This window comes from Legionella pelazae (genome assembly GCF_052527395.1).
Genome location: NZ_JBNVZS010000010.1, coordinates 57,672 through 115,342 on the forward strand (window position 1 = coordinate 57,672; position 57,671 = coordinate 115,342).

Below are 57,671 nucleotides of genomic sequence, written 5' to 3' on the forward strand. Positions count from 1 at the left end.
TAAAAGCACGTCCTGGTATAACCAGTGTGCTGCTATTCTCACCCACCACATACACCATCGATGCAAGTAACTGATGATGCGCCGGGAGAAACCCCATCTTTGATCATCCATTTAACTTGCTCGCGCGCTTTGCGCAATGTTCTTGCATGAGGAACAATGTGTGTTTGCAAAAGAGGCTGCTTTTCGGGTTGCCAAATTGTCTCTACCCCCCCCAGTTTAGATTGATTTTGCTCAACTTGCTCCGTGTTAGAAACATTTACAACAGCCCGTGTCATTGTGGTGTTATCCAAAGGTTGCGTCTTTGGATATTGGATGCCTAAAAAATGGAAGCCCTTATCAATTGGCCCAATACGCGTTTTTTTACCGGACAAGCGCAGGCGCCTTTCTTGTAATACCTCCATTAGATGCTGCTTACAGCGATTGAGACTGCGCTTAGTTTGGCACAGGATAAGAATGTCATCCTGATATCTAAAGTAAGCCACATCCATTTCATTGAATGCATCATCGAGTGGTTTTAAATAAAGGCCACTAAAAAATTGGGATAAAGGTCCGCGTAACGCAATGCCTGTATCTGGATTCTTATAACCTCTTGGTGTTTCAATTGGATTGACTATAATGCGTTCCAACATCAAATTCAGTTTAGGATCATCGTAATGCGCCTGAATATCCTTGACTAATTGATGATGTGATATGGATTTGTAATATGATTTAATATCCGCGCGAATAAGGTACTTTGGCCTCTTCTCTTCCAGAACTTTTTTCACTTGCTCCGTTGCATACTTTACCCCGCTTGGACCATCAAGGTGATAACAATTAGGGTTCATGACAAAAGGAAATGTGGGTTTTAATTGGTGGAGCAAACATGTTGTAGAATACGGTCGGAAAGATGGAGTTGGTCAATCATTTCGTCTGGAAAATAACAACGCTTAAGAAATCGTGGTGTATAACTACCATCGATAAGGGCATGAACTCCTTCAACTAATCAATCATCCAATTCTCGTGCTAAAAAATGAATGTCATGGTTATGGTGGGCGTGATGTTTTTGTTTATGGATCTTGGCAAACAGTTTCCGGCCTATATCTAGCATTGAAGTCAGATCCCAGCGCTTCATACTTTCTATCCTTGCTTAATCCAAGAATCCATTTATCTGTTTTTATTACATGGAACGCCCAATAACGAGCACTCTAACTTGACTGCCAAACTAGGTGTTATATCATCGCCATTTTAAAACGGATTTGTAGTAATTGATATGGCTGAAGTGATTGCTGTAAATGGTGATGAATTAGTGTTGCAAGTACGGGTTAAACTTGATGGTTCCATGCTGAATATGGAGGAGGCCATTCAATCCGCAATCAATGAAGTGGGTAGTCTTGCAACAGCAGAGGCATTAAAGCGGTTTGATACAACTGGGGCACCTATTCAAATAGGTAATGTTCGGATAACGAGCAAGGGGAAAGTCCGAAAATGTTATGAGACACCTTATGGTGCTGTTCATTTGGAGCGTTACGTTTATCAAACCTCATCTGGAGGAAAAACCTACTGTCCTTTAGATGAACGAGCACGAACTATCATTAGTTCAACGCCACGCTTTGCCAAACAAGTTTCTTGTAAATATTCACAACTCAGTGCACAAGAGGTCATGGATGATTTTAAAACAAATCATGGCCGTCCAGTAGCCCGTTCTTTTCTACAAAATATTGTGGATGTGGTGGGCTCAATTGCTCAAGTTATAGAAGCGGACTGGATGTATGAAACGCCTAAAATTGATGACGTCGTTAGCACGGTATCTGTGAGTCTTGATGGTACTTGTGTGCTCATAGTCAATGAAGGTTGGCGAGAAGCCATGACAGGAACAATTACCTTGTATAATAAGATTGGAGAACGATTGCATACTATTTATTTAGGGGCAGCGCCAGAATATGGCAAGGCGAACTTTTTGGAGCGTCTTGAGCGAGAGGTGTACCGCATTAAATTGCAATACCCTAACGCAACTTATGTGGGTATTGCTGATGGTGCACGAGTCAATTGGGATTTTTTAGAACGCCACACCCAATATCAAGTGCTTGATTTTTTTCATGCAACTGAATATCTTGCAGAAGCTTCTCATGCCATGCATCCAATCGATACATCAGCACGGAAACTTTGGCTTGACTTAGCATGTCACCGATTGAAGCATGAACCTCAAGCAGCCTCCCAATTGCTTGATGAAATGAACAACATGCTACCCAATAGACAAAAACAGGGGCTTGTTGACAAACTAAAAAGTGCCATTACCTATTTTAAAAATCAAAGGCAACGCATGGATTATAACTTTTATCAAATGAACAATTTGCCCATTGGTTCGGGGGTTACCGAAGCGGCTTGCAAGACTCTCATTAAACAACGCCTCTGCCAATCAGGAATGAAGTGGAAAAATCAGGGTATTTCAATGGTTCTGCATTTAAGAGCGTTAATATCAACCAAAGGTCGGTGGGAACAATTTTGGGAGTGTATTAATCAAGCAGGTTTAATCGGTCTGGCAGAAATTTGCTAGTTATTTATAAGAAACAAAACAGTACATTAATTCGAGGTCATACCCAAACATCATGTATAAATCAGATATAGGTTTGGATCAAATATGGAGAAATGAAAAAGAAATTCTGTTGGTTTTTTAGATAAAAATAAAGACATAATAATCCTCGCTTTAGCATATTTATGACGCCTGCAAGCTGAGCTCAAATGGCGCAATGTTTGTATTTTATAACATAAGATTTGTTTCATGTAAATAACTCATTAATTTAATCATAATAATGAAATTTATTTTATGAATATTAAAGTCAATTACCAGGAAAAAATATATTATTTCGAGATAAAAAATTTTTTATCAACGACTTATCTCAATAGTCGCGCCGATCTGTAAAGACTTCCTAAAAATTGAAAACCTTAATGCCAATTTAAGCCAAGTGATTTACTATAAAAAATCTTAAAAATTATAGGTTAATTTATTGGCCAAATTTAAACGGTCAATGTACAAATTAGTTCCATATAACTTAATAAAATCTGATTTCAATCTATTCTAGTTGAGCGGTAAAGAGTAATAAAGCTAACTATATTTAATAGCTAACTTAATGAATACAATAGTTTATTTAACCAATACTTTTAACTGAAATGCACTAAATAATATTTTTTTGTACTTATTAATACTTACTTAATATAAAAATATTAAAATGGCGCCTTTTTTAAATAATACGAGGCTTTAAATGATAAAGATTATATTTTTTTCTGATTTTGATGGTACTTTAACTAAAAGAGCAGGTAAGCGCACGGTATAGTCAGATTTTTATAAATCCTTACTTATCAAACCAGGTGATTATAAAAATACCCCATGAAAGAAAGTGAGCAGGTACAAAATTTATTTAAAGAAAAATTTGGCTCTACAGCTTATAGTAAAATGGATAAGGATATTGATATTTTACTAGACCCGAATGCAGTGACATTTTTACATAAAATTTTAAAATATAATGTTGTTAGCTTCATTATTATCACTAGAAACCGGGCAGATTACATTCAAGAATTATTAAAATACCAAGGTTTCACGGAAGATGAAATCAAAAAGATAATAATATCAGACGATCGCTTTAAATTTGATGTAGTTACAGATACGCTAAAGCAGTTGCCAGAGAAAGCCACTCAACTATATATTTTAGATGATGATGAGGGTGACTTCGAGGATATGGTTTTAGGCGCTATTAGAAGTGGCTATAGTGATAGTAATATTAAACCTTATAAGGAGTCACCTGGCCAATTTGACTGGCTGCAATATCTTAATGATGTTGAAAAGTCTCTCTTACCCGCTTCTCCAAAATCAGTAGGTTTTTTTGCATCCAAAGAATCTAGTAAAGAAGAGATAGTAGATACGAAAAAAGGCCTATCTATATAAAAGTAAATAGTCATTTAAATAGGAACTCTAACTGCAGGGTCCTTCTTTCTTATAAAGACAGTAATCTTTTGATATTAAAGAATTATTAGACTTAAAAGAAAGAGTATCAGATGAGATTCGTCAAGCTTTTATTGTACTATTGTTCAATATTTGAGCTATTATTATACAATTGAAGCTATTAAATTTATAGTAAATAACGCCATGCTTAAAAAGTTTTTTTTTCCATCCTGTTTCTTCACCTTATTCTTATTTTTAAATGCCAGCATTGCGGCACCTTTAGAGTTTAATATAGCTCCTTGGCAATTAAATCCTGATGGAAAATGGGAATCCATTATTTACGTTACTAATTCAAATTCAACAGAAGTTAAGTTTAATACTTCTGCAGGAACTGTCATAAATCTACCTCCGTGGGTATTTAACGCCAGTGCAATAAGAGTTATTTTAGATAAACCTCAATCTATTGTGGTAACGGCAAAAAGAACCGCCCCCCCTTTTTCTATGGGCGTTAGTACGATCTTATCCCCCGCTGAGACCCATTCTGAGTTAAATTTATCTGGAAAAGCTATAGGACCTTATTTAATTAATTTGGGATTTTCTTGGACTGGAAAAGAAACTTTACAATCACTCAGCATACAACGAAAAACAATAGCAGATTATTCGTATCAAACTTTGGCCAGATTAGAACCTACATCAATTACTTTTCATGACAACGAAGTAAAACCAAATCAAACTTATCAATATAAACTAGTGGGCATCACCTCTGATGGTCAACAATATGTTGCTGAGCAATCTATCACTACGCCTCCCCCCATGAAAAACTTTCCAGTTTCCACTTTTTCAGGAAAAGGAATAATCATGCTGTTTGATATGGATGTTAGTTCTGAAGTTTATTATAAAAAGATAAAGATCAGAGAGCTGATTGCAGATGCTGTAAAGCTTGGTCTTCGTTATATTCAGATCCGGTCAGTTTATGGCTCCTTTTCTCATTTTGATAATCCAGACTTAGTGCAATGGTTAGACAATCTGTTAGATGAAGCCAGTGATAATAACATTGCTGTAATATCTTGGAGTATACCCCGAATTGAAACATCTAGGGCAATTGCAAGTGATATAGCGGTAGCAAGTCATACCACGGCAAAAGGTAATACCTTTGCAGGTATTTCCATCGATTTAGAAATTGGGAACGATTATATTTTTCAAAAGAAAACAGCAAAAGAACAAATGATAAAATATATGAGGTTAATGAATATGGCTTTAGGCAAGGATTATTTACTCAGTGCCATTGTTTATACGCCTTATAAGAGTAGTTATGACAATACTAATTACCCCTACGCTGAAATAGCAAAATACGTTGATATTATGCAACCCATGGTATTCTACCACCACTATAATATCTCATCTAATCATGTCTACACCCAAACAGAGGTAATGGATGCAATTGGCCAATCAATCCTATTAACCAAAAAATTGTCTAATATAGATATTCCGGTAAATGTCATTGCCCAAATTACTGATTTAGGTAAGACTGGAATACCTTCTCCTAATGAAGTTTTATGGGCAATCCAGGCTGCAAAGAATAACAATGCTTTAGGTATCTCATTTTATGATTGGAGTGATAGACTTATCCTCAATGATGATTCAGTTAGCCAACAAGCTGAAACAATTAAAAACTTTTCATGGTAAGTCATAATGACTGTTAACCAGCTAGTTGTGATGAATCTAAATCCAGCTACATCAAATTTAATCTATCTAGTAAAGACATGTCTTTAGGAATAATTTGATAGAGTAGACCGCATTCTTCTAAAAAATTTGCACAAGAAGGATATTTGCCATATTGATCTTAAAGCCAAAAACATTCTATTTGATCCTCAAGATAAAAACATGCACATAATAGACTTTGGTTGTGCGGAAGATATTAAGCAAAGATATTACTAATATCAAAATATTGATAATGCTATTTCTACAAATGCTTTATTTGCATTTGAGATACCTCCTGAATATCTTAATGGCACAGATGCTAGTACAGCTTTAGATGTTTATTCTATTACATCTTTGATTGCAGAAATTCTAGGAATAAATAAGAAGGAGCTAGTAGCCGTGCGGCTTGACAAAGCTTTAGTAAATATCAAAGATAAATCACTAAGCTATGAAATAAGAAAGGCTTTTGAGGCTAGTGATACACTTGAGGATGCTTTATTTTCACCTACTTTAAAAGAACTTCGGCGTCATCAAGAATTTGAGACATTTGTACGAAATTATACAGAAAGTCAATATGATTTTTTACCCTTTAAAAGTCAGTTAGGGGAAAGGAATTTTGTTTTATTAAATCGAATGCAATCTAGAGATCCAGCTGAGAGGTCTGATATCGAGGAATGTTTTAGCTTATTGGAGGAAAATAGGAGTGCTCCTGAATTAAGTCGTTTAGATAACGTTTATCTAAATTAATTGAAATTACCCAAGCGGAATTCGCACTTGAAAACTGAATGTGCCACCCATGTCTTCGAAATAGACCCCTTGAGCTAATGGCGTCCCGGAGAGGATTCGAACCTCCGACCTGCCCCTTAGGAGGGGGCTGCGCTATCCAGCTGTGCCACCGGGACTTAAGTTCAATATTGTGCAGTAAAATAATTCTACTATCCAGAATTATTTTTTTATTATAGAAGAAATAGTGTTAATTATTAGTTTAAAAAAGGATAATCCTCGCCATTCCAATTTATAAAATTAGTCATGTCCTTATAAATGCATAGGCTGGGAGGATTTAAAGTAAATATCCTTCCATAAAGTTTATATAATTTATTTAATTTTTCACTCATTTCCTGCTGTAAGTTATTTTTAAGCTCTAAGGTGATATTGTTATATAAATAACCGAAGGTAATATGAAAAGGCTTCTGTATGTTGCGAGACAAATCAAATTGCCGAGCCATCTTTAGAATAAGATTATCTTGATTAGCAGGTATACTAACTTGCAAATGTAAAGTATCAGAAATATTTATTTCCTCCAAAGTAATCTGGGGACAGAATTGATTTTCTTGCAAATAATTAAATAGCTTCTTAAAGAAAGATTTATAGCTCATTAAGAATTCTTGCCAATTAGCGTTCTCTTGTTCAGCTTGGTTAAATAGCCTTATGGTAGTCATATGGTAACTTTTATAGGGAAGAGGTGTGTAATATTGTTCTGCCAACTTTGATTGAGAAACAATTTGATATACCTTCTGCCAAAAGGTGTTGTCTCTTTTATTTATTTTGGCAATGATAGTAATACCTGGATAATTACAATAATGTCCTTGTGCATTGATTTTTTTTAAATTCATTTTATTCCAATATAAATTATTAATTTAGCACTATAAGCTATAGAGTTAATCGACCTAATAATTCTAGCAAATAGATATTCTTAATCTTAAAAATTTACTGATAAATTCGATTTTTTTTAATGTATTGCTTGACTGCTGTGGGTAAATTAGCGTTTAGGAGGTTACCTTGTCTAATTTGTGCACGAATCACTGTTGAAGATAAATTGTATGCTCCAGCATTAAATTGATAAATTAAGCCATTTGCTACAGTTTGAATAAGGGCGGCTTCTTGTGTTTCTTTCTCATTTAATAATTCACGCATTAGTTGCGATTTCAATTGATAGCCTGGCCTTGCCATAATTAGTATGTTAGCTAGCTGCAAGAGTCGCTCCCACTGATGCCATCGCGGTAATGTTACAAAAGTATCTATTCCCATAAGCAATGAAATAGCTATAGTGTTACCTAATTCATGACGATAGTCTTCTAAGGTAGTTACCATATATGAAGGCGTTTTTCGATTTATTTCTCTGGTATCAATTTCAAAATGCAACGCTGAGTTATTATATTCCCTTAGTGCCAGCGTAAGCATTTCTAACCGTTGTGTCGGGCTAGCTTGTGCATTGTCTTTTAAAAGGGGAACCTTACAAGGTAAAAAAATAAACCGTTCAAAATGAAAGTATTGTTGTATATTAATAGCAGTATTTATGTGTCCGTTATGAATAGGATCAAATGTTCCACCAAAAATAATTAAATTTGACAAAGCAAACCCACCTTTTTAGCTGTACATAACGATAAAGTAATGACTTCCAAAAGTTGCCAAACCTGTTTGCTTTGTGTTGTTTTTATCTGCATATCAATATGTTTACAATGTTTTAGAAGGCTACTTAAGAAACTAAAATCATAACGTTTTAAGGCTGCTTGATAAAGATTAATTTTAGTTGACCATACTTTCAATTGGTTTGCTGCAATTTGAAAAGATTCACCAGTCTGAGTTAAATGATAAAGTTTCATCAGCAGGCGAATTTCTTGGGTTAGTAACCATAAAATTAAGGTTGGTTCTGTTTTATTATTATAGGTCTGCTTTAAGATTTGTATCGCTTTTATTGGGTCACCAGCAAGGCAAGCCTCAGCAAGTTCAAAGAGAGAATAATTGCATTGATTATGTAAGTGATCTTTTATTTCATCTAGAGTTAAAGATTGATTAGGCTCGTGTATTAATTCTAACTTTTCTAAAAACTGTGCACAGGCAAATAAATTGCCTTCATTAAATTGATAAATTAAGGTTGCGATATGAGGATCGAATAGGCCAAATTTTTGTAGGCGTTCATGCAGCCATTTCTTGATAAGAGCAGTGTTTGGTGTTGCCACTTGAATAATAGAAACCAATTCATGATTTAGAATAGATTGTAGTTGCTTAGGAGGTAGGTTTGGCGCTTTAAATAATAATAAGCAGTTTGGATTAGGATTGTCTAAATAACTATGAAGGAAGCTCTTCCCAGGATTCTCTAATAATTTTTTATCATAACGAACATCGATTAAATTGGCGCTTGTAAATAAAGCATAACTGTTAGCCTTGTGTTCTAGGGTTGCCCAATCAGTAGCACTTTCAATAAAGTGAGTGATGCTTTCAGTTTCATTGTCATGCTGCTTACGCCAAGCTTGCTTAATTGCTTGTGTAAGCTGATTAATTTGAAATAGTTCCTGGCCAAGAAGGAAAAAGATTGCGGGTAATTTTTTTGGTAATTGTACCGTTAGACTATTGTATTTACTAAACATGTTTTTCTCATTACTAGATGAACGTTATCCTGTAAAATGCGCAGCATTGGTACGGCATCCAAAGCAAAAAACAAGCAGCTAAACAACTTAGCCTTGTTTAGAGGTCTTTCTAAAGTTTATCAATATTTCAGTGACACACCTTAAATTCTGTAGAAAGTGTATCACTTGAAAGAAGAATCAAATGTATAATATTTATTCTTCTTTGTCTCGCTAATGTGTATCTTCATTAACATTCTGTTAAGAACATTATTAATGATTAAATTTTTAGCTGACTTAATTGGTAAATAATTTGCCTTACCGCATCTTGGCGCATTTCATGATAAAGCATGACTTCCTCTGAATCAGAGCCTAATATACGATTATTATTAACAGTCAGCTGACGGCTTGAAGTTACAGTACGTGATGTAATAACTTTTTCTCCCCCAGATTTAAGCAAGGAATACTGGGCTGTATAAATTAATAAATACTGCCTTGGATTAGTGCTTGCACTAACACTGGTAATTTGCTGTTGTATTGCATCTCTTTCTAAAATTAATAGGTAACTGGCTTGGCTTACGTTATCTGTGACATGGATCTTGTAAGCTTGTAAGCTATCTTTAAGCATTGGCCCTAAATCTTGATGAGTGCCACGAATAAGAATAGCAACATTGTTAAGTGTGGTTGGCATTTCAACATAACCACGTAGTTTAAAGCCACAGCCGGTTAGAAAAATTATAAACAAGAATAACACTAAGCGCTTAATCATTATTTAACAACCAAATTGATGAGTTGGCGATGCATGACAACAATAGCTTTCACAATAGCTTTTCCTGCTATAAAGCTTTGTGCTTGCTCTTTTGCAATGTCAATTAATTGGCTTTCAGCTGTCTCAGTTGCTACTGTAAATTGAGCTCTTAATTTTCCATTTACTTGAACGACGAAGGTGGTCTCATCACTCTTTAAAGCATTTTTATCTACTTTAGGCCAAGGTGCATCAATAATAATTTTCTCATAGCCTAATTTAATCCAAAGATAATGACATAGGTGCGGCGTAATGGGTGCTAGAAGACGCAAGAGTACACTCATGGCCTTATTTAAGAAAAATCGATCTTCTTCCTTTTCAATAGCGTAATTGGATAATTCATTAAATAATTTCATGCAGCCTGAAACAACTGTATTAAACTGCTGCCGCTCATAGTCATGACTAGCTTGCGCTAGAATTTGATTGACATAACGATAAGATTTTTTTAATCGTGCTTGGGCTTGATCCCAATCAATATGACCATTACCGCCATAAATAGCGTCATTTGTTTCAATAAATAATTGTCGATGCTGATATGCAAAAGACCATATGCGTTTTAAAAAGCGATGTGCGCCTTCAACAGCCGTGTCAGACCATTCCAAAGATTGTTCAGGAGGTGCTGCAAACATAACAAATAACCTTGCGGTATCAGCGCCATAAGTATCAATTAGATGATTTGGATCAACGACATTGCCCAATGACTTAGACATTTTATGTCCATCTTTTAATACCATTCCCTGGGTTAAAAGACGTTTAAAAGGTTCATCAGAATTTACCAAGCCTTCATCACGCATGAGTTTATGAAAAAAACGAGCATAGAGTAAATGCATTACTGCGTGTTCAATACCACCGATATATTGATCAACAGGAGTCCAATATTTAACGCGATCATCAAGCATTGCATTGTCCTGTCCTTTACAAGCAAAGCGTGCATAATACCAAGAGGACTCAATAAAAGTATCAAATGTGTCAGTCTCTCTCGTTGCATCTTGACCACATCTGGGGCAGCGAACTTGAGTAAACGCAATAGAGTTTGCTAAAGGAGACCCACTTCCTGTTAATTCAATATCATCTGGGAGCGTTACTGGTAAATCTTCCTCTGGAACAGGTACAATTCCGCAATCTTCGCAATGAATCATAGGAATAGGTGTTCCCCAATAGCGTTGACGCGAAATACCCCAGTCTCTCAGGCGATAATTAACAGTTAATCGACCTAAGTCATGCTCTTCTAAGTAATTTGCAATGGCCTGTATTGCGTCACCTGACATTAATTCATTAAATTGGCCTGAATTAATAAGTTTACCTTGAGCGGTAAAAGCCGATTTAGAAAAATCATGTTTTTCATTATTTAAAGGCTTAATCACTTGCTTAAGAGGTAAATTATATTTAGCAGCAAATTCAAAATCACGTTGATCATGAGCAGGAACGGCCATAACAGCACCAGAGCCATATTGCATTAAAACAAAATTAGCTATCCAGATTGGTAATTCTTCATTGGTAATTGGATGAATTGCGGTAAAGTTTGTATTGATACCACGCTTTTCCATAGTAGCAAGATCGGCTTCTGCAACGCGTCCGCATTGGCAACTTTCAAGAAAAGATTGAATTTCTGGCGACTGTCGACCTGCTTCTTTAGCGAGTGGATGATCAGGTGCTATCGCTAAATACGTCGCGCCCAAAAGTGTATCCGGCCGTGTTGTATAAATCTTTAAACGTTTAGCGTAATTGTTAACATGAAAATGAATTTCGCAACCTTCAGAACGACCAATCCAGTTCCGTTGCATGAGTTTTACTTGGGCTGGCCACTCAGTTAATGTGTCTAAATCTCGCAATAATTCATCAGCATAAGCAGTAATTTTGATAAACCATTGAGGAATTTCTCGGCGTTCAACTAAAGCACCTGAGCGCCAACCACGACCGTCAACTACTTGTTCATTAGCAAGGACCGTTTGATCAACAGGATCCCAGTTAACTACAGCATTCTTTTTATAAACTAAACCTTTTTCATATAATTTTATGAAAAACCACTGTTCCCACCGATAGTAATCAGGATCACAAGTTGCTAGCTCTCGCTTCCAATCGTAAGCATTACCTAATTTTAAAAACTGTTCCTTCATGGAGGAAATATTTTTCTTTGTCCACTCAGCTGGATGAATACCGTGTTTAATAGCTGCATTCTCAGCGGGGAGGCCAAAAGCGTCCCAGCCAATCGGTTGTAGGACATTTTTCCCTAAAGCACGTTGATACCGTGCAATAACGTCTCCTAAAGTATAGTTACGAACATGACCCATATGCAGTGTGCCACTCGGATAGGGAAACATGGATAAGCAATAGAATTTTTCCTTATTTAAGTCTTCAGTAACACTAAAACTTTGTTTTTTATGCCAATATTGCTGAGCCTGTTCTTCAATTTCTTGCGGTTTATAGCTGGTATCCATAGTTTATACGTTATATTCAACTGGGCTGGTAAGGATAGCGCCTCTTGTGCTTTGCAGCAATAGTTTGATTAGAGAGTTTAACAAACAATAGTTGATAAGTAATAAAGAAAAGAAAAATTAACAGGCTAAAAACAAGAACCGGCGCGTCACCTAAAATTACCCATGGCGTTTTTCCACTCGCCGGGAAAACAGTTGCCTTTAATACGCCTTCACTAAAGGCTGGTAGAAAATTTTCAATTTTTCCTTGCGAATTAATAACAGCTGATAAACCATCATTATTGGCTGATATTTGATAGCGAGCTGTCTGAAGTGATCGAACTTGTGCCATTTGTAACTGTTGATAAAGTGCAAGTGAATGGCCAAACCAGCCATCATCACTAATAGAGACTATCCATTTGGCAGCAGGTAATTGTTCACGCAGCAAGTTGCCATAAGCAATCTCATAACAAATTAAGGTAGCAATAGGGTGGTTTTGCACCTGTATTAAGGATTGATTAGAAAATCCTGGTTTCATATTTGGATCTTCAATACCTAACCAAGTACTAATAAGCTGAAATACACTTGGAATATACTCGCCAAACGGAACTAAATGCTGCTTAAGATAAGTGCCTTTAGCCGTTCCTAGGCTAATTAATGTATTAAAAAATGCATGTTCATCGATGCTAGTTGGCTGGGGTATGCCTAATAAAATAGCGCTTCCTTTTTCTTTGGCTTTTTCATCTAAGTCTTCTAAAAAATCACTAACATAGTTTGCTGGTATTGGAATGGCTGACTCTGGCATAACAATAATGTCAGTTCCTAACAACGATTGGGCAGCTTGCTGATAACGATCTAAAAGCTGCCAAAACAATCCTTCATCCCATTTATCACGCATAGATAAATTAGCCTGAATAACGCCGATTGAGATAGGTTGTTTATCATCGATAGTCGCCCAGCTAATATTTTTTAATAAAACTGAGGAACTTAATAAAGCAATAAATATAATCAGATAATTATAACGGTGAAGGCTACCCTTTTTATGCATTGCATTACTAAGTAAGGTTGCGGCAAAACAAGATAAAAAACTTATACCAAAAACACCTATAATAGGTAAGAAGAACCGAGTAGGGGCATCAATTTGACCAAAACCTATAAGTAACCATGGAAAACCACCTAGAAAAGTAGAACGTAAATACTCACCCGCTAACCATAGTGCGCTGAAGAGTAAACTGGCACCTATTGTATAATAGGTAATCACTAGACGAGAAAAAATCACAGAGACAATGGCAGGAAAGCAAGAAAGATAAAGTAAAAATAAAAACGTAATTAAGCTAGAGGTAATACTATTTAGATGGCCATAGTCATGAATACTAATATAAATCCAGGAGGTTCCGAATCCAAAGAAGCCTAATCCAAAAAATAAGCCACTAAAAAAAGGTGAGTCATCTCTTTTATTGTTTAACTGATGGTAGAAAAGTGCTAGACCTAAAATCGCTAATCCAGGCAGATGAAAGGGTGCAAATCCGAAAGGCAACAATAAGCCAAATAAGAAATATCGCAAATAAGGAAAACGCGCTAAGGTACGCGCTGAAAAAAGCTCAAATTTATTTACCAACGCACTTATCATAGGGGTAAGTAAACTATTATGAAAAAAGGAACGATATGATACTAACCTTTAAAGGTCAAGATTTTTACAAATTAGACCGAGGCTAAAAGTCTAGCCGCCTATTTATTCAATTCAGGTTATTGTTATGGCATTGTTGTAAAATCTGTCAGAATTTATCTCCGCTAACCCTTGGATGTGTGTGCTTCATTAAATCTGCAAAGTTGATAACTTTTCTCAAAAAATATTTTTAGCTATAGCAATTCTAACAGGTTAATATTTACTAATTTGAATTAAGGATAATTATGCCATCCAATAATAAAACAGAAAGTCAAAATATCTATTATCAAGACATTATTTCAGCTTTATTTACAGCAGCCAGTAATAGGGATAATAAGATGATTGAGACTCTATTAAAAATTAAGGACGTCAGTTTAAATATTGTCAATGAAACTGGTAAAAGTTTAATTGCCACTTGGTGTGAGTGTAATAGAGAGCATTCTTCCGATCTTAAAAAAATGGAAGAGTGGATTGACTCTGGTCAAGTTGATCTTACTTTTGAATTTCAGAGTATAGATATTATAAAATGGTGTCTAAAAAAAGCCATTTCGAATAAAGATATAGATAGCCTTCAAAAGCCATATTTAACTCTAGTTCAAAAGATTATTCAGTTTTTACCTCTTGATAAAGAATTATTAGAAAGATATAGCACTTTATTGCCAGATACAGTACAAAATACGTGTACTTTGAGTATCACAAAAACCTTAGTATCTCTTTCTGGTATAAATATGCAAGCGAAAGGTTCTAACAGTAAAGATGTATTTCAAACTGCTCTAGAAAATAGAAATATTGAGGCAATTAATCTTTTAATTGAAGTATTGGAGCTCTCCAAGCATAAGTCATCCCATATTACTTCGAAACCCTCTCTTAATCATTCTACCTTAGAAAAATTAAAGATAACAATTTCAAAGTGTTTTAATCTTTTGTTTAACAGTGAAGATACTGAATTAGAAGAATTACTAGTGCAAGTAGGTATCCAAACTCTGCATTTATGTGAAGAATCAGGAAGGTATCCAAATAATTTTGCCGATCTCTTGTTTGAATTATCAAATAAGTTATCTAGTATGAATGAAGGTCAAGCTGAAGATGCTGCTTATAGTCTAAGAAAGTTTGCTGCAGATTTAGGACATACCAGAGCGCAGGAGATAATTAAAAATTTTTCTAATAGGGCAAAATCGACAGAAAATTTAATTATACAATCTGAGCCTCCCAAAGAAGTAGAAATTGTAAGTTCTGCCCCTTTATTTCAAGAAAAGTCATCTCATAAGTTTTTTCAACGCTTTAAACTTAAGCTAAAAGAAAAGCATTTAGATAATAGTAAAGCGCCAAATATAAGCCAAACCTAATGGAATTCTATGATCCAGTAATATTTTGCGCTAAATAATAATATTAAAAATTGTCGAACACACTAAAGAGGTTTTAAATTCAAAAGAACTCTTTAGTGCTTTGGTGAACCGTACTCTAAGATTGAAATAGCTAATATCTCTAGCTAGAAAGGAAAAGTACCAGCCGTAAATAATGTCTATAATTAAATAAATAAAGGCATTGGTTGTGAGCTATTTATGCATAAGTTAAGACAAAGTAGTAATAGAAAGAATGTATTAAAAGTTTATAATACTCCAGCACGTGATTTGACAGTGATAAAAGGAGTATCCGGCGTAGTTTACCCATTTTATAAATCATCAGGCGTAAATAGTAAAAGTGATGGAACTTGGTTCCCTTGGATGGGATATTTTGAGCCAGATCCTAGAGGTGGAGCAGATCCAGTTTATGCTAATACAATAAATATGGCCAAGCCAAACACGGTCAGTATATCAGGAAAGCTGCAGGATATTATAAAAGAATATCTAAAAGAAAAAGCACCGCTATTCATTAAACGTATGGGAAATGATGAAGCTTTAGCTTTGTCTTGTTGCTTAGGAGGAGGAGTATGGGATACCTATCCTAAATTACGTGTAGAAATTAGTTGGGAAATATCTACAGGGCGTTATATTAAAGAATTAAGGATTGGTCCTCAATTTGACGAAAAACCTCAACCTCTAAGTAAAAAAGATGGCGAAAAGTTAGTTGATTTTAAAGGAATAAAGTATAGCGGTAAAGTTTTACGATCTCAGGCGGAAATGGCTCATCTCATGGAGGAAATCACTGCTAACGAGATAAGTGAATTAATTTATACCTATTCTATTCAACAAGAAGGTTATTTTCCGCTTACAAGTATGCTGCCAGAAATTTCTAGTCAAGGCTCGAAGCTCAAAACAACTGAAGATCTAACTACATATGGTATGTTTAAAGGTGATCCTCCACCTATGCCCAGAGGAAAAGAAGAAGAAGGTGATCCTCCATCTATGTCTAGAGGAAAAGAAGAAGAAGGTGACGAAGACATAGGGGATAAAGAAGAAACAGATGAAAGAAGAGAGTTTTCAAAAAAGTAAAGGCGATAAGCTCTTTAAATTGCTTACCAAAAAGTTTTTATTAATGGCGACCTTCTGCTCTTCACTTGCAATTTTCATTATTTTCAGTGGCGAAATGTATAAAGCCTACCTTTATAATCCTTAACAATGGTTCAAGAAAGTAATTTTTTAGTGTAGGATGACTCGTCGTTTTACCATGGAGAAGGAAAGTATGTATAACGTTATGATTACAGGAGCAGGCAAGATTGGAAGTTTAATCGCGTGTTTGCTAGCCGGTAGTGGTGATTATGAGGTGCATTTAGCTGATTTGGAGTTTTCAGGAACCGATGTTAGTCGATTGCTTCAAGCCTTACCTAATATCAAAACTGTTGCTCTTGATGTCACTAATGAAGGCTCAATTAAATCTTATTTACAAAAAAATAATATTATTGCTGTTATTTCAAGCCTTCCTTACTTTCTTAATACTTATGTAGCTGAGGCAGCAAAATCATCTAGAGCTCACTATTTTGATTTAACAGAAGATACGGCCGTAACTGAGGCTGTAAAAAAGATAGCAGAGGGAGCAGCTACGGCTTTAGTACCTCAATGTGGTTTAGCACCCGGATTTATTAGTATTGCTGCTAATAGCTTAATGCAAGAATTTGAACAATGTTTTCACGCCAAACTTCGGGTAGGTGCATTACCTCAGCGCGCTAATAATGCGCTTCACTATTCTTTAACTTGGTCAACTGATGGCGTTATTAATGAATATGGTAATCCTTGTTACGGTATTGAGCAAAGCCAATCTATTGTGATGAAGCCTCTAGAAGGCTTAGAGTCTATTCAAATTGATGGTTGTGAGTATGAAGCTTTTAATACCTCCGGGGGACTAGGTAGCTTGGCTGAATTATATAAGGGGAAGGTCAAAACGTTAAATTACAAAACCATGCGCTACCCAGGGCATTGTGAAAAAATGCGTCTTTTGATGAATGATCTAAAATTAAATGAAGACCGTGAAACACTCAAACGTATCCTTGAGCGAGCTATTCCAAAAACCTACCAAGATATTGTCATTGTTTACGTCACAGTTGAAGGTATCAAACAAGGTGAGCTTACTGAAAAGAGTTATGTTAAGAAAATTTACCCTGAAGTAATTCATGGTCTTGAGTGGTCTGCTATTCAAGTAAGTACTGCATCGGGGGTATGTGCAGTTGTTGACTTGGTTTTAGGGCAGGCAAACGAATATCATGGTTTAGTATTGCAGGAAAAATTCCGTTTAGCTGATGTTTTAGCAAACCGTTTCGGTCAATATTACGCCTAGGAGTGAAGTATGGATTTTCTTAAGCATTTAAAAATTGAAGATTTAAACCCTGGTGCTTTTAGTGGTTTAGGCTGGCAAAGTGAGATTAACTCAAATAAGTTCGACTCAATAAATCCCGCTACAGAAGAAAAATTAGGGGAAGTAGCAGGTTGTTCAGAAGAAGACTATAACATCTTAATGGATAGAGCAGCGAAAGCAGCGCTCGAGTGGCAGCGCTATCCTGCACCTAAGCGGGGTGAAATTATCCGTCAAGTTGGTCAAGCTTTACGTGAACATAAAGATTGGCTTGGTAGTCTTGTTTCTTTAGAAATGGGGAAATCCAAGCAAGAAGGTGATGGTGAAGTACAAGAAATGATTGATATCGCTGACTTTGCCGTTGGCCAATCAAGAATGCTTTATGGAAACACTATGCATTCCGAAAGACCTAATCATCGTATGTATGAACAATGGCATCCTTATGGCATTATTGGTGTGATTTCAGCATTTAATTTTCCAGTTGCCGTATGGTCTTGGAATGCCTTTCTTGCTGCTATTTGCGGTAATGTCACCATTTGGAAACCCTCCGCGAAAACACCGCTTTGTGCAATTGCAGCGCATAAAATTTGTAGTGAAGTATTAAAAAGAAATAATTGTCCTGAAATTTTTGGTCTATTGATTCCACACTCGCATGATGTGGTAGAAACAATGGTTGATGATGCTCGTATGCCATTAATTTCTTTTACCGGTTCTACAGCTGTAGGCAGGCAAGTTGCAACTAAAGTAGCAAGCCGTTTAGGAAAAACTATTCTAGAGCTCGGCGGCAATAATGCTATCATTTTAGATGAATCAGCTGATCTTAAGTTAGCCATACCAGCAATTGTTTTCGGCGCTGTTGGTACGGCGGGACAACGTTGTACTTCAACAAGACGTTTATTTGTTCATCAATCTATGTATAGTGATGTAGTAAAACAATTGCAGCATGCTTATGAGCAAGTGACTATTGGCGATCCTCTTGACGGTAAAAACTTAATGGGCCCTCTTATTGATAAACAAGCTGTCGAGCAATTTACCCAAGCTATTGAGCGTATTAAAACTGCTGGCGGAAAAATAGCCTTTGGTGGTGAACCTTTGGCTAACAAAGGTTATTTCGTTCAACCAACCTTGGTAACGGATGTTGAAAACCATTGGGATATTGTGCAGCAAGAAACGTTTGCGCCAATTTTGTATGTAATGCCCTATAATAATATAGAAGAAGCAATTACTCTCCAAAATGGTGTTCCTCAAGGTTTATCATCTGCGCTATTTACCCAGAATCTTAAAAATGCGGAACGTTTTCTAAGTGCCTTTGGCAGTGATTGTGGAATAGCTAATATCAATATTGGTACTTCAGGCGCTGAAATAGGTGGCGCATTTGGTGGCGAGAAGGAAACAGGTGGCGGCCGTGAATCAGGTTCCGATTCCTGGAAGGCCTATATGCGCAGACAAACGAATACAATTAATTGGGGAGACGATTTGCCATTAGCTCAAGGTATTCGCTTTAATTTAGGTTAATTGTTTATTTAACATAAGAGAGGCAATATCGTTGCTTTATGTTTAGCCGTTTTATTTTTGGTTTGCATTAACCTCGATTATTTTGTCATCTCGTATAGCATTGTTGCATAAATAAGAAAAAGGAATTACAGATAGTAGTAGCCTGGGTGAAACGAAGTGGAACCCGGGTTTCGGTCTTATAGGCTTGTACCCAGACTACCTTTGCTGTCATCCCCGCGTAGGCGGGGATCCATTTTCAGTTTAGTACCATATTAGTTTGAACGATAGGTTCCCGCCTGCGCGGGAATGACAAAAATAAAATGTGTGAATGACAAAAGTAAAAACGCAAAGGTAATGAAAGTAAAATGCAAGGATGACAAACTGACAATGAGGGAATAATGAAATCAAAAATGACTAACTCAATTTTTATGTCATGCAGTAAATAGTATTTCTATAACCTCTAACGTTATAGAAAGAGAGCAATGAAATATAAAAATTTGATAAAAATAATCTTTATCAAATTTACTTTAACTAAGGATGAATCATGCAGGAGCCTTTTTTAATTAAAAAAGTTGCGGTTCTTGGAGCAGGTGTGATGGGCTCTCAGATTGCTGCCCATTGTATCAATGCAGGTATTGAAACATTATTATTCGATTTAGCTAGTAAAGAAGGTAATAGTAATGCTCTGGTTGAAAAAGCAATTGCAAATTTAAATAAATTAAAACCAACCCCCGTTGCTACACCAGCTACCGCCTCTTTAATCCAGCCGAAAAATTATACAGAAAACTTAAGCGAGCTTACAGCTTGTGATTTGATCATTGAAGCAATTGCTGAGCGTATGGATTGGAAAGAAGATCTTTATAAGCGTATTGCTCCATTTATTAATGACCATGCTATTTTAGTAAGTAATACCTCGGGTTTAAGTATCAATAAACTTTGTAGCGTATTACCTGAGTCATTACATAATCGATTTTGTGGGGTCCATTTCTTTAATCCGCCACGTTATATGCATCTTGCAGAACTTATTCCAGCAAAAAATACTTCAACTAAACTACTAGAAAATCTAGAGTCTTGGTTAACGAGTCATCTTGGTAAAGGTGTTGTTATTGCTAAAGATACGCCTAATTTTATTGCCAATAGAATTGGCGTATTTTCCTTGTTAGCAACTTTGGAACATGCTCAAATCATGCAACTTGGTCTAGATGAAGTAGATGCTTTAACTGGCACTTTAATTGGTCGCCCTAAATCAGCTACATTTAGAACCATGGACGTTGTTGGATTAGATACCATGCAGCATGTTGTTCATACAATGTATGAACATTTAACAGATGATCCTTGGCATGATTTATTTAAATTACCTGACTGGTTAAATAAGTTAATTGAACAAGGCCATTTAGGACAAAAGACAGGACAAGGAATTTATCGCAAAACGGGCAAAACTATTGAAGTTTATGACTATTTAAGTGATTCTTACCGAGTAGCCAGTGGCCAAGTTAGTTCAGAAATAAAATCAATTATGGCTATTAACGAGCCTAACAAACGCATGGACGCTTTACTTGCTTCAGATGATAAACAAGCAAAATTCCTTGCTGCTTGTTATCGGGATCTTTTTCATTATTGTGCGTTTCATTTAGAACATATAGCAAACAGTGTCCGAGATGTGGATCTAGCCATGCGCTGGGGCTTTGGGTGGCGTAATGGTCCTTTTGAAACTTGGCAGTCTGTGGGTATTGAGCGTATGCAACAATTAATAGAAGTTGATAGAGCTCATAACCAAACATTAAGCCATGCTAACTTACCCGAATGGCTAGAAGAGCGTCCTTATTTTTATACAGAAGAAGGAGCTTTTTCTCCCAAAGAGAATCATTTTATCCCTAGAAGTTCATTGCCTGTTTACAAAAAACAATATTTTTCTAATCAACTCATTAGTGGAAAAAATGTTAAGTTAGATAGCTTGTTTGAAAATGATGGCGTTAAACTATTTCACTTTAAAGACGATGTCGGCTTACTTTCTTTTAAGAGTAAAGCAAATACTATTGGTCAAGCGGTGCTTGACGGTTTACATCAAGCTATCGATATTGCTGAGCGTCAATGTCAGGGCTTAATTATTTATCAAGACAGCCCAGAAAATTTTAGTTCAGGGGCTGATTTACGTGGTGTTGCGTCGTTAGTACAAGCTGGAAAAATAGCTGCTGTAGAGGAGATGATAAAACATTTCCAATTGGCTGTTATGCGCTTAAAATATTGCTCAGTGCCAACCATAGCTGCATTACGTGGTCGTGCTTTAGGCGGCGGTTGTGAGCTTATGATGCATTGCCATAGAATTATTGCAGCGTTTGAGTCTTATCCTGGACTTGTAGAAGTTGGTGTTGGACTTATTCCTGCCGGTGGTGGCTGTAAGGAAATGGCACTTCGTGCGGCTTTGGCTGCAGGTAAAGCCGATTTAATGACCTTTATTCAATCCTTCTTTGAGCAAACAGCAACAGCAACGGTTGCAAGCAGTGCACCTGATGCCTTGCAGCGGGGCTTTTTACGGCCAGAGGATGCTTGGGTTATGCACAGTGAAGAAGTCCTTTATGCAGCCTTAGCGGAGATAAAAGCACTTACAGCAAGAAATTATCAAGCGCCGCTTAAAAAGCAATTTAAAGTAGCAGGCCGTGAAGGGCATGCTAAATTACAAGCAGGCTTAGTAAATTGGTTAGAAGGAGGTTTTATTTCTCGACATGATTATTATCTAGCTAATTTACTTGCAAAGGTAATGTGTGGTGGTGATGTTTATCAAGGAGAATTAGTGGATGAGCAATGGTTACTTAATTTAGAAAGAAGCGCTTTTATAGAGCTTCTAGAAACACCATTGACTCAGGCGCGTATTGCTCATCTGCTTGAAACTGGCAAATCACTACGTAATTAATCAAGGAGCAATCAATGACCAATATTTATATAGTTGATGTATTACGTACTCCTGTTGGTAAGGCGCCACGTGGTGTGTTTAAACATACATTACCTGATGACTTATTAGCCCACACAATTAGAACACTGATGTCACGTAATTCTGCTGTCGATTGGGCAGCAGTAGGTGATGTAGTGATTGGTTGCGCTATGCCTGAAGCAGAGCAAGGTATGAATGTCGCACGTATTGCTTCTTTACTTGCTGGTATGCCAAATTCAGTTCCTGCAATGACAATTAACCGTTTTTGCTCATCAGGTGTACAAAGCATTGCTACTGCAGCCACTGCTATTAGTCAAGGCGCTATGCCTTTAGCATTAGCGGGTGGCGTTGAAAGCATGTCTTTGGTTCCCTTAGGCGGCAATAAGTACACTGCTAATCCCGCTATTTTTCAAGATGAGCATGTGGCAATTGCTTATGGGATGGGAATTACGGCAGAAAATGTTGCAAGACAATGGGAAATTTCGCGCGAAGAACAAGATGAGTTTGCCGCCGAAAGCCATAAGAGAGCAATTGCTGCTCAGCAACGTGGGGATTTTAATCAAGAAATAGTGCCTATCGAAATAACTGAGCGCCATCCTAATTTATCAACGGATGAAGTCATTACGCATAAGCGACTAATAGAAAAAGATGAAGGGCCTCGAGCGGATACTTCTTATGAAGCTATTGCTCGTTTGCGTCCTGTTTTTTCAGCTAAAGGTAGTATAACGGCTGGTAATAGCTCGCAAACCAGTGACGGTGCTGCAATTGCTCTTTTAGCAAGCGAAGAGGCCTTAAAGCAATTTGATTTACAGCCAATAGGACGCTTACTGAGTTATGCAGTTGCAGGTGTTGCACCAGAAGTCATGGGAATAGGTCCTGTAAATGCAGTTCCATTAGCTCTACAGCAAGCTGGTATTACTCTTGAGCAACTAGATTGGATAGAATTAAATGAAGCTTTTGCTGCTCAAGCATTGGCTGTTATTAAGTCACTTAATTTGCCTCGTGAAAAAGTAAATCCTCTAGGAGGGGCTATAGCTCTAGGTCATCCCCTTGGCGCTACAGGAACAATTCGTACTGCTACTTTATTACATGGTTTACGTCGAACTAAAGGCCGCTATGGTATGGTCACCATGTGCATTGGTACAGGTATGGGGGCTGCCGCTATTTTTGAAGCAGTCTAAAGGTTTAAATTAGCAGCATAGTTTGTAGTAGCTATGCTGTTAATTAAATAAAAATTGTTCATTATTTTTGTGATTCCTTTCAAGAATATCTGGCTTCATTAAAAAGTCTTTGCCTACTATATTCAGTTAATATTTTCAAAATGATTATGAAAAGAGTTATTCGTCTATTTTTCTTGTTATTTGTAATTCAAACATTTAATGCAAACGCCTCTACGCAAGTAGAAAATGAAATGATTCACTTTTTAAGAACCAACGCTAAGAAGCAACTACAATTATTAGAAAATATAGTCAATATTAATAGCGGCACTACAAATATAAAAGGTGTTAAAAAGGTAGGCGAGCGATTAGAAGCTGAATTAAAACAACTTGGCTTTACTACCAAGTGGATGCCCTTGCCGCCTAAAATGAATCGAGCTGACACGTTAGTCGCTTTTCATCAAGGCAAAAAAGGTAAACGAGTTTTATTGATAGGTCATTTAGATACTGTTTTTCCTGCTAACAGTCCTTTTCAGCGTTTTAACTTAACAGGGAGTATTGCAACAGGGCCGGGTGTTATTGATGCTAAAGGTGGTGATGTTGTCATCATCTACGCTTTAAAGGCATTAGCTAAAGTTGGCGCTTTACATGATGCAACTATAACTGCTGTGTTTACAGGGGATGAAGAGGATTCTGGAAAACCGACAAGTGTTTCTAGAAAAGCGTTAATTGACGCAGCAACTAAGAGTGATGTTGCTTTAGATTTTGAATGGGCAATATCGCTTGATACAGCTACTGTAGCTCGTCGAGGTATTGCAAACTGGGTCATTAAGGCTTTTGGCAATGAGGCACATTCTTCGCAAATTTTTAAGCCAACCATAGGTGATGGTGCGATTTTCGAGCTAGCGCGTATTTTAAATACACTGCATACACGTTTAGCAAAAGAACAATATTTAACGTTTAATCCTGGGTTAATCCTAGGAGGAACTGCGATTGAGACGAATAATAATTCCCAAAATCTAGTTTTTGGTAAATCAAATGTTATCGCTAGAATAGCTATGGCAAAAGGAGATATCCGCTTTTTAACAGAACAGCAAAAAAAGAATGCCAAGAAAGCTATATTTTCTATTTTAAAACAATCCTTACCTGGTACAAATGCCGAAATAATCTTTAAAGAGGGTATACCTGCAATGCCACCTAAAAAAACTAATTTAAAATTATTGAAAGTATACAATGATATAAGTCTGCAATTAGGTTACGGTAAAGTCACGGCGCTTGATCCTGGCATGCGAGGCGCCGGTGATATATCTCATGTTACCGCTATCGTACCGTATGCTTTGGCTGGTTTAGGTCCTGTTGGAAGCGGGGCACATTCAGAAAAGGAAACCCTTAATACCCAATCTTTATTAATTCAAACTGAGCGTGCTGCATTGCTAATGTATCAATTGATAAATAATCCAAGTTTATTTGACACTAAATAACTTCTTAACTAAGTTGCTATATTGTTGAATAATTGCTAGGTTATTTTAAATACACTGTCAGTATTGATAACTACTTACTTAGCCTAAAAGATTAGATCTCAAAGCTTTTCTTGCTTATTTTTGATCTAAAACCTGCATCAATGTTTCATACTTTACGAGGTATTGTTCGTTTATGACATAAAGAAACATTGTTAAGGCTAAGCTCATATAAATGATAGATAATTAATTATACAAGGAGGTCATGGTGCGCCTATTAAAATATTTTATTATTTGCTTTTTTCTTAGCTGCTCATCAATGGTTTTTGCACACACCTATCAAGGAGAGTTAGAAGTACTTATTTTTGATGATTTTACCCATAACAAATCAAAAACTATTTATCAGTTACGAGAAGGCGATGAAGTTTATATTCTAGATTTACCATCCTCAGTTGATAAAAGTAACCTTTTGTCTGGTGAAACAGTAATTATTGAAGGTCAAGAGATTCAAGGGTTAAAAGAGAAAACTATTAAAGTAGAGTCGATAGTTTTGCGAAAGAGGACTAGTTTAGAAGAAGAACCTGAAATCCCGGCTATTTATGATACACGAAAAGTGTTAGCGTTATTAGTAAATTTTACTAATATGAAGGCGACAGCAACTGTGTCAATGAGTACTGTTGATTCCATTTTATATACCAGTACTCGATCAATGCGGAGAAATTTCCAGCGTAGCTCTTTTAATCAACTTAACTTTGTCCGGGATACTAATGGTGACGGCCGGCCAGATATCTATGTAATTAATTTAAATTATGCGGCTAATGATTGTAATTATCGTCAGTGGGCAACTGATGCCAGAAATGCAGCCGCAAGAGCTGGAATAAATCTTTCTTTATATAGGCATCATATGTTTGTTCTTCCGCAAAATGTTAGTTGTAACTGGGGAGGATTAGGTCATTTAGGTTGCGGCACGACTTGTAGTACTTGGATAAGAGCTTATAGTCCTTCGCAAGTTTACTCTCAGCTTGTCTACACACATGAGCTAGGCCATAACTTAGGCATGCATCATGCTGCTACTGATACGAATAATGATGGTGTTAATGATTCTGAGTATGGTGACGCCGCTTGTATTATGGGTGTAGGTGATTTTCAGTATTATAAAGAAGTCAATGCGCCACATCGGGATAAAATGCAATGGTTTGCTAGTTTTCCTAATCGTATAGCTAACGTTACAGCAGGTAGCTATACACTCTATCCGCTGGAGGCTGGTGTAACAGGCACAGGCTTATTAGCGCTAAAAGTTAAGAAAAATACGACTGATACCTATTACATTTCTTATCGTAAAAATATTGGACCTTTTGGCCCAGGCGCTACCCCTTATCTTGATAAAATTAGTATCCATCGGACTCGAGCAGGTGACGCTCATACCTATTTTATTAGAACGTTAGCTGCTGGTCAGACCTTTGTTGATTTAGCAAATAATGTAAAAATTACTGCCGTCGTTGCAGGTGGGAATGTGGCCGTTGTAAACGTTAATTAATCTATCTTAAAAGCCCTCGCTTGTAGGGCTTTTATTTCCAAGTTTACTGCTAATATGTTTCTGATTTTATTAAAAGTTGCTCTTTTAATTAGTTGCAATAGCGGCATCCCTATCAAAGTCATAATATAGCTCATTTACAAGCAAGTTTTATTTACATAATTTTCCTTATTAATAAGCTTTGGTAAGCAAAATAAAAAAACTTAAAATTCATACTATTAAAATCAAATAATTATAGACCAAGTTGTTCATAATTTGATTTGTACTGTGAATATCCTACGCTTTAAGATAGGGGACGTTTCCTAAGGAGCGTGCATGCGTTCATTGATTATCGCTGCGTATTTGTTTACTAGCGTAGCATTCGCAGACGAGATTATCGGTTTTACTGCGTACGAAAATGAAGATTACAATACAGCTTATCCTCATTTAATGGAGGCAGCTAAACAAGGCAATGACGATGCTATGTACCTTCTAGGCAGAATGTACCAGTATGGCCATGGCGTTAATCAAGATGATGCTAAAGCAGTTGAGTGGTATCGAAAAGCAGCTGAAAAAAACAATGCCTTAGCCCAACTTAGTTTAGGTTATATGTATGATAATGGCAAAGGCATAAAACAAGACTTTAAAGAAGCCTTTAAATGGTATATGAAGGCTGCAGAGCAGGGTAATGCTATTGCACAACGTAATGTAGGACTCATGTATGCTACGGGAGATGGGGTACCAGCAAGTGATCAGCAAGCATTTGTTTGGTTTAAAAAGGCAGCTGAAAAGGGATATTCTAAAGCGCAAGTGAATATTGGATATCAATATATGACGGGCGTGGGCACAGAAAAAGATATAGAAAAAGCCTTATATTGGTACAATAAAGCTGCAGAGCAAAATGATCCAAAAGGGCAATATAGCCTTGGATTACTATATACCGGCAAATTTGGCGTTGCACCTGATCAAAAAGCAGCTACTTATTGGTTTTCGCAAGCAGCAAATCAAGGTCACCGTAATGCACAAGCTTACCTTGCTTATCAATATTTACATGGTTTAGGCACACAAGCCGATCCGAAAAAGGCTGCTTATTGGTTTCTGGCTGCTGCAGAGCGAGGGCATGCAGAGGCTCAAGCAGAATTAGGTCAATTGTATTTAAGTGGATTAGGTGTTGTAAAAGATTACCAACAAGCCGCTTATTGGTTTGGAAAATCAGCAGCACAAGGTGATCCTGTAGCTCAGGGAAAACTAGGTTATTTATATCTGGCAGGCTTAGGCGTTAGTAAAGATAATGCCCAAGCTTACGCTTGGTTTAAGCTAGCTGTAGACAATAAAAATGAGCGCGCGGTAGATGATCTTGCTCGCCTTGAAACAAAACTAACGCCACAGGAAAAGCAACGAGGTGATCAAATTTTTCAAGAATTAAAAAAGAAAGGGCCTGTTGCTGAAGGGCAAGAAGAAGATTAAACCTACCAGCTTACAAAGAGCAATACTTATCAATTCTAAATTATAGTACTTAGATTTAATCTGACAGTTTTCAACTATAGAGTAATGTCTCAACTTAGCTCGGTAAGAATGGTTTGATATTCCATGTCATAAGAATCTATAGGAATCATTTCAAGAATTTCTCTGTAAAAGCTCATAGGAAACTCTTCTTTATTACTTTGATTAATGATGGCTCGAGATTGCTTGTCTAATCCAGTTAATAGTAAATTATGAATAAAAATTCCTACCTCTTGATACTCTTCATTTAAGAGTAAATTATAAATATAATTTACTATCTTTTGATACTCTTCATTAGGTACATCAGCTTGAGGGTGATTATAAATAGATAATCGCTGTCTTAAATGATTATATATTTCCTTAGCATTTGTAGAGACATTGGATGTAAACTCGTGCTCAATTAAATTTATTATTTTTTGTAATCTATCTTTGTTTCTTAAATAACTTAAATCTCGCTCGACGCCTAAAGTTGTAAGTTTTCTTAAATCATTTATCTCTTTAGTATCTTCAGCAAATAAGGGGCTATTATTTGCTTGACTTTCAATTCCATGATTTAGCGCTTTAAGTTTAAAGTCTGTAGGCCAATCCATTTTACCAATATAGGGAACTGACTTTATAATATCTATATAGGCAGCCTTAAGTGTTACAATTGTCTTTGGGGTTAATGTTTTACGTAAAACTTTATAAGCTTGATCTATTAAAAAAAGCTTGTCTTGAGGATCTAAGGATTGTTCTGGATTATTAAGTAAATCTAATAGGGTTTTTTTAGGAATATCTTGTATAGCTTCAAGAATTTCAAGAAGAATATTTTTTGGCATAGCTGCTGTAAATTCTTTTAAGGTAGGAAATTGCTCAAACCATTCTAAATCAGCTCCTTTTTCAGCAAGATCTCTAAGGATATTAAAACCATAAACAGGCCTGTGGTTATAAATATCTATTGTATTCTGTATGGCTCTTTTTAAGACGGCAACATGATTTCCAAATGTATCAAAAAGGTTTGGTTCATAAAAAGTAGCTGGAGGAAAACCATTTTGCATTAATAACCTATTTAATAATAAGTTTACAAATGTTTTTCCATTAGCATCACCAAAGGGGTGAATTCGCTCTAAGGCTTCTATTGTTTGTCCAATTAATAATAGTTTTTCATCATCTGTTAGATTTTTTTCAATGTGTGTATTGTAATTCTCAATGACTTTATCTATTAGGCCTTCAATTTCATCTACCAGGGGTGCCCAATAGACTTCAGTTTCTCTCTCATTAATTGAGTAGGCTGCTATACTTTGAGTATCTGTTGGATAGTCCTTTCTTGCTAAGTCTTCTTTGATTGTCTCTGCAGTTTTAAGGCTAAATTCAACCTTTCCAATTGGTGTAAGAACCGAAACCTTTGCGCTACCTAAATCACCTTTTTCTATTTTATCTAACAAATCAGCAAAGCCTTCTTTTGTACCTCTTCCAGCAGAATTTACTGAAAAACGCGCTGGAATTTCTTTTCCTTCTTCGTCTATAAACCTGACTCTAAATGCACCATGTGGGAAATTATCTAGCTTTTTCACGTCTTCAGTGACTATCTTATGTAAATCAAAAAATAATTTTTTCGATATTTTCCGATCATCAAATTTTTCCTCTATATGCTTAAGCCCATTGAAAAATGCTTTTAATGAGCCTGGCTCTCTATTTTCATAGCATCGCCATCCACCTTCTTTGGTTGCCATTATACCATCAACACCAAGTTGCCAGATTTGCTCCTTGGGATATCTGGTTTTAAACTCTGATAAAGCATCCTTAGGAGAACTAGATCGAATAACAATTTTTTCTTCATCTGATTGCGCTAAACGGGTTTTAAAATTAAACATTAATATATCTGTATACCCAGGTTTATAATTGTTATCAATCTTTACATATTTTACCTTCATATAGCACCATATGTTACTTTTGAAATGAGAAACTAAACAGAATATTATTAAGGTAATCTAATTAATCAATCAGCTATCTTTTAGCCTTAACTTATTTTTTTAGCCTAAAACGTTGGACAATAATAACACATTATTGTTAAGTATTTATTAAATTGTTTATTTTTTATTGAATACAGTTTGATGGAAGAAAAGAAAGATAAGACAATATTTTTTAATCAAAATTAAATCTAAGTAATTAATATCACAGAACTATTAATCCTATTAGTTAGAAGTAGAGACAATTAGAAGCCTTTCTTCATAAATAAGTTAAATTGATGCTTTTTGGTTTAGGTATAATATAAACTTTGATAACCTTCTAGTTTTAGTAATTTATAAAGTATTCAGACTTTCAGCAACAATGCTTACCGATAATTTTCCTTCTCTGTCTTTACTTCGCCTTAAAATAGTAAAATTAATTAAATTCAAATCGTTTGTTTTGACATTGGCAATGCTTAAAAAGTACTCACTCTCAATTGTTACAAGTTCTCTACGAAGATTTAATTGTTTTAATAATTCATTGAGTTTCTTTTCATTTAAAATACCCGTTTTTCCGCGAGCGTCAATAATTTCAGCTACTTGCTGATCACTAAATTTATTCCCAAGCGACATTAAGATTTTTCGGGGCGCCGTATTAATATTGATAGGGGTGACGGTAGGCAACGCCGTAATAAAATGACTAAGTTGCTGGTAAATTTCCGCTGTCACGCCACGAACTAAGCGTAACTCTGACACACTTTGAAATAATTGTTTACTAGGATAGTAAGGAGGCTTTTGTTTTAAATAGTAAGTAATAAATTCATCATTGCCCCGCCCTGGTGTATAAGGTGTTATCCATTGAAATATTGCTACTGCTAAGCGTTCCTGCTCTTGTGGCGGAGTTTTAGCTAAAGTATTGCTTAAAAATTTTAAAAACAGGGGGTAGTAGTTTCGGTCACTTAAATTATTTAAGTTAAAGAGAGCTTGTAAGTCATACAAAGCGCCATTGATAGTAACATTTGGGTAGATAGAATAATATTGCTTAGGAAAATCTCTCACTTTCCCATGATTATCGGCGACTGTAAATTGATTTTTCACATTTACAAGTTCGCCCATAGCCCAAAAAGCAACAACTTGCGAAGCAAGATATAGCCTATCACTGGCAATAGTTAATTGTGTTCGATAGATATCAAGCTGTAAGCGAGTACTCATTGCAGTTGCAGCAATTGCAACTAAAGTCATAATGAATAAAGCTGAAATTAAGGCGCTACCTTTTTTAAAAAAATTAAAAGAAAGAGTATGTATGCCCTTAACTTGCATAGTTCGCCTTAGGAATAGGTAATAGTAAACTTAATTTATCTCGCTGGTTAATCGTTAGAGTCAGTTGAATAGCTTTAGGTAATGGCTCTACTTGCTCAAGCTCACCAGTGCCTACATTCCAGCTAGGTAATACTTGGAGACTTTTATTTAAATAAGCAAAATGACATTTAGTCAAATTATCTAACAAAACTCTATCTTCGTGTTGATCTTTATTTGCTGGATCTAAACTTGGCCAAGTTCTTCTTATTAATTGGTTATCCTTACAAAGTAAACCTACACGTAATAAAGTACTTCTTTTTTCAATACTATTGGGATTAGCAAGCCCTCCACGTGTGAATTCCAAATAGCTTGCTTGTCCAATAAATGCTGGAAATAAGTGCATTTCGTTGCCACGCACCGGTCTATTTACCACCTGTAGGCTATCTCTTTCTAGCAAGCTAATAGCTAACTGTAAACTCGTAAAACGATCAGCTTGCTCTGTGACACGGGCACGGGTATTAAAGGCATAATATAAGGCAGAGGAAGTTAATGTGGCTAATATGGCAAATACAGCAATGGCAATTAGTATTTCTAATAAGGTAAAGCCACTATTAGATTTCTTTTGCAATTCTAGCGTCACAGTTAATTGTTCATACGCACGAGTGTATGCATCAGTGTATATAGTACAGTTCTTAACTCTAAAAATTTTTGACAGCTTTCCTATAAGCTTAAGAAGAGATTTATTCTTGTTCATAGAAATACCGATAGGCAGTTAAAGCCTCACTAAAAGGCCCTGCTTGATTTTTGCTTACTCTAATATTAATTTCTTGAACAGCTTTCATGGGTGTCTTTGTGATCTTTACTCGCCAATACCAACGTTGGCCAAGCATGGTAGTTACTTGTGTAATTTCTTCGTTTAAGGCCGGATTTAAAAGTTTAAGTTGTAACATTGCTACCCCTTGTAGGGCAACCCAGTGACTAATTGTTTTATCTTTAATACGAGCAGTATTAGAAACATTTTGAGCAGTTACTTTTAATAAAGCAGTTAATGCAATAGCAATAATAGCTAAAGCTAGAAGTACTTCCATTAAGGTAAAACCACCCTGATAATGGGGGCTAAAGTATTTGTTTCTCATTTATCTTTTTGATTATCTAAGGTTAAAACGCCATTATGTTTACCTGTTAGGGTTATTATACTTGGTTGGGAAGGGGTGCCAAATATAAGCTTAAATTCAGTCATACTGCCAGAAGGGGTAACTATAATAGTAGGGCCTGTATTATTCTTTAGTTGGTTTTGTAGGGTGATAACCGTATCTTTTGGAAAGAAGCGGTGGAAAATAAGGCTATTTTTGGGCATAGGTTGCCAACTATTATTACTATAGCGATACGTTTCATAACCTTCATTATTGACAGTTACCCCAAGTGTCACCATTTCCAATATAGCGCGTTGTTGTACAAGCTTCAGATAAGCACTAAACTGCTCGGCAGTAAGTTTAATTCTTCTACTTGTACCAAAATCACCAAAAGCAAATAAAGCAACACTTGCAATAATGCCAATAATTAAAATGACTACTAATATTTCAATGAGGGTAAAACCGCGCTCATTTTGTGTCCCAGTTACCAATTTCTGCATCTTTACCAGTACCACCAGGTTGGCCATCAGCTCCTAAAGTAAATACATCCACTTCCCCATGCTCACCAGGATTTAAGTATAAATACTCACGTCCCCATGGATCTTTAGGTACTGATTTTAAATATTGTTTCCAATCGCGTGGCACTGGATTGCTGGTGGGTTTTTCTACTAATGCCGTTAAACCTTGATCAGTTGTTGGATAAAAGCCATTATCTAATTTATAAAGATCAAGTGCATTTTGGATAGCTAAAACATCTTGCTTCGCTTTAACAGCCCGTGCTTCATCCGGGCGGCTAATAATTTTAGGCACAACTATTGAAGCTAAAATACCTAGTATCACAACCACTACCATGATTTCAATTAACGAGAAACCCTTTTGTAACCTCATACTTTCTCCTGCGAGTAAATTACTAAATATGATAAATACTAACTAATACTAATATTCTTTAAGTGACCAACTGCTCCATTGAAAAAATAGGTAACAAGGTTGCCAATACAATAAAAAGCACAACAGCTCCCATAAGCATTATAACCATTGGTTCTAAAAGAGTAAGGGCTGTATCAATTAATCGTTTAACTTCATTATCTAAGTGAGAGGCTGCTCGTTCCATCATTTCTGCTAATTGTCCACTTTTTTCACCACTAGCAATTAAATGAACTGCCATAGGACTTAAAAAATGAGTTTCTTTTAAAGAAACGCTAATTCCTGCACCTTCACGCACGCGTGTTGTCGCAATATCAAAAGCATTTCGCATAACGACATTGTTAACAACACTCGCTGAAACACGCATGGTTTCTAATACGTTGACTCCGGCAGAAAATAGTATACCAAAGGTATGAATATAGCGCGCGACATTTGTTGATCGTACTAAATAAGATCCAATAGGCAATTTTAATAAAATTCGATGCCAAACTGTTTTTATTGCTAAGTTTTTTAAACTTCTACGAAAAGCTATCAATATTAAAATAGTGCTAATTAGTACATATAGACCATATGCCTTAATAAAATTGCTCAGCACAATTAGTACTTGAGTCATTGCCGGTAACGATTGACCACTGCTAGTAAATACTTCAATAATTTTGGGCACCACAAAGGCTAATAGAAAACTAATGATAGCCACTGAAACAATGATCATTAAGGAGGGGTAGATAAGGGCATGTTGGATCTTTTGCCGGGTTGCTTGTTGATTTTCAGTATAGTCAGCAAGTTTTTCTAAAACTAAGTCTAGACGGCCAGTTTGTTCCCCTGCGCTAACTGTAGCTCGATATAACTCAGGAAATGAGTTAGGAAATTCACCCATTGCTTGAGCTAGGGAATACCCTTCAAGTACTTTAGCGCGAATACCTATAAGTAGACCTCTAACCCGCTCTTTTTCAGTCTGCTCACTTACACCGCGTAGAGATTCTTCAACAGGTATACCTGCGGCTAGAAGCGTTGCTAATTGTCTAGTTAACAGCGATAAGTCCTGGGCTGAAATTTTGTCTCGCCTGCGTGGTGTTGCAGTTTGCTTTGTTAGAGCGCGAACTTGTGTTGGAATTAAACCTTGATCGCGTAATAGTTGTCTAGCCTGTCGTTCTGAATCTGCTTCAATAACACCTTTATTTGTATTTCCTGAAGGTGATAACGCTTGATAATGATAAGCACCCATATTTTTTTTAAAGAATAGCTATTTTATCAGTGTAATCTATTAGGTTTCAGAAGTCACTTAAGGTAAACTATTTATTAGGCTTCTGTTCCTACTTTGCTGTAAGGCAATGGAGAAATTTACGTTTTGTGCAATCTTTATGCTTAAAATGCTATAGAATTTGCATTAAGGTGTTCTAACATCTGGTTTAGTACAACTCGTATTGAAAGAGGCCGATGATTTAACCTTGGAGATAATGATGAGTAACAATGCAGTTCAGGCAGCAATTAAAGAACATGGTGCTAAATTCGTTGATTTGCGTTTTACGGATACCCGAGGTAAAGAGCAGCATATTACGCTGCCTATCTCCGCTGTGGATGAGGATTTTATTGAAAACGGTAAAATGATTGATGGTTCATCAATTAAGGGATGGCAGAAAATTCATCAATCCGATTTAGCATTAGTTCCAGATTGCGAAAACATTTTAGTTGATCCTTTTTATCAAGATAATACTTTAATTATTCGTTGTAATGTTGTTGATCCGCAAACCATGCTTGGCTATGATCGCGATCCTCGCTCTCTTGCTAAGCGTGCAGAAGCTTATTTAAAATCAACGGGCATTGCCGATGCAGCGTTATTTGGGCCTGAACCTGAATTTTTTATTTTTGACGATGTTCGTTGGAAAACGACTATAAATAGCTCTTTCTATGAAATAGATTCATCAGAAGCCCAATGGAATTCCGGCAAAAGTTTTGATGGTGGTAATATTGGACATCGCCCTCCTATTAAAGGTGGCTACTTTCCTGTTCCGCCAGTCGATTCATCACAGGATATACGCTCAGATATTTGTCGAACTTTAGAAGGTCTAGGTATTGTTATTGAAGCACATCACCATGAAGTGGCTACTGCGAACCAAGGTGAAATAGCAACCAAATTTGGTACTTTAGTTAGGAAAGCTGATGAAATGCAGCTTTTAAAATACGTTGTTCATAATGTAGCCCATAACTATGGTAAGACAGCTACCTTTATGCCTAAACCGTTGGTAGGAGATAACGGTAATGGCATGCACTGTCACCAATCACTTGTAAAAGATGGTGTTAATATTTTTAATGGTGATAAATATGCTGGTTTGTCAGAGACAGCCCTTTACTACATTGGTGGTATTATTAAGCATGCGCGAGCATTAAATGCTTTTACCAATCCTGCTACCAATAGTTATAAGCGTCTAGTGCCAGGCTTTGAAGCGCCAGTTTTATTAGCTTATTCAGCTCGAAACCGATCTGCGGCTATTCGTATACCCCATGTCGGGAATCCTAAAGGTCGCCGTATTGAAGTGCGTTTTCCAGATCCTACAGCAAATCCTTATCTAGCCTTTGCTGCTATGATGATGGCAGGACTTGACGGTATTCAAAAGAAAATTCACCCAGGTGAACCCATGGATAAAGATCTTTACGACTTACCGCCTGAAGAGTTAACTGATGTACCTACAGTTTGCGCTTCTTTGGAGCAGGCAGTTGAGTATTTACGTCACGATCAAGAGTTCTTATTACAAGGTGATGTCTTTACTAAAGATTTTATAGAAAGTTACATTGCTTTAAGAGAGGCTGAAATAGCTCAGGTAAGAAGTTTAGTTCATCCATTTGAATTTGAACTTTATTACAGTTTATAAGAATTGACTACCCATTTGTCGATAACGTTACAAAAGATCAGTTTCACATTCCTGAAACTGATCTTTAGAAGTTAATTCATTAAATAGATTCAGGAAGCTTTGCTGGCTATCATTAAGGGACTACACTTATGATAAAAGTTATTATTTCTATTTTCTCTTTATTACTGGTTAATCCATTATGTGCTGAAATTTATAAATGGACAGATAGCCAAGGCGTTGTTCATTTTAGTGATGAGCCCCATCCAGGAGCAGAAAAAGTTGTTTTACCCCCCACGCAGACTGCTCCGCCTTCTTCTACTAATACACCTACACCTACTAATACACCAACAACGCCAGCATCAACTACTAATACAGTAAATAGCGATTCTCTTACTCAGCCTGACTATACAGTTACGATAACTCAGCCTCAAAATGATGCAACTATTCGTAATAATCAAGGATATGTATCAGTTGCTGTTAATGTTGAACCCGAAATACAAAAAGGGGTAATGTTACAGCTTATTTTCGATAATCAACCTTTAGGAGAGCCACAGGCAAGTAAAAATTTTATTTTAAATAATATAAATCGTGGTGCTCATACCCTTGCAGTGCAACTTATTGGCGCTAATGGTGACGTGTTAAGTACGAGCGATGTTGTGACTTTTTATATGCACAGACCAAGAGTAGGTATGGTGCCAAACACACGTCCAGCAAATACCCCTTGAAATTTTACAGACCGTCCTCATATTGAAAAACAGTTTATTTTACTACATGCATTTTGTAATGCTTAGGGGAGATTTTTAAATGGCGGGTAAGAAACAAACAATGGGATTCCAAACTGAAGTCAAACAGATGCTTCATTTGGTTGTGCATTCACTGTATAGTAATAAAGAAATTTTTCTGCGTGAATTAATATCAAATGCGTCAGATGCACTTGATAAACTTCGTTTTTTGGCTCTTGCAAATTCATCTTTATACGAAAATGATTCTGATCTTAAAATCACCATCGATTATAATGAGAAATTAAAAACAATTACCGTTAAAGATAACGGAATAGGTATGAGCTGGGATGAAGCGGTTGAAAACTTAGGGACTATCGCTAAATCAGGCACTAAAGAATTTTTAAATCACTTAACCGGTGAGATGAGTAAGGATTCCCATTTAATAGGCCAATTTGGGGTAGGTTTTTACTCAGCCTTTATTGTCGCAGATAAAGTAACAGTTAAAAGTCGCCGTGCCGGCTTGGCGCCTGAAGAAGGTATTATTTGGCAATCTAATGGTGAAGGTGAGTTTACTATTGCTCAAGAAAAACGTGCCGAACGTGGTACTGAAGTTATCCTCCATTTAAAGAAAGATGAAGAAGATTTTTTAAGCGATTGGCGGCTTCGCGGTATTATTAGTAAATATTCTGACCATATATGCTGGCCAATTGTAATGAAGAAGGCAAAGGATGATGAGAAAGATAAGGATAATAGTAAAGTTGAGTATGAAACAGTCAATAAAGCGACTGCTCTTTGGACTTTACCTAAATCTGAAATAAGTGATGAAGATTATAAAGCCTTATATAAACATATCTCGCATGACTATCAGGATCCATTAACTTGGGTACATAATCATGTTGAAGGTAAACAAGATTATATAAGTTTATTGTATGTTCCAGCTCATGCCCCATTCGATTTATGGCAGCAGGATGTGAAACATGGTTTAAAGCTCTATGTAAAACGTGTATTTATTTTAGATGATGCTACTCAATTTTTACCACGTTATTTACGATTTATTAAAGGTATTATTGACGCAAGTGATTTACCTCTAAATGTTTCTCGGGAAATACTGCAAGATAATAAACAGGTGGAATCAATTAAAGCAGCTTCTACTAAACGTGTTTTATCTATGCTTGAAAAGATGAGTACCGCTGACCCAGAGATGTATCAACGTTTCTGGAATGAGTTTGGTTTAGTTTTAAAAGAAGGGCCTGTAGAAGACTTCGCTAATCGTGAAGCGATTGCTAGATTGCTTCGCTTTGCCACAACACATACTGATTCTGAGAAACAAAATGTCTCTTTAATGGATTATGTTTCTCGTATGAAAGAGAAACAAGATAAAATCTATTATATAACAGCTTCTAGCTACAATGCTGCTAAACATAGTCCTCACTTAGAAATTTTTAAGAAAAAAGGCATTGAAGTTTTGTTGTTAAGTGATCGAATTGATGAATGGCTAGTAGGTTATTTAAGTGAATTTGAAGGCAAAAAACTACAATCAATTAGTAAGGGCAAAATTGATCTAGAACCTGAAAATGATGAGCCAGATGTTAAAGAACAGGAAAAATCTTTAGAGCCGATGCTTAAACATATGAAAGAAATATTAGGTGATAAAGTTAAGGAGGTTACTTTAACTAACAGGCTTACAGATTCACCTGCTTGTGTTGTAGCAGACGAACAAGATATGGGTTTAGAAATGCAACGCATCTTACAAGCTGCTGGCCAACAAGTGCCCGGTGTTAAGCCTATATTTGAAATTAATCCACAACATGCCTTAATTAAGCGACTACATGACATCGAAGATGACGCTCGTTTTGCTGAATGGGTTATGATGCTGTTTGAGCAAGCAGTTCTTGCTGAAGGTGGTCAATTAGATAATCCAGCTGATTTTGTCAGTCGAGTTAATAAGTTACTTATGACCGCTGCTTAGCTTTTAAATTCACCTATTATTTATTTCCTTGGGTTTATATCTATCTGTGCTGGTTCGAGATAGGTATAAACCTTTTTTAAGAATAAATTTCTAATTAGTCGTTTTTTCTAAATCATCCTGTATATAATAAGCGCATCCAAGGCAATTTATATCATTGCGTGACCGAATGCATATCACAAAAAAGGCAAATAAACATTTCACTATACAGTCAGTACTAGTAAAAATCAGAAAGTTAATATATATTTTTTTGTACTCCTTAATTTTATTTTGGAGTAACACTCAAGAGCTCATTTTAAGGGATTAAGCCATGTTAAAAAAAATAGTACTTATTTCTTCTCTTAGCACCGTCTCTTCTTTGGTAATAGCAGCTAATGCAATTGATCTATATCAAGCACCCTATACTAGCTTAAATAAATATCAGTTGACGAATGTAAAGGGTAAAGCTACTACAGCTTCTTATAATCAACTCCAATTAATTCAGCAAACAACACAAGGAAGTAAAGTCATTTCAACGTATCAGCAATTATATAAGGGTATTCCTATTGCTGGTGCTCGGGTAATGGTAGTTACAGATGCACAAAAATTTTCATTAACGACAGCCTCCAAAGTTAATGGCCAGCTAATCGAAGAACTTAATATTGATACTAAGCCAACAATTACTTCAGCTAATGCACTTGAAATTGCCCATGCTGCTTATGCCAATCCTAACACGCAACCTGGTGTTAAAACTAAGAAAGTAGAGCTACAGATTCGTGAAGTCAAAAAAAATGATTTTAAATTGGTCTATCAAGTATCATTTAAGTTATTAAATGAAAAAGGTTTCCCTTCTTGGCCATTTTTTATAGTTGATGCACATAACGGAACTATATTAGAACAATGGGAAAACATTAAAACTTATAATGATGTAGGACCAGGCGGCAACAATAAGATTCATGAATATTGGTATGGTAAAAATGGTTTGCCGCCGCTTCGTGTACGCCAAAAAGATAATATGTGCGAAATGGAAAATGCATCTGTGCGAGTGGTACATTTAGATTCTAATTGGGATTGGGAAAACACCTTATTAAATGCCTACCAGTATCCTTGTGGACAAAATAAAGAAGAATTTATAAATGGTGCTTTCTCTCCTGTAAACGATGCTTATCACTTTGGGCTAGTTGTAGTTCAAATGTATAAAAATTGGTATGGAATGCCTGCCTTACAAACACCGCAGGGCAAACCAAAAAAATTAATTATGAGAGTTCATTTTGGCCAGGCTTTTGATAATGCTTTCTGGGACGGCGAGACTATGTCTTTTGGTGATGGCGATAACTTTTATCCATTAGTTTCTTTAGACGTAGCAGGTCATGAAGTATCTCATGGGTTTACGGAGCAGCATTCTAATCTTGAATATCATAATCAGCCGGGCGCTCTTAATGAATCGTTTTCTGATATGGCAGGTCTTGCAGCTCGCGCTTATCTTTTAGAAAAACAACCTAAACTGTTTAATAAAACCAATGTCATACCGAATCAAATGACCTGGGGTATCGGCGAAACGATAGTAAAAGATGATTTTGGCTTTAAAGCTTTACGTTTGATGAATGATCCATCTCAGGATGGCGATTCTGCAGATTGTGCTAATAGAAGACTAGCACAGCAATCCGGAGAAACTTGTAAAATTAGCTATGCTGAGCTCCTTGCCTTTGCTAAAGAGAATATTCCAAATCCTAGGTATCGACAAAGTTATATTGTGCATACAGGTAGTGGGATATTTAATAAAGCATTCTATCTTCTTTCGCAAGAAATAGGTATTAAACAAGCTTATCATGTCATGTTAACAGCAAATACTACCTATTGGACACCAAAATCTAATTTTATTAACGCAGCTTGTGGTGTATTACATGCAGCTAAAGATTTAAATATAAATATTAAATCAGTTAAGACAACTTTTAATAAGGTCGGAATTAATACAAGTAAATGTCCAATTTAATTCTTTGGATTTTAGATTTCTCTAATTTGTACTTTAAATGCTCTACTTAGCGCCTAAGGTTATTTAAAAAATTTTTAATTCAAAGGCCCAACTACATGGGCCTTTTATCTGAAGGTAAATAACTAGATTACTCTTCGGTTAAGCGAAAATACTTTGTTCCAAAATAACGTAACAGTTTTTTTCTAATAGTGCCTCGGCTTATACCTAGCATTTTAGCTGCTTGTAATTGGTTACCACGGCGCTTTTCCATAACCGCTTGTAGAAGAGGAGGTTCAACTTCAGATAAAATCATATCGTAAAGATCATCAATGGGCTTATTTTTATTTTCTGCAAGAAAACGAGTGACCAAAGAGTAAACTAATTCTTGAAGACCTTGTTCTTGTTTAATGCCTTGAGTAGATGCTTGTGTATCAATCACGTTCATCGTAACTTCCTTATTTTCGTTAAAAGCTTAATCCAAATACTTTCGAGACGAAAGCTGAAATATTGTACCTCAAGGTTTTTTGATAATCTACTAACATACGTAGCAAATATTGACCATATAATACTAGTAAGATTAAAAAAAGATCTGTATGGAAATTTTTGTCTCACTAAAATTTAAATTTTGTAGACACCTTTGCAATAACGTGATTCTTTATAAGAATTTGCAACTGATTAATATCCTATAGAAGCCCATGAGCAAATTGCAGTAACGGTAAAAAGAATAGTAAATATTCTAGCTAATTCTAATTTTTAAGTTTAATTTAATGCAAAATAGTTTGGCATTAGAGGAAAGAATTATGACTATAATTGATTGGCTTGCCACTTTAATTGCTTTTGATACTACCTCATCAAAATCTAATTTAGAACTGATTAATAATATTGCTGATTGGTTTTTAAACTACAATATTAAATCTAGGTTAACCTTTAACGACAATGCTAAGAAGGCAAATCTTTTTGCAACGCTTCCTGCTGCTAATGGAAATAGAAAAGGTGGTATTATTTTATCAGGTCATACGGACGTTGTTCCAGTTACAGGTCAAGCTTGGTCTAGTAATCCTTTTAAAGCAGAGATTCGCGATAATAAAATTTTTGGTCGCGGAACTTGTGATATGAAGGGATTTATTGCAGTTGCTTTATCTTTATTGCCTAAATTTCATCAATTGAATTTACCTTTTCCAATCCATTTCGCTTTTTCATATGATGAAGAAGTCGGCTGCCTTGGTGTGCCATTAATGATTGCTGATTTCCAATCATTGGATTACAGTCCCAAAGCCTGTATTGTTGGTGAGCCAACAAATATGTACCCAATTATAGCGCATAAAGGTATTCATGTATTTCGGTGCCAAATTAGAGGAAATCCGGCACATTCTTCATTAACGCCTCAAGGTTGTAATGCAATAGAGTATGCAGCGCAATTCGTTTTATTTTTAAAAAATTTAGCTTATCAATTTAAAGAACAACAGCTTGATAAAGATTTTGATGTCCCTTTTACTACGTTAACCACCAATGTCATTCAAGGTGGTAATGCCTATAACATTATTCCTGAATTTTGCGAGTTTGTTTTTGAGTTTCGCAATCTTCCTGACCATGCAGCTTTGAAGGTGAAGGAGCAAATTAACGCTTATGTTACTAATCACTTATTACCACAAATGCAGAAAGAATTTCCCTTAGCAACTATTGATTTGATTGAAGTTGCAAGTGTGACAAGTTTTTCAGCTGATCCAGATGCCAAATTAACTAGGCTTTGTCAAGCTATTACAGGTGAACAGAAGTTAAAGAAAGTGGCTTATGCTACAGAAGCTGGCCTATTTCAAACAGCTTCCATTCCTACTATTGTGTGTGGCCCCGGTAATATTGAACAGGCACATCGGGCCGATGAGTTTGTAACCTTACAGCAGTTAGAAAAGTGTAAACACTTTTTGCTATCTCTCATTACTGAAAGCAAAGATAGTTTTTTATAACCCCTTTATGTCGAACTCACGTTACATTAATCCTGTAGTTCGAAATATAGGCTCAACGCTAGCAGCTAATTTATGACCCTTTTCTTTTATAGAAGTTAATTGAAGGGTATTAAGTTGTAATTTACATTCTGCAACTTTGAAAAAATATTCCAGATTATTTATTTCATTGAATTCAGAGTCTAATTTAATTTTGACGCTATATTCGCAAATAGGTACAAGATTATTTTCCGTTTTCTCTAGCCGCTCGTTGTCACAATTTTTATAAACTCGCTCGAAGTCCTTATCAGATATTGGTAATAAGGTTTTACCATCGCTGCATATAGCATAAAATTCTTGTGGCTTAGTAGGGTCATTGTTAGCAAAACTTAAGGTATAAATTTTAATGTTGACTGTTGCGTAAATTTCATTGATCTCAGTATTTTTTGACCAGTTGATATGACCTTTTACTTTACCTCTTTCCAATCTACCCTGACGACCGTCGGTAAATTCAATAGTATTGGAGAATTCATTTAAGATGATTGCTTCTAAAAATTGGCCCCCAAAATTTAATAGTTTACTGGCTCCTGAACCTGGAGTAGGCACGGCGGCTTTATCGCGATTATCACCAGTAAAATCTCTAATCGTTTGAATAATACTAGCATCAAAGGCATCAGTATAATTAGCAGGAATAATTGTAGCACCATAAAAAGTAACACCTCTGCGGCGAACGTCTGGTATTATCGTTGAATTATCTGAGGAGCCTAACTCTCGAGTGCTTATATTTAAATCGCGAAACGCTTGTGATTCAGCCAACATAACTGAATCATAATTAATTTCTTTAACTGGTGTTTGATTTAAGGTATGAGTTAAAGCTTCTTGATAGTAACTTAGTAATACCTGGTGGGTTTCAATTAAAGCTTTGGTAAAATTACTTGTAACACCTAATTTTACTTTGGGAAGATTTAGTAACTTAGCAGAGAATCCGGCATTATTATTTACCTGATTTAAAACTTGATAGTCTAATTTTGTCGAAATTAATTGATTAAGTGTCGTATATTTTTCAGAGAAAACAGGTAATTCTTCTATTAATTTTATGGCATTTTCAAGATCTTTAATTGTCATAAAATCATTTAAATTTAAGGATTGATAAATTAAATTGACAAAGTTATATTTGTCGAAATTACGAAAGATTGTTCTTTTAGAAGCTGCCTTGGCTTCAGCTTCAACAAAATCCAGTAATTTTTTGCTTAATTCATGAAGTATCATCAGTGACTACAAATACAGCTTTGGATTAGGGGGCGTAATATACACGCTGAATCTTAAGGTTATATTAACAGCAGCCGTAGGGATAAAAAGAAGTATGAAATTTGGATTTTTTGCAAAAGAAAAGGTAAATGGGTTTTATCATGAAGATAATTTTTTTTATCTTCCTATTGTAGAAGCCTTAAGTAATGAAAAATGGTACTTAGCAGAAACTGAAAATATCTTTAAGCACTTTTATACTTCACCAGCAGATCTCATAGCTGGCGAGCGGCATTACATTGATAAAGGTCCTAATCTATCGTGTTACAAAGTTAATTTAACAGCTGAGCAAGTTGCACAAGTAGAGAGGGGAACTAAAATTCAGTATGGACATCGTGCCGCAGTCAGTGTGGCGCCATGGCAAGTAGAATGTCGTATAGAATTTAATCAACATGGTGATATCGTACACCAAAATGCAAATTATTTTAGAAATAATAGTAAAGAAGGAAAAAGCAACTCTAACTATGGACCTGCTTAGATTATTGCCAGATAATATTGCATTGATTTTTTTTGGCTGATTTAAGCATATCAATGAGAGGCGCTGCTCGGGTAGCTAAACTAATTTCAGGCTCGTCCTCTTTATCAGGTTGCATAGTCTTAACTTTATCTTTTACTCGCGCAAGGCCTTCAAGTAAATTATTAAGAGCTAGCTCTATATCTTGGGCTTTAATAGCGCCAGGTATATTATCACTATGGCCCATCAGTTTAATTAATCGTCTTGCAACATCTCCAAAAAATATCAATCTACCATAAGATTCACAAGTAAATGTGACTAGCATGATTAAATCCTTATTTAATAATAATTTAAAGGATACTGAATTTATTGTAAAATTTCTATTTCTCTTAAGTATTTAAAATAGCTTAATTAAGAAGAGCAGCTTACCTTAATTTCTGCTAAATCCTTTGGTGGTGGTAAGGAATACCATTCATACTCAGGCTGCTCCTCAAAGGGTTTTTGTAAGATAGTATATAATCTATTAATTTCATCATAGCTTTTATTTTCGTAAGCTTCAGTAATGGCTTGTTGAGCTAGATGATTGCGGAGAATAAACTTGGGATTTACTTGTTTCATTTTCTGATGACGAATAGCAGGTGACAAATTTTCTACCGTTAATCTACTTTTATAGTGTTCAAGCCAATCATTAAATTTGTCCTTATCTCTAAAAAGATAAGATAAAATATCGTTATTTAATTCAGGGTCATAAGTACTTAAGCGTCGAAAGAATAAGGTATAATCAACCTGATTATGCTCAAGTAAATGCAAGAGATCAGCAATGAGTTGCTTATCGCTATTTTGGATTTGTTCTAAACCAAATTTCTCATGCAATAGTTGATTATAATTATTTTGAAATTCAGTATCGAATTTAGCAACAGCATCTTGTAAATTGTTCACGGTAATAAGAGGCGTAAGTGCTTGGGCAAAAGCTAATAGGTTCCAGAAGGCAATAGTTGGCTGCTGGCCATAGGCGTATCGTCCTGTATAATCAGAACTATTGCAAATATGATTATTATTAAAAATATTAAGAAAGCCAAATGGGCCATAATCGATGGTTAAACCTAGAATTGACATGTTGTCGGTGTTCATTACACCATGGCAAAATCCTACAGCTTGCCAATGAGCAATCAACCTTGCTGTTTTTATAACAGCCTCAGTAAATAAATGTAAGTATCCTTCTGAATTGGTAGGTGCATCAGGGTAATGTCGAGCTAAAACGTAATTGGCTAATTCTTTTAGAGCTTGATGTTGGTTTGTGTAGTAAAAATACTCAAAGTGGCCAAAACGAATATGCGATTTAGCGACTCGTGTTAAAATAGCCCCCGGTTCAGGGACCTCTCGATAAACAGGCTCATTTGTCTCAACAATACATAAAGCATGTGTCGTTGGAATATTTAGAGCATGCATAGCACTTGAACATAAGTATTCACGAATGGTTGAACGCAGTACTGCCCGGCCATCACCCATACGCGAATAAGGGGTTTGACCTGAGCCTTTTAATTGAATATCCCAACGTTCACCTTTCTGATTTACCACTTCGCCTAAAAGTAAAGCTCGTCCATCTCCCAGTTGAGGTACGTAATAACCAAATTGATGTCCCGAATAAACGGTGGCGAGAGGTTCGCTTCCTGCTAAAAGACGATTACCTGCAAAGTAATCAGCAAAATTCTTTTTTTCTATGTCTTTTTTCTTTATTTCTAATAGTTCTGCTGTATTATAGTTAACGTGAACAAGGCTAGGCTTTTTAACAGGAACAGGTGCGAGCTTGGTAAAAAAATAGTTAGGTAGGCGAGCAAAACTATTATCAAAATTTAATTTCATAATACCTTAGTTAAACAGACTAGTTTGATAGCAGTATAGCAGTTTCCATTTTTAATAAAATTTTTATCTAAATTAATCAAGAGTAGTCTACAATACTATAAGTATTTGAATTTTGGTCTTTAATATAAATTAATTAGTCGTGTTTAATTGTCTGATTAAAAGGATAAACTAGACATAGAAAAGAGCTTTAGTAATTAACTCTAAGGAGAGGTAATGAACGAAGGGATATCGCTTTGGGAAGCTATTAGTAAACGAGAAAAAACTTACCCAGCATTAGCTAATGATATTGAAGTCGATGTTGCTATTGTTGGAGGTGGTATCACGGCTATTACAGCAGCGAGTGAATTAGTAGCAGCAGGTAAGCGAGTAGCTATCCTTGAGGCCTATCAAGTTGGTGGGGTGACGACTGGTTATTCGACAGGTAATTTGTATGTTGCTGTACAGCCTTTCTATCAAACTATCGAAAAGAAATTCAATTTAGATACAGCGCGAGTCGTAGCCCAGTCACGGCTAAAGGCGATTGATTATATCGAAAAAAATGTTCGTGAAAAAAATATTAGTTGTCATTTTACGCGCAGACCTTGGTATTGCTATTTCCATGGCGAAGAGCATATTTCTATGGAAAAGGAAATAGAATTCTTCAGGCGCTTGGATATTGATATAGATTATACCACTGAAATGCCGCTTGCAGTGTCCTTTAAAAAAGCAGCAGTCATGCCTAACCAAGCACGTTTTAATCCATTGCAATACGTTATCTCAATGGCAGAATACTTGCATGAGAAGGGTTGCCTAATTTATGAAAATACCCCTGTAACTCATTATGAAGAGAAAGATGTTTGTTTTGTTTATACAAAAAATGCCAAAGTGATAGCAAAAAAGCTTTTTCTAGCAACGCACTCGCCAATTGGAATTAACCATGCCCATTTCTTTACTGCGCCTTATCGGAGCTATGTGGTTGCTGTTCATTTAAAAAACAATCAATGTCCTGAGGGGCACTTTTGGGATTTCAGTAAGAAATCTCATAATATCTTTTCAGCCCATGCTTATAAAGGTGACGAGCCAGACTTAATGATGCTTTCAGGTAGCCATCATAAAACTGGTCAAGAATACTATACAGAAGCACATTATAAAGAGTTAGAATCTGAGTTGAAATCATGCTTATCTATTGATGAAATCGCCTTTAAATGGTCAGCTCAGCATTACCAATCTGCAGATAGTATACCCTATATAGGTCTTGCCTCTAAAACAGCGAAGCATACTTACATGGCCACAGGTTATTTTGCTGATGGTTTAACCTATGGTACTGTCGCAGGTCTTGCTGTTGCGGATTTAATACTTGATAAACCTATGCCATTTAATGGCGTCTATCAATCAAATCGCCATACTATTGGTGCTTCCTTAGGTTTTCTTGCTAAAGAAAATATAAATGTCGCTATGCAATATAGTAAAGATTTGCCAATTTTTGCAGAAACTGATTTTAAATCGATAGCCGAAGGGGAAGGCAAGATTGTTGAAATTAATAAGGAAAAATTTGCTGTTTGTCGGGATAATAATGAATTACACATGGTTTCTGCTGTATGTACTCATATGAAATGTATTGTTAACTGGAATAGAGCCGAAAAAACTTGGGATTGTCCTTGCCATGGCAGTCGCTTTACAAAACAAGGAAAAGTCATTGAAGGGCCTGCCATGGCAGATTTGACTTTAAAAGAACCTAAATAAGGTGAGTTCAATATAAAAAAAGGAGATACAGACTTTATCGCTAAACGAACATTATTCTGTGAAAAGTTTTCGTATTGGTATGGATGCATATAGGTGTTGCGTGAATAATTAGAAAACTAATTATAGCCAAATAGACCTCATGTCATCCTCTAAGGCATTGTTGCGTGGATAGTAAATGTCTTTCCCGCGCAGGCGAGAATCTATGGTAAATTAATCTCAGTGTTAATTTATGAATGGATCCCCGCCTTCGCGGGGATGACAGGATTTGCGGGGATGGCATAAGATCATGTTGATTATAATTAGTTCTCACACTTATCCACGCAACAATGCCTCCTCGCGAAGGCGAGGATCCATTTGTAAATTTGTACTGAGGTTAATTTTGGGATGGGTTCCCGCCTGCGTGGGAATGACATTAGCTACCTAAGAATGACGTTAGTTATTTAGAAGTGTTGCCTCATTATTTAGGCAATAATGTTGATTTGATCTAAAGAAACATAGATTTTTTTATGTCACTAAACGAACATTATCCCGTAAAATGCGAAGCATTTATGCTGGATCTAGATCGAAACAATCGAGTCCGACACAAAGACTTAAGATTTTTTGTACCGGACTCACGTTAAAGGAGGAGCTTACCGTGTTAATTCTTGCGACTATATTTTTTATTTTAGCTGCAATATTAGGTATTTACTTAATTACCTATATCTTCCAGGACAAAGCTACGCCTAAAGGAGTCGTAATGATTCATGGTGCTCTTGCAGCAATAGGTATTGTTTTGCTTATTTTATATCTATTCTCTGATCGCTCTTCACCGGTAATTAGTTTAATTTTATTTATTGTAGCTGCCATTGGCGGTTTTTATATCGTTTGGCGTGATATTATGCTTAAGCCTGTACCAAAGTTTTTAGTAGCAGGTCATGGGTTGATTGCGATTATTGCTTTTATATGCTTGATTGCTTTTCAATTTACAGCTTCATAGACTAGATAAGCATTTATGACAGAAGCAACAATAAATAAACAGTCTAAAAGTAACTTTTATATTACTTGGTCTGCTATCTTTTCTGCAGCAATTGTTGGAGTAGGGCTTAATTTTCTCTTAAATTTATTAGCCCTTGCTTTAGGGATAGCAAGTTTTACTATTCGTTCCACTGGTAAAGTTGAATTCTCTTTGTGGGGTTTTATCTGTTTTTGTATTGCTGGGATTATTGCGATGTTCTCAACGGGATGGCTAGCAGGCAGGCTGTCTTATCCAACGCTTAAACGCATTTGGGGTTGCTTTATAGGTTTTTTAGCCTGGGCATTATTATTAATAATGACAATTATTTTAATTACAAATATGATTCAGTTTGCAGTTTTCCATGCTAATTTTACCTCAAGCTTGGTTGCTATTAAAATAACCAATGATTCGCCTATGCTAACTGAAATATTTTTAAGTGGAAAAGCGCCTATGAGCGTTGCTTTAGAAGTGGATAAGAAGGTTATTATTTTAAATGCACTCCTTACCTTTATTATGTTTGGTTTAGGTGCTAGTGCAAGTTGTCTGGGTGGGTACTTAGGCTATGGGAGAGCGTTACTAGCTAACAGACAGCATAAAGAACAAACATGAATATCTTAATTACAGGCGCATCAGGTTTTGCAGGTACATGGATTGCTAAAAAACTGATTGAACAAGGGCATGAAGTTGTTGCGGCAGTAAGAGATACGCATTATACGAAAAAACTATTTCCACATGCTAAGATAATTGCTTGTGATTTTGTCCGGGATACTACTATTGAAGCCTGGCTGCCCCGTCTTGAACATATCGATATAATAATTAATTGTGTCGGTATTTTTTACCATTCAAATTCTAAAATTATGTGGGCCATTCATTATGATACGCCTAAAGCTTTATTTACAGCTGCTACAAAATGTAATGTTAAGCGTATTATTCAGCTTTCTGCCTTAGGCGTTGATCGGTATCAATCGGATTATGCTAAGAGTAAAAAAGCCATTGAGGATTATTTGCTGACACTTAATATTACGACAGTTATTTTAAGGCCCTCTTTTATTTATGGCCCTGCATCCGAAGGCGGTATGGCGCTTATGCGAGCGTTAGCTGCTTTTCCCTTAATTATCCCTGTTGCAGGAAGTGGTCTTCAACAATTTCAGCCGATTCAGGTAGAGGATTTAGCAAAAGCTGTAAGTAATATCATTACTCATGACTTAGAGGAATCAATTATTTTAGCTTCGGTTTCTTCAAAACCAGTGACGTTGAAAGAGATTTTATTAACGCTAAGAGATTGGTTGCAAATTGGACGAGGTTATTGTTTATCAATTCCTTTAAAGTTAATTAAAATTGGGGCTAAAGTTGGCGATTATCTACCTTTTTCAACCATTAACACGCCTGCGATCACCATGCTTGAGCAAGGTAATATTGCAACACCTAACGAATCTCAAAGATTTATCCAGATGGCAGGTTTTATGCCTAAGGATTTTGCAGAGGGTGCTTATCAGGCGCCAAGCACAAGCCCAGATCGCTGGTATGCTCGATTATTTTTTATAAAACCTCTATTGCGCTTAAGCTTAGCATTTATGTGGCTTGCAAGCGCAATTGTCAGTGCTTTTTTATTTCCCAAAGCAGGTTCTTACCTTCTTTTAACAAAGGTCGGTGTAAGCACTTACTGGCAACCTACTTTACTTTACCTTGCTTCCCTGATTAATGGTGTGATTGGACTTAGTCTTCTCTTTAATTACAAAACTAAGCTAAACTGTTTACTACAAATAATGGTAATGACTGCTTATACTATTATAATCACTTTAAAAATCCCTGATTTATGGCTAGAACCTTTTGGCTCTATAGTTAAAAATGTACCTGTTTTAGTTAGCATTATTATACTTTATTTAATGGAATGATATGCTCTATTTATGGTTGAAATATATACACATTTTAAGCTCGACTTTATTATTTGGTACGGGAATCGGTACAGCTGCTATTATGCTGTATGGCCATTTAAAGAAAGATGTTGTTGTTATGGGCGCCATTAATGAATATGTTGTACTTATTGACTGGATTTCTACAGGTAGTACCATGATTGTTCAGCCCTTAACTGGACTAGCTATGGTTTATATTGCTGGTTTTCCTTTAAGTTCATTATGGATATTAGGTAGTTTAGTATTTTATACCTTAGCATTAATTTGTTGGCTTATTGTTGTTTATTTACAAATTAAAATACGAAATATTACCTCCTATGCAGCACGAACAAATTCACCATTGCCAGCTGCTTATTACCAGTACTTTAAATATTGGTTTATATTAGGCTGGCCAGCATTTGTTAGTTTCTTAATTATCTTTTATTTAATGACATTTAAACCTTACTCAATTCCATTTTAACAACATCAGCCACTGAACAATCAGCTTGCTCGCTTGATAAGGAGTGTTTTAGTTTGGCTAAGCGAGTAGTGATTTTTTTTTGCAAAGAACTATTAGAAATTAAATCGTTTAAGGTTTTTGTAAGTTCTGAACTGTTGCAATCATATTGCAACAGTTCAGGAACAATCATTTTATTTTGTAAGAGATTACAAAGTCCGAGATATTTAACTTTAATTACTTTAGCAGCAATTAAATAACTTAAGAAAGAGCCTTTATAAATGATACACATTGGCTTTTCCATCAGAGCACATTCAAGCGAAGCTGTACCTGATGCGACAACTACATAATGACTACAAGCAAGAACATCAATTGCCTGTCCGTCAATAAAACTAATTTTTATAGGGCTATTTTTAAAGAAATCTTTAATTAGCTGGGGATTAAGTGTTTGAGCAATAGGAATAACAAAGTGTAGATTTTGATGAATTAAGGCTAGGTTTTCAGCAGTTTTAACCATAACGGGTAGATGTTTCTCAATTTCGCTACGGCGACTACCTGGCAATAAGGCAATTAACTTTTTATTTTTAGGAAGTTCAAGACATTGGCGTATTTGTTCAATATCCTTTGATGGCTTTACACGATTTACTAACGGATGGCCGACAAAAGATACTGAAACACCTGCTTTTTGGTAAATTTCTTTTTCAAAGGGAAAAATCACGACCATGTGATCAACACATGCCTTAAGTGTATGAATACGATTTGCTTTCCAAGCCCATATTTGCGGGCTTATATAATAGATAATACGTAGTCCCAGTTTATGTTTAGCAAATTTGGCAAGGGGAATATTAAATCCGGGGCAATCAACAAGAATAACTAAATCCGGTTTAGTCTCTTTTAAATGTTTTTTAATAATATTAAACGTTTTTTTAATAACGAAAGCATGCCGAATAACCGCCGTGATACCTATCACACCGAACTGAGCTAAATTGGCAACGATATTAACCCCGGCTTCTTGCATATGTTTGCTTCCCATACCACTAAATTGCAATGAGGGGTCATAAACTAATAATTCCTTAACTAAATCCGCTGCATGATGATCACCTGATTCTTCACCTGCAATAATAGCAATATGTTTAGGCATAAGCGTCAGTAAGCCGAGATACTAAATCAGTATTAATAAGAGCAGTTATTTTTTGAGCCGTTGCTAGCGCGTTACGTCCTTCTTGGCCCGTAACTAAAGGTACGCTATCTACTGTTATACAATGGATAAATGCCTTAATTTCCTCTAAAAGGGCATCACCCTTTTCAAAAACAGATTGGTGGCGAGTAATTTCAGGGATACCTGGAAACATTTCTCCTTGTCCTTTACAAAAAACAGCAAATTGCTTGTTATGGTAGTCAATTGAAATATAAGAATTAGGTTGAAAAATACGTGTTTTGCGTTCAGTTTTAAAACTGATACGACTTGCTGTAATATTTGCAACACAATTATTTTTAAAACGAATGCGTGCATTAGCAATGTCAATAGAAGAGGACAAAATAGGGGTGCCTTGCGCATCAATTTTAACAATAGGACTATTTACAATAGTCTGGATAATATCAATGTCATGAATCATCAGATCTAGAATAACATTTACATCGGTGCCGCGTGGGTTAAAGGGAGCTAAGCGTTGCGACTCGATAAAAAGAGGCCTTTCTAAATGCTCTTCTAAAGCTAAACGCGCTGAATTAAAACGTTCTAAATGACCAACTTGTAGCTTTGCACTATGTTTTTTAGCTAATGCAATTAACTTATCAGCTTGTTCTACTGTCTCAGTAATAGGTTTTTCAACAAGCACATGAATGCCATGAGCTAGGCAGTCTTTAGCAACATCAAAATGCTGGTTTGTTGTGGTAGCAATACTAACGGCATCCACTTTTCCAAATAATTCTTTATAATCATAATAAGGGGTGACGTTAAGTTCTTGTGCTACTTGGTCGCAAACATCCTGATTAATATCGCAGACCCCAACGAGATTCACGTGAGGTAAATTTTTATATTTTTGGGCGTGAAAACGGCCTAAATAGCCGACACCAATAACAGCACAGTTTAACACGTTCATGAAGATTGGAATTGAGTAATGTAGGCGCATGATCGCATTTCTTAGCTGATAAATCAATTTGAAAAGTTATCTTAGCTGTTTTAGTATGCGTCAAAGAAAAATAAGATACTAGAGTAGGGGAAGAATTAAAATGATTCAGTATATTGCAGGCGTAGATGAAGCAGGCCGCGGTCCTTTAGCAGGGCCAGTAGTGACTGCAGCCGTCATTTTAAAAGAGCCTATTGAAGGGCTTACCGACTCTAAAAAACTTACAGCCGCTAGGCGCTATGAACTTGCACTTGAAATTCAAGCTAAGTCATTGGCCTTTGCCTATGGTCGAGCAGAGGTTTTTGAGATTGAGCAATTAAATGTCCATCATGCGACATTATTGGCCATGCGTCGTGCTATTGAAAGCTTACCATTACGTCCGCACTTCATTAAAATTGATGGCTTATATGTACCTAAGATAGAGATTCCTTGCGAAGCGATTATAAAAGGAGATCTACTCATTGCTGAAATTAGTGCGGCCTCAATTCTAGCAAAAGTAGCTAGAGATAATGAGATGATGGAAATGGAAAAACTCTATCCAGGCTATGAGTTTTCTAGCCATAAAGGCTATTCTACTGTTAAACATTTAGACGCCTTACAAAGACTTGGCCCTTGCGCAATTCACCGAAAAGGTTACGGCCCTGTTGCTAAATTACTTGCTTTAAATACTAACAAAGTTGAGGAGCTAGAAACTGTATAGCGCTACCCACTAAGCTTTATACGGCGTTGCAAGTTCACTTGGCTCAGTCATGTACTTATGTGTACACTCTTTCGCCTCGCTTCACTTGCGCCTTGTCTAAAGCTTAGTGGGCCGCGCTATATCTAATGCAGTCATATCAGTTTAACGATAGGCATTAAATAAAATTCGATGTGAACTAACAGACATTAAAATACCAAAGCTAGCTAAAAAGGTAACCATGGCAGTTCCACCATAACTGACAAGGGGTAGAGGAATGCCAACGACAGGTAAAATACCCATGACCATACCAATATTGACAAAAGCAGATAGAAAGAATGTCATAGCAAGACTGGCTGCTAACAGACGGGTAAAGCTAGTTTGAGCTTGATTTGCAATTTGTAATCCTCTTAAAGATATAAGAATAAAGAGAATAATTAAAATAATGCTACCGACAAAACCGAATTCTTCTCCACTGACTGCAAAAATAAAATCAGTTGCATGCTCAGGTAGAAAATTTAAGTGTGATTGGGAACCTTGTAACCAACCTTTCCCGAAAGGGCCGCCCGAGCCAATGGCAATTTTAGATTGAATAATATGATAGCCAGAGCCTAGAGGATCTTGTTCTGGATTAAGCAAGGTGAGAATACGCTGCTTTTGATAATCATGCATAACATGCCATAAAAGGGGAGCGGAAAATCCAGCAATTAATCCTACGGTTAAAATCACACGTATTGAAATACCTGCTAAAAAGATAGCACTTAATCCGGCTGAAACGACCATAATTGCTGTGCCTAAATCAGGTTGTTTAGCAATTAAAAGTGCAGGCATGAAAATAATTAGAGTAGCAATTCCAGCTGTCCTTAAGTCAATGGGAGTCGGTTTACGATCTAGATACCAAGCTGCCATCAAAGGAACTGCCAATTTCATAATTTCTGAGGGTTGAAAGCGAAATAACCCTAAATCAAGCCAGCGTTGGGCACCTTTACCAATCTTTCCCATAATCATAACAGCAATGAGTAGAGCAAGACCTATTCCATAAAGCCAAGGTGTCCAGATTTTATATTTATGAGGTGGAATAGCAGCAAATATTAGCATAATGCTAGCAGCGAAGCCTAAACGTATAGCCTGACGAATAACCATATTAATATTTTCATTGGATGCACTATATAAAATAAGCATACCAAAGGCCATTAATGTAATTAATAAACCGAATAAAGGCCAGTCAACATGAAAGGATTTGACAGTAAATCTATAAACTGGGCGCGAATGATAGTTTCTCATGTGCTGACCTCATTTTGTTTAAACTGGAAATAGGCATCAAGAACTTTGCGAGCAACATTTGATGCTGTAAAATCATTTTCAACCATGACAGCAATTGCAATTTCCGGCTTTTCAATGGGAGCGAAAGCAATAAATAAAGAGTGATCTCTTAAAAATTCTGGAATTTCTTCATAGCGTTTTTTTTCATATTGGCGACCACTAAATACTTGTGCTGTGCCCGTTTTACCAGCAACCGAATAAGGTGTTGTCCGGCCAAAGCGATAACCTGTTCCTTCATCACTTTTAATCACAGCCCGCATAGCTTCGGCAACAACTGTCCAATAACTTTCATCTCTTAATTTTATAGGATATTCCTCTACTGGCTTAAAAGGATGAACTTCGTCTCGGTCACTTTGAATAGATTTTTGTAATAAATGGGGTCGATAACGACGGCCTTTTTGACTTAAAGCAGCTGTTGCATTGGCTAATTGCAATGGCGAGGCAAGCATAAAACCTTGCCCTATAGCTGTGATCAATGTATCACCTGGAAACCAAGGAACACCCTTACTGCGTCGTTTCCAATGGGCATTGGGTACAATGCCTGGCGCTTCTTCATTTAAATCAACATTGGTAAGCTGGCCAAAACCAAATTTATGCAACATGTCTTCTAGAGCTCTAATACCTATCTTATGACCCAGTTGATAAAAATAGGTATCACAAGAAACTGTAATTGCGCGAGCAAGATTAATCATTCCATGACCTGTTTTTTTCCAGTCACGATATTCATGGCTAACGCCAGGTAATTTAAACCAACCGGGGTCAAACACACGATAGCTAGTATCAACCACACCTTTCTCTAATCCAGCTAAAGCTATAAAGGGTTTCACTGTCGATGCAGGTGGGTATAATCCTCGCACAGCACGATTATATAATGGTTTATCTTTGGCACTAGCTAATTTTTGATAATCATTAAGACTAATACCGTTAACAAATAGATTAGGATCATAGCTTGGTGAACTTGCCATCGCCAAGATATCGCCATTATGAGTGCTCATTGCAACGACTGCGCCTCGCTTATCTTTTAAGGCTTCATAAGCAACCTTTTGTAGGCGCGCATCAAGTGTTAAGTAGAGTTTTTCACCTGAAACTGGATTTTGCTTATCTAGCACCCTAATAGTTCGGCCGCTAACGTCCGTTTCAACTAATTGATAACCTACTTGGCCATGTAAAAGTTTTTCATAAAATTTTTCAATGCCTGCTTTGCCAATAAAATTTGTTGCTCGATAATTAGTTGGATTTACTTCGCGCAATTCTTGCAGATTAATTCTGCCAACATAGCCTAAAAGATGTGATGTTATTTCGCCTAAGGGATAATAACGCATTAAACGTGCCTTAATATTAATACCAGTAAACTGATGTTGATGGGAAGCAAAGGTGGCAACTTCTTCCTGATTTAATTTAAGTTTTAGGGGAATGGGAACGAATGATCGGTTCTGACGGCGAGTACGGTTGAAATTATCAATATCCTCATCATTTATGGACGGAAGAAGCTTTCTTAAATCTTCTAGTGTCTTTTTTAAGTTCTTCACATGTTCTGGAATAACTTCTAATACATAGACAGGAATATTTTCAGCGAGAATGACGCCTTTTCTATCTAAGATAATGCCCCTTGGCGGTGCAATTGGAATGACGCTCATTTGGTTTTTTAAAGAGAGAGTTTCATATTGCTTATATTGAGCTAATTGTAAGTACCCAAGTCTCGCAATAATTAATGCAGAGCAGCAAATTATAATTGCAATCAATAAGTTTAAGCGAGAGCAGTGAATATGAAATTCAATTTGCTCATTTTTAACACGTTGGTTTAAGCGCATTTTTTTAGTGTTATTTTTTAAAAGCCAAGTGAAAAATGAATGGACATCTTAACGCAAAATATCATTTGTGATAAGGGTGTTTATAAATAATTGACCATGCACGATAAATGGCTTCTAATAAAACAATTCTAACTAAAGGATGCGGTAAGGTAAGTGTTGATAAAGACCACTGCTCTTGGCTGCGTGAAAGCGTATGAGGCGTTAAGCCCTCTGGGCCACCGATGATAAAACAAACATGACTTGTTATCTGTTGTAAGGCTTCAAATTTAAAAGCAAGCTGTTCACTACTAAATGTTTCACCTTCGATTTCAAGCGCGATAATTCTAGCAGTTTCTGGGATAGCCGCATCAATGAGTAGAGATTCTTTCTCTAAAATACGTTTTAAATCACTTGACTTGGTGCGTTTTATTAAAGGAATCTCAATTAAATTTAATTTAACGTATTCTTTCAAACGCTTACTATATTCATTAATGCCTTGATCAATCCAAGCAGGCATTTTATTACCACAAGAGATAACGGTAATTTTAAACATATTAATTTATTGGCTGTCTTGCCATAACCCTTCTAAATTATAGAAAGTTCGAGTATCTGGCTGCATGACATGCAAGACAAAGTCTCCAAAATCAATTAAAGCCCAATCGCCACTTTCTAGACCATGTGATCCTAATATTGGAATATTAGCCTGTTTCATTTTTTCGACTATATTCA

The 57,671-nt window shown here is 36.1% G+C and carries 50 protein-coding genes and 1 tRNA gene (1 of these 51 only partly in view); 26 read left to right on the plus strand and 25 right to left on the minus strand.

The features are described 5' to 3' along the window. Positions 1 to 38 precede the first annotated feature (38 nt). Positions 39 to 824, minus strand: coding sequence for a reverse transcriptase domain-containing protein (locus ACQUW5_RS10800; RefSeq protein ID WP_444991259.1), 786 nt, complete (start codon positions 822 to 824; stop codon positions 39 to 41). Positions 825 to 1,249: 425 nt separating this feature from the next. On the opposite strand from ACQUW5_RS10800, the gene ACQUW5_RS10805 reads away from it, so the two are divergent. The 5 genes from ACQUW5_RS10805 to ACQUW5_RS10825 all read left to right on the plus strand — a co-directional run bounded on the left by ACQUW5_RS10805 (position 1,250) and on the right by ACQUW5_RS10825 (position 6,364). After that, positions 1,250 to 2,533, plus strand: coding sequence for an ISKra4 family transposase (locus tag ACQUW5_RS10805; RefSeq protein WP_444991260.1), 1,284 nt, complete (start codon positions 1,250 to 1,252; stop codon positions 2,531 to 2,533). A gap of 831 nt (positions 2,534 to 3,364) precedes the next feature. Further along, the gene (locus tag ACQUW5_RS10810) at positions 3,365 to 3,919 is read left to right on the plus strand and encodes a hypothetical protein (RefSeq protein WP_444991261.1); all 555 of its coding nucleotides are present in this window, start codon (positions 3,365 to 3,367) and stop codon (positions 3,917 to 3,919) included. A gap of 201 nt (positions 3,920 to 4,120) precedes the next feature. After that, a complete protein-coding gene (locus ACQUW5_RS10815) occupies positions 4,121 to 5,602 on the plus strand; it encodes a hypothetical protein (protein ID WP_444991262.1) in 1,482 nt (493 codons plus the stop codon). A 111-nt stretch (positions 5,603 to 5,713) separates the two neighbouring features. Further along, positions 5,714 to 5,854 (plus strand): protein kinase domain-containing protein, encoded by a 141-nt coding sequence (locus tag ACQUW5_RS10820; RefSeq protein ID WP_510175240.1) that lies wholly within the window; start codon positions 5,714 to 5,716, stop codon positions 5,852 to 5,854. Between the two features lie 162 nt (positions 5,855 to 6,016). Next, a complete protein-coding gene (locus ACQUW5_RS10825) occupies positions 6,017 to 6,364 on the plus strand; it encodes a hypothetical protein (protein ID WP_444991264.1) in 348 nt (115 codons plus the stop codon). A gap of 78 nt (positions 6,365 to 6,442) precedes the next feature. Here the strand turns inward: ACQUW5_RS10825 and ACQUW5_RS10830 are convergent. The 7 genes from ACQUW5_RS10830 to lnt all read right to left on the minus strand — a co-directional run bounded on the left by ACQUW5_RS10830 (position 6,443) and on the right by lnt (position 13,798). Continuing rightward, a tRNA-Arg gene (locus ACQUW5_RS10830) sits at positions 6,443 to 6,519 on the minus strand. 78 nt (positions 6,520 to 6,597) lie between these two features. Beyond that, positions 6,598 to 7,230 (minus strand): DUF1868 domain-containing protein, encoded by a 633-nt coding sequence (locus tag ACQUW5_RS10835; RefSeq protein WP_444991265.1) that lies wholly within the window; start codon positions 7,228 to 7,230, stop codon positions 6,598 to 6,600. A gap of 94 nt (positions 7,231 to 7,324) precedes the next feature. Then, positions 7,325 to 7,969: a nicotinate-nucleotide adenylyltransferase gene (nadD, locus tag ACQUW5_RS10840; protein ID WP_444991266.1), complete on the minus strand. Its 645-nt coding sequence runs from the start codon at positions 7,967 to 7,969 to the stop codon at positions 7,325 to 7,327. Next, complete coding sequence (gene holA, locus ACQUW5_RS10845) at positions 7,957 to 8,985, minus strand: DNA polymerase III subunit delta (protein ID WP_444991267.1); 1,029 nt, start codon at positions 8,983 to 8,985, stop codon at positions 7,957 to 7,959. Before holA ends, nadD begins: the two co-directional genes overlap by 13 nt. A gap of 256 nt (positions 8,986 to 9,241) precedes the next feature. Then, positions 9,242 to 9,730: an LPS-assembly lipoprotein LptE gene (locus tag ACQUW5_RS10850; protein ID WP_444991268.1), complete on the minus strand. Its 489-nt coding sequence runs from the start codon at positions 9,728 to 9,730 to the stop codon at positions 9,242 to 9,244. After that, complete coding sequence (leuS, locus tag ACQUW5_RS10855) at positions 9,730 to 12,204, minus strand: leucine--tRNA ligase (protein WP_444991269.1); 2,475 nt, start codon at positions 12,202 to 12,204, stop codon at positions 9,730 to 9,732. Before leuS ends, ACQUW5_RS10850 begins: the two co-directional genes overlap by 1 nt. A gap of 16 nt (positions 12,205 to 12,220) precedes the next feature. Continuing rightward, on the minus strand, positions 12,221 to 13,798 hold the full coding sequence (lnt, locus tag ACQUW5_RS10860; protein WP_444991270.1) for an apolipoprotein N-acyltransferase: 1,578 nt from the start codon (positions 13,796 to 13,798) through the stop codon (positions 12,221 to 12,223). Positions 13,799 to 14,091: 293 nt separating this feature from the next. Here lnt and ACQUW5_RS10865 point away from each other — a divergent pair, with 293 nt between their 5' ends. From ACQUW5_RS10865 to ACQUW5_RS10905, 9 genes are all read left to right on the plus strand, one after another. Then, positions 14,092 to 15,192 (plus strand): hypothetical protein, encoded by a 1,101-nt coding sequence (locus tag ACQUW5_RS10865; RefSeq protein WP_444991271.1) that lies wholly within the window; start codon positions 14,092 to 14,094, stop codon positions 15,190 to 15,192. A gap of 216 nt (positions 15,193 to 15,408) precedes the next feature. After that, positions 15,409 to 16,278, plus strand: coding sequence for a hypothetical protein (locus ACQUW5_RS10870; protein ID WP_444991272.1), 870 nt, complete (start codon positions 15,409 to 15,411; stop codon positions 16,276 to 16,278). A gap of 190 nt (positions 16,279 to 16,468) precedes the next feature. Next, positions 16,469 to 17,557: a saccharopine dehydrogenase family protein gene (locus ACQUW5_RS10875; RefSeq protein ID WP_444991273.1), complete on the plus strand. Its 1,089-nt coding sequence runs from the start codon at positions 16,469 to 16,471 to the stop codon at positions 17,555 to 17,557. Positions 17,558 to 17,566: 9 nt separating this feature from the next. Further along, on the plus strand, positions 17,567 to 19,087 hold the full coding sequence (gene amaB, locus ACQUW5_RS10880) for an L-piperidine-6-carboxylate dehydrogenase (RefSeq protein ID WP_444991274.1): 1,521 nt from the start codon (positions 17,567 to 17,569) through the stop codon (positions 19,085 to 19,087). A 523-nt stretch (positions 19,088 to 19,610) separates the two neighbouring features. Further along, the gene (locus ACQUW5_RS10885; RefSeq protein ID WP_444991275.1) at positions 19,611 to 21,977 is read left to right on the plus strand and encodes a 3-hydroxyacyl-CoA dehydrogenase/enoyl-CoA hydratase family protein; all 2,367 of its coding nucleotides are present in this window, start codon (positions 19,611 to 19,613) and stop codon (positions 21,975 to 21,977) included. A gap of 14 nt (positions 21,978 to 21,991) precedes the next feature. Then, a complete protein-coding gene (locus ACQUW5_RS10890; protein ID WP_444991276.1) occupies positions 21,992 to 23,176 on the plus strand; it encodes an acetyl-CoA C-acyltransferase in 1,185 nt (394 codons plus the stop codon). Positions 23,177 to 23,322: 146 nt separating this feature from the next. Next, on the plus strand, positions 23,323 to 24,633 hold the full coding sequence (locus ACQUW5_RS10895) for a M20/M25/M40 family metallo-hydrolase (RefSeq protein WP_444991277.1): 1,311 nt from the start codon (positions 23,323 to 23,325) through the stop codon (positions 24,631 to 24,633). Between the two features lie 295 nt (positions 24,634 to 24,928). Then, complete coding sequence (locus tag ACQUW5_RS10900) at positions 24,929 to 26,146, plus strand: metallopeptidase domain-containing protein (protein WP_444991278.1); 1,218 nt, start codon at positions 24,929 to 24,931, stop codon at positions 26,144 to 26,146. A 312-nt stretch (positions 26,147 to 26,458) separates the two neighbouring features. Continuing rightward, entirely contained in the window at positions 26,459 to 27,589 is a 1,131-nt protein-coding gene (locus ACQUW5_RS10905; protein WP_444991279.1) for a tetratricopeptide repeat protein, read from the plus strand. Between the two features lie 89 nt (positions 27,590 to 27,678). On the opposite strand, the gene ACQUW5_RS10910 is transcribed toward ACQUW5_RS10905, so the two are convergent. The 7 genes from ACQUW5_RS10910 to lspF form a co-directional block, all read right to left on the minus strand. Next, positions 27,679 to 29,538: a Fic family protein gene (locus ACQUW5_RS10910; protein ID WP_444991280.1), complete on the minus strand. Its 1,860-nt coding sequence runs from the start codon at positions 29,536 to 29,538 to the stop codon at positions 27,679 to 27,681. A gap of 369 nt (positions 29,539 to 29,907) precedes the next feature. Next, positions 29,908 to 30,873, minus strand: a complete 966-nt coding sequence (gene gspK / locus ACQUW5_RS10915; protein WP_444991281.1) for a type II secretion system minor pseudopilin GspK — start codon at positions 30,871 to 30,873, stop codon at positions 29,908 to 29,910. Next, a complete protein-coding gene (gspJ, locus tag ACQUW5_RS10920; protein ID WP_444991282.1) occupies positions 30,863 to 31,606 on the minus strand; it encodes a type II secretion system minor pseudopilin GspJ in 744 nt (247 codons plus the stop codon). Before gspJ ends, gspK begins: the two co-directional genes overlap by 11 nt. Next, a complete protein-coding gene (gene gspI, locus ACQUW5_RS10925; RefSeq protein WP_444991283.1) occupies positions 31,593 to 31,988 on the minus strand; it encodes a type II secretion system minor pseudopilin GspI in 396 nt (131 codons plus the stop codon). Before gspI ends, gspJ begins: the two co-directional genes overlap by 14 nt. Further along, on the minus strand, positions 31,985 to 32,512 hold the full coding sequence (gene gspH, locus ACQUW5_RS10930) for a type II secretion system minor pseudopilin GspH (RefSeq protein WP_444991284.1): 528 nt from the start codon (positions 32,510 to 32,512) through the stop codon (positions 31,985 to 31,987). Before gspH ends, gspI begins: the two co-directional genes overlap by 4 nt. Next, entirely contained in the window at positions 32,454 to 32,873 is a 420-nt protein-coding gene (gene lspG, locus ACQUW5_RS10935) for a GspG family T2SS major pseudopilin variant LspG (RefSeq protein ID WP_444991285.1), read from the minus strand. The genes gspH and lspG overlap by 59 nt, the downstream gene beginning before the upstream one ends. Positions 32,874 to 32,931: 58 nt before the next feature. After that, the gene (gene lspF / locus ACQUW5_RS10940) at positions 32,932 to 34,134 is read right to left on the minus strand and encodes a GspF family T2SS innner membrane protein variant LspF (RefSeq protein ID WP_444991286.1); all 1,203 of its coding nucleotides are present in this window, start codon (positions 34,132 to 34,134) and stop codon (positions 32,932 to 32,934) included. A 235-nt stretch (positions 34,135 to 34,369) separates the two neighbouring features. Here lspF and glnA point away from each other — a divergent pair, with 235 nt between their 5' ends. The 4 genes from glnA to ACQUW5_RS10960 all read left to right on the plus strand — a co-directional run bounded on the left by glnA (position 34,370) and on the right by ACQUW5_RS10960 (position 40,418). Continuing rightward, positions 34,370 to 35,779: a type I glutamate--ammonia ligase gene (gene glnA, locus ACQUW5_RS10945; RefSeq protein ID WP_444991287.1), complete on the plus strand. Its 1,410-nt coding sequence runs from the start codon at positions 34,370 to 34,372 to the stop codon at positions 35,777 to 35,779. 128 nt (positions 35,780 to 35,907) lie between these two features. Beyond that, positions 35,908 to 36,483, plus strand: a complete 576-nt coding sequence (locus ACQUW5_RS10950) for a DUF4124 domain-containing protein (RefSeq protein WP_444991288.1) — start codon at positions 35,908 to 35,910, stop codon at positions 36,481 to 36,483. A gap of 79 nt (positions 36,484 to 36,562) precedes the next feature. Beyond that, positions 36,563 to 38,449: a molecular chaperone HtpG gene (htpG, locus tag ACQUW5_RS10955; RefSeq protein ID WP_444991289.1), complete on the plus strand. Its 1,887-nt coding sequence runs from the start codon at positions 36,563 to 36,565 to the stop codon at positions 38,447 to 38,449. Positions 38,450 to 38,756: 307 nt separating this feature from the next. After that, positions 38,757 to 40,418: a M4 family metallopeptidase gene (locus ACQUW5_RS10960; protein ID WP_444991290.1), complete on the plus strand. Its 1,662-nt coding sequence runs from the start codon at positions 38,757 to 38,759 to the stop codon at positions 40,416 to 40,418. Positions 40,419 to 40,545: 127 nt separating this feature from the next. On the opposite strand, the gene ACQUW5_RS10965 is transcribed toward ACQUW5_RS10960, so the two are convergent. Beyond that, positions 40,546 to 40,842 carry a helix-turn-helix domain-containing protein gene (locus ACQUW5_RS10965; RefSeq protein ID WP_444991291.1) on the minus strand — a complete coding sequence of 99 codons (297 nt, stop codon included), beginning with the start codon at positions 40,840 to 40,842 and terminating at the stop codon, positions 40,546 to 40,548. Between the two features lie 355 nt (positions 40,843 to 41,197). Between ACQUW5_RS10965 and argE the strand changes: the two genes are divergently transcribed. After that, positions 41,198 to 42,361 (plus strand): acetylornithine deacetylase, encoded by a 1,164-nt coding sequence (gene argE, locus ACQUW5_RS10970; protein ID WP_444991293.1) that lies wholly within the window; start codon positions 41,198 to 41,200, stop codon positions 42,359 to 42,361. 21 nt (positions 42,362 to 42,382) lie between these two features. On the opposite strand, the gene ACQUW5_RS10975 is transcribed toward argE, so the two are convergent. Continuing rightward, positions 42,383 to 43,606, minus strand: a complete 1,224-nt coding sequence (locus ACQUW5_RS10975) for a hypothetical protein (protein WP_444991294.1) — start codon at positions 43,604 to 43,606, stop codon at positions 42,383 to 42,385. Between the two features lie 94 nt (positions 43,607 to 43,700). Between ACQUW5_RS10975 and ACQUW5_RS10980 the strand changes: the two genes are divergently transcribed. Further along, positions 43,701 to 44,120 carry a hypothetical protein gene (locus ACQUW5_RS10980; protein WP_444991295.1) on the plus strand — a complete coding sequence of 140 codons (420 nt, stop codon included), beginning with the start codon at positions 43,701 to 43,703 and terminating at the stop codon, positions 44,118 to 44,120. Position 44,121: 1 nt separating this feature from the next. On the opposite strand, the gene ACQUW5_RS10985 is transcribed toward ACQUW5_RS10980, so the two are convergent. Further along, positions 44,122 to 44,421 (minus strand): DUF1840 domain-containing protein, encoded by a 300-nt coding sequence (locus ACQUW5_RS10985; RefSeq protein ID WP_444991296.1) that lies wholly within the window; start codon positions 44,419 to 44,421, stop codon positions 44,122 to 44,124. Between the two features lie 86 nt (positions 44,422 to 44,507). Further along, positions 44,508 to 45,959: a protein adenylyltransferase SelO gene (locus ACQUW5_RS10990; protein WP_444991297.1), complete on the minus strand. Its 1,452-nt coding sequence runs from the start codon at positions 45,957 to 45,959 to the stop codon at positions 44,508 to 44,510. Between the two features lie 213 nt (positions 45,960 to 46,172). Here ACQUW5_RS10990 and ACQUW5_RS10995 point away from each other — a divergent pair, with 213 nt between their 5' ends. The 5 genes from ACQUW5_RS10995 to ACQUW5_RS11015 all read left to right on the plus strand — a co-directional run bounded on the left by ACQUW5_RS10995 (position 46,173) and on the right by ACQUW5_RS11015 (position 51,048). Beyond that, positions 46,173 to 47,681 (plus strand): FAD-dependent oxidoreductase, encoded by a 1,509-nt coding sequence (locus ACQUW5_RS10995; RefSeq protein WP_444991298.1) that lies wholly within the window; start codon positions 46,173 to 46,175, stop codon positions 47,679 to 47,681. A 634-nt stretch (positions 47,682 to 48,315) separates the two neighbouring features. Then, positions 48,316 to 48,657 carry a hypothetical protein gene (locus ACQUW5_RS11000; RefSeq protein WP_444991299.1) on the plus strand — a complete coding sequence of 114 codons (342 nt, stop codon included), beginning with the start codon at positions 48,316 to 48,318 and terminating at the stop codon, positions 48,655 to 48,657. A 15-nt stretch (positions 48,658 to 48,672) separates the two neighbouring features. Beyond that, positions 48,673 to 49,284: a hypothetical protein gene (locus ACQUW5_RS11005; protein ID WP_444991300.1), complete on the plus strand. Its 612-nt coding sequence runs from the start codon at positions 48,673 to 48,675 to the stop codon at positions 49,282 to 49,284. After that, on the plus strand, positions 49,281 to 50,570 hold the full coding sequence (locus ACQUW5_RS11010; RefSeq protein ID WP_444991301.1) for an NAD(P)H-binding protein: 1,290 nt from the start codon (positions 49,281 to 49,283) through the stop codon (positions 50,568 to 50,570). The genes ACQUW5_RS11005 and ACQUW5_RS11010 overlap by 4 nt, the downstream gene beginning before the upstream one ends. A 1-nt stretch (position 50,571) precedes the next feature. Next, complete coding sequence (locus tag ACQUW5_RS11015) at positions 50,572 to 51,048, plus strand: DUF2269 family protein (RefSeq protein WP_444991302.1); 477 nt, start codon at positions 50,572 to 50,574, stop codon at positions 51,046 to 51,048. Here ACQUW5_RS11015 and lpxB read toward each other — a convergent pair. Both lpxB and ACQUW5_RS11025 read right to left on the minus strand, forming a co-directional pair. Then, positions 51,023 to 52,165, minus strand: coding sequence for a lipid-A-disaccharide synthase (lpxB, locus tag ACQUW5_RS11020; protein ID WP_444991303.1), 1,143 nt, complete (start codon positions 52,163 to 52,165; stop codon positions 51,023 to 51,025). The two genes, ACQUW5_RS11015 and lpxB, sit on opposite strands and share 26 nt — an antisense overlap. Then, positions 52,158 to 53,126, minus strand: a complete 969-nt coding sequence (locus ACQUW5_RS11025) for a Gfo/Idh/MocA family oxidoreductase (protein WP_444991304.1) — start codon at positions 53,124 to 53,126, stop codon at positions 52,158 to 52,160. Before ACQUW5_RS11025 ends, lpxB begins: the two co-directional genes overlap by 8 nt. 130 nt (positions 53,127 to 53,256) lie before the next feature. On the opposite strand from ACQUW5_RS11025, the gene rnhB reads away from it, so the two are divergent. Then, on the plus strand, positions 53,257 to 53,853 hold the full coding sequence (gene rnhB, locus ACQUW5_RS11030) for a ribonuclease HII (RefSeq protein WP_444991305.1): 597 nt from the start codon (positions 53,257 to 53,259) through the stop codon (positions 53,851 to 53,853). Positions 53,854 to 53,994: 141 nt separating this feature from the next. On the opposite strand, the gene rodA is transcribed toward rnhB, so the two are convergent. The 4 genes from rodA to rsfS form a co-directional block, all read right to left on the minus strand. Continuing rightward, positions 53,995 to 55,113: a rod shape-determining protein RodA gene (rodA, locus tag ACQUW5_RS11035; RefSeq protein WP_444991306.1), complete on the minus strand. Its 1,119-nt coding sequence runs from the start codon at positions 55,111 to 55,113 to the stop codon at positions 53,995 to 53,997. Continuing rightward, positions 55,110 to 56,963: a penicillin-binding protein 2 gene (gene mrdA, locus ACQUW5_RS11040; protein WP_444991307.1), complete on the minus strand. Its 1,854-nt coding sequence runs from the start codon at positions 56,961 to 56,963 to the stop codon at positions 55,110 to 55,112. The genes rodA and mrdA overlap by 4 nt, the downstream gene beginning before the upstream one ends. Before the next feature lie 61 nt (positions 56,964 to 57,024). Beyond that, positions 57,025 to 57,495 (minus strand): 23S rRNA (pseudouridine(1915)-N(3))-methyltransferase RlmH, encoded by a 471-nt coding sequence (rlmH, locus tag ACQUW5_RS11045; protein ID WP_444991308.1) that lies wholly within the window; start codon positions 57,493 to 57,495, stop codon positions 57,025 to 57,027. Positions 57,496 to 57,501: 6 nt separating this feature from the next. After that, on the minus strand, positions 57,502 to 57,671 hold the 3' portion of the coding sequence (rsfS, locus tag ACQUW5_RS11050; RefSeq protein ID WP_444991316.1) for a ribosome silencing factor. The gene runs 160 nt beyond the window's last position; the window shows 170 of its 330 coding nt (coding positions 161-330); its start codon lies beyond the right edge, outside the window — the gene reads right to left on this strand; its stop codon occupies positions 57,502 to 57,504.

What these genes read in the sequence shown, in the direction of transcription:
- ACQUW5_RS10800 (WP_444991259.1), bottom strand. Translation starts at nt 824, where the DNA reads ATGAACCCTAATTGTTATCACCTTGATGGTCCAAGCGGGGTAAAGTAT.
- ACQUW5_RS10805 (WP_444991260.1), top strand. Translation starts at nt 1,250, where the DNA reads ATGGCTGAAGTGATTGCTGTAAATGGTGATGAATTAGTGTTGCAAGTA.
- ACQUW5_RS10810 (WP_444991261.1), top strand. Translation starts at nt 3,365, where the DNA reads ATGAAAGAAAGTGAGCAGGTACAAAATTTATTTAAAGAAAAATTTGGC.
- ACQUW5_RS10815 (WP_444991262.1), top strand. Translation starts at nt 4,121, where the DNA reads ATGCTTAAAAAGTTTTTTTTTCCATCCTGTTTCTTCACCTTATTCTTA.
- ACQUW5_RS10835 (WP_444991265.1), bottom strand. Translation starts at nt 7,230, where the DNA reads ATGAATTTAAAAAAAATCAATGCACAAGGACATTATTGTAATTATCCA.
- holA (WP_444991267.1), bottom strand. Translation starts at nt 8,985, where the DNA reads ATGTTTAGTAAATACAATAGTCTAACGGTACAATTACCAAAAAAATTA.
- ACQUW5_RS10850 (WP_444991268.1), bottom strand. Translation starts at nt 9,730, where the DNA reads ATGATTAAGCGCTTAGTGTTATTCTTGTTTATAATTTTTCTAACCGGC.
- leuS (WP_444991269.1), bottom strand. Translation starts at nt 12,204, where the DNA reads ATGGATACCAGCTATAAACCGCAAGAAATTGAAGAACAGGCTCAGCAA.
- ACQUW5_RS10865 (WP_444991271.1), top strand. Translation starts at nt 14,092, where the DNA reads ATGCCATCCAATAATAAAACAGAAAGTCAAAATATCTATTATCAAGAC.
- ACQUW5_RS10870 (WP_444991272.1), top strand. Translation starts at nt 15,409, where the DNA reads ATGCATAAGTTAAGACAAAGTAGTAATAGAAAGAATGTATTAAAAGTT.
- ACQUW5_RS10875 (WP_444991273.1), top strand. Translation starts at nt 16,469, where the DNA reads ATGTATAACGTTATGATTACAGGAGCAGGCAAGATTGGAAGTTTAATC.
- amaB (WP_444991274.1), top strand. Translation starts at nt 17,567, where the DNA reads ATGGATTTTCTTAAGCATTTAAAAATTGAAGATTTAAACCCTGGTGCT.
- ACQUW5_RS10885 (WP_444991275.1), top strand. Translation starts at nt 19,611, where the DNA reads ATGCAGGAGCCTTTTTTAATTAAAAAAGTTGCGGTTCTTGGAGCAGGT.
- ACQUW5_RS10890 (WP_444991276.1), top strand. Translation starts at nt 21,992, where the DNA reads ATGACCAATATTTATATAGTTGATGTATTACGTACTCCTGTTGGTAAG.
- ACQUW5_RS10895 (WP_444991277.1), top strand. Translation starts at nt 23,323, where the DNA reads ATGAAAAGAGTTATTCGTCTATTTTTCTTGTTATTTGTAATTCAAACA.
- ACQUW5_RS10900 (WP_444991278.1), top strand. Translation starts at nt 24,929, where the DNA reads ATGGTTTTTGCACACACCTATCAAGGAGAGTTAGAAGTACTTATTTTT.
- ACQUW5_RS10905 (WP_444991279.1), top strand. Translation starts at nt 26,459, where the DNA reads ATGCGTTCATTGATTATCGCTGCGTATTTGTTTACTAGCGTAGCATTC.
- ACQUW5_RS10910 (WP_444991280.1), bottom strand. Translation starts at nt 29,538, where the DNA reads ATGAAGGTAAAATATGTAAAGATTGATAACAATTATAAACCTGGGTAT.
- gspK (WP_444991281.1), bottom strand. Translation starts at nt 30,873, where the DNA reads ATGCAAGTTAAGGGCATACATACTCTTTCTTTTAATTTTTTTAAAAAA.
- gspJ (WP_444991282.1), bottom strand. Translation starts at nt 31,606, where the DNA reads ATGAACAAGAATAAATCTCTTCTTAAGCTTATAGGAAAGCTGTCAAAA.
- gspI (WP_444991283.1), bottom strand. Translation starts at nt 31,988, where the DNA reads ATGAGAAACAAATACTTTAGCCCCCATTATCAGGGTGGTTTTACCTTA.
- gspH (WP_444991284.1), bottom strand. Translation starts at nt 32,512, where the DNA reads ATGGCCAACCTGGTGGTACTGGTAAAGATGCAGAAATTGGTAACTGGG.
- lspG (WP_444991285.1), bottom strand. Translation starts at nt 32,873, where the DNA reads ATGAGGTTACAAAAGGGTTTCTCGTTAATTGAAATCATGGTAGTGGTT.
- lspF (WP_444991286.1), bottom strand. Translation starts at nt 34,134, where the DNA reads ATGGGTGCTTATCATTATCAAGCGTTATCACCTTCAGGAAATACAAAT.
- glnA (WP_444991287.1), top strand. Translation starts at nt 34,370, where the DNA reads ATGAGTAACAATGCAGTTCAGGCAGCAATTAAAGAACATGGTGCTAAA.
- ACQUW5_RS10950 (WP_444991288.1), top strand. Translation starts at nt 35,908, where the DNA reads ATGATAAAAGTTATTATTTCTATTTTCTCTTTATTACTGGTTAATCCA.
- htpG (WP_444991289.1), top strand. Translation starts at nt 36,563, where the DNA reads ATGGCGGGTAAGAAACAAACAATGGGATTCCAAACTGAAGTCAAACAG.
- ACQUW5_RS10960 (WP_444991290.1), top strand. Translation starts at nt 38,757, where the DNA reads ATGTTAAAAAAAATAGTACTTATTTCTTCTCTTAGCACCGTCTCTTCT.
- ACQUW5_RS10965 (WP_444991291.1), bottom strand. Translation starts at nt 40,842, where the DNA reads ATGAACGTGATTGATACACAAGCATCTACTCAAGGCATTAAACAAGAA.
- argE (WP_444991293.1), top strand. Translation starts at nt 41,198, where the DNA reads ATGACTATAATTGATTGGCTTGCCACTTTAATTGCTTTTGATACTACC.
- ACQUW5_RS10975 (WP_444991294.1), bottom strand. Translation starts at nt 43,606, where the DNA reads ATGATACTTCATGAATTAAGCAAAAAATTACTGGATTTTGTTGAAGCT.
- ACQUW5_RS10980 (WP_444991295.1), top strand. Translation starts at nt 43,701, where the DNA reads ATGAAATTTGGATTTTTTGCAAAAGAAAAGGTAAATGGGTTTTATCAT.
- ACQUW5_RS10985 (WP_444991296.1), bottom strand. Translation starts at nt 44,421, where the DNA reads ATGCTAGTCACATTTACTTGTGAATCTTATGGTAGATTGATATTTTTT.
- ACQUW5_RS10990 (WP_444991297.1), bottom strand. Translation starts at nt 45,959, where the DNA reads ATGAAATTAAATTTTGATAATAGTTTTGCTCGCCTACCTAACTATTTT.
- ACQUW5_RS10995 (WP_444991298.1), top strand. Translation starts at nt 46,173, where the DNA reads ATGAACGAAGGGATATCGCTTTGGGAAGCTATTAGTAAACGAGAAAAA.
- ACQUW5_RS11005 (WP_444991300.1), top strand. Translation starts at nt 48,673, where the DNA reads ATGACAGAAGCAACAATAAATAAACAGTCTAAAAGTAACTTTTATATT.
- ACQUW5_RS11010 (WP_444991301.1), top strand. Translation starts at nt 49,281, where the DNA reads ATGAATATCTTAATTACAGGCGCATCAGGTTTTGCAGGTACATGGATT.
- ACQUW5_RS11015 (WP_444991302.1), top strand. Translation starts at nt 50,572, where the DNA reads ATGCTCTATTTATGGTTGAAATATATACACATTTTAAGCTCGACTTTA.
- lpxB (WP_444991303.1), bottom strand. Translation starts at nt 52,165, where the DNA reads ATGCCTAAACATATTGCTATTATTGCAGGTGAAGAATCAGGTGATCAT.
- ACQUW5_RS11025 (WP_444991304.1), bottom strand. Translation starts at nt 53,126, where the DNA reads ATGAACGTGTTAAACTGTGCTGTTATTGGTGTCGGCTATTTAGGCCGT.
- rnhB (WP_444991305.1), top strand. Translation starts at nt 53,257, where the DNA reads ATGATTCAGTATATTGCAGGCGTAGATGAAGCAGGCCGCGGTCCTTTA.
- rodA (WP_444991306.1), bottom strand. Translation starts at nt 55,113, where the DNA reads ATGAGAAACTATCATTCGCGCCCAGTTTATAGATTTACTGTCAAATCC.
- mrdA (WP_444991307.1), bottom strand. Translation starts at nt 56,963, where the DNA reads ATGCGCTTAAACCAACGTGTTAAAAATGAGCAAATTGAATTTCATATT.
- rlmH (WP_444991308.1), bottom strand. Translation starts at nt 57,495, where the DNA reads ATGTTTAAAATTACCGTTATCTCTTGTGGTAATAAAATGCCTGCTTGG.